The 57,671-nt window shown below is 40.4% G+C and carries 59 protein-coding genes, 2 rRNA genes and 1 other annotated feature (1 of these 62 running past the window's edge); of the genes, 8 read left to right on the top strand and 53 right to left on the bottom strand.

Going from position 1 to position 57,671, the window contains the following annotated elements; genetic code table 11:
* The 10 genes from VEB00_07045 to ord (VEB00_07000) form a co-directional block, all read right to left on the bottom strand.
* Nucleotides 1–309, bottom strand: partial view of a LemA family protein gene (locus tag VEB00_07045; protein HYF82767.1) — the 5' portion only. The gene continues 237 nt to the left of window position 1, outside the view; only the first 309 of its 546 coding nucleotides appear in the window; it begins with the start codon at nt 307–309; its stop codon lies beyond the left edge, outside the window.
* Between the two features lie 30 nt (nt 310–339).
* Entirely contained in the window at nt 340–2,190 is a 1,851-nt protein-coding gene (locus tag VEB00_07040; protein HYF82766.1) for a DUF2207 domain-containing protein, read from the bottom strand.
* 95 nt (nt 2,191–2,285) lie between these two features.
* Nucleotides 2,286–3,347, bottom strand: a complete 1,062-nt coding sequence (orr, locus tag VEB00_07035) for an ornithine racemase Orr (GenBank protein ID HYF82765.1) — start codon at nt 3,345–3,347, stop codon at nt 2,286–2,288.
* A gap of 95 nt (nt 3,348–3,442) precedes the next feature.
* Entirely contained in the window at nt 3,443–4,795 is a 1,353-nt protein-coding gene (locus tag VEB00_07030; GenBank protein HYF82764.1) for a GlmL-related ornithine degradation protein, read from the bottom strand.
* Complete coding sequence (gene oraE / locus VEB00_07025; protein ID HYF82763.1) at nt 4,785–6,989, bottom strand: D-ornithine 4,5-aminomutase subunit OraE; 2,205 nt, start codon at nt 6,987–6,989, stop codon at nt 4,785–4,787. Before oraE ends, VEB00_07030 begins: the two co-directional genes overlap by 11 nt.
* A gap of 14 nt (nt 6,990–7,003) precedes the next feature.
* Nucleotides 7,004–7,354 carry an ornithine aminomutase subunit alpha gene (locus VEB00_07020; GenBank protein HYF82762.1) on the bottom strand — a complete coding sequence of 117 codons (351 nt, stop codon included), beginning with the start codon at nt 7,352–7,354 and terminating at the stop codon, nt 7,004–7,006.
* A 14-nt stretch (nt 7,355–7,368) separates the two neighbouring features.
* On the bottom strand, nt 7,369–8,790 hold the full coding sequence (gene ortB / locus VEB00_07015; protein ID HYF82761.1) for a 2-amino-4-oxopentanoate thiolase subunit OrtB: 1,422 nt from the start codon (nt 8,788–8,790) through the stop codon (nt 7,369–7,371).
* Nucleotides 8,783–9,094, bottom strand: coding sequence for a 2-amino-4-oxopentanoate thiolase subunit OrtA (ortA, locus tag VEB00_07010; protein ID HYF82760.1), 312 nt, complete (start codon nt 9,092–9,094; stop codon nt 8,783–8,785). The genes ortB and ortA overlap by 8 nt, the downstream gene beginning before the upstream one ends.
* Nucleotide 9,095: 1 nt before the next feature.
* On the bottom strand, nt 9,096–10,157 hold the full coding sequence (ord, locus tag VEB00_07005; GenBank protein ID HYF82759.1) for a 2,4-diaminopentanoate dehydrogenase: 1,062 nt from the start codon (nt 10,155–10,157) through the stop codon (nt 9,096–9,098).
* 141 nt (nt 10,158–10,298) lie between these two features.
* Nucleotides 10,299–11,345 carry a 2,4-diaminopentanoate dehydrogenase gene (gene ord, locus VEB00_07000; GenBank protein HYF82758.1) on the bottom strand — a complete coding sequence of 349 codons (1,047 nt, stop codon included), beginning with the start codon at nt 11,343–11,345 and terminating at the stop codon, nt 10,299–10,301.
* Nucleotides 11,346–11,765: 420 nt separating this feature from the next.
* On the opposite strand from ord (VEB00_07000), the gene VEB00_06995 reads away from it, so the two are divergent.
* Nucleotides 11,766–12,563: a histidinol-phosphatase HisJ family protein gene (locus VEB00_06995; protein HYF82757.1), complete on the top strand. Its 798-nt coding sequence runs from the start codon at nt 11,766–11,768 to the stop codon at nt 12,561–12,563.
* Between the two features lie 19 nt (nt 12,564–12,582).
* Here VEB00_06995 and VEB00_06990 read toward each other — a convergent pair whose 3' ends face one another.
* The 33 genes from VEB00_06990 to VEB00_06830 form a co-directional block, all read right to left on the bottom strand.
* On the bottom strand, nt 12,583–13,989 hold the full coding sequence (locus tag VEB00_06990; protein HYF82756.1) for a sigma 54-interacting transcriptional regulator: 1,407 nt from the start codon (nt 13,987–13,989) through the stop codon (nt 12,583–12,585).
* A gap of 197 nt (nt 13,990–14,186) precedes the next feature.
* Nucleotides 14,187–15,431, bottom strand: a complete 1,245-nt coding sequence (glyA, locus tag VEB00_06985; protein ID HYF82755.1) for a serine hydroxymethyltransferase — start codon at nt 15,429–15,431, stop codon at nt 14,187–14,189.
* Nucleotides 15,432–15,617: 186 nt separating this feature from the next.
* On the bottom strand, nt 15,618–15,944 hold the full coding sequence (gene trxA, locus VEB00_06980; GenBank protein ID HYF82754.1) for a thioredoxin: 327 nt from the start codon (nt 15,942–15,944) through the stop codon (nt 15,618–15,620).
* A gap of 115 nt (nt 15,945–16,059) precedes the next feature.
* The gene (locus VEB00_06975; protein HYF82753.1) at nt 16,060–16,500 is read right to left on the bottom strand and encodes a SoxR reducing system RseC family protein; all 441 of its coding nucleotides are present in this window, start codon (nt 16,498–16,500) and stop codon (nt 16,060–16,062) included.
* Between the two features lie 17 nt (nt 16,501–16,517).
* On the bottom strand, nt 16,518–16,790 hold the full coding sequence (locus VEB00_06970) for a metal-sensitive transcriptional regulator (GenBank protein HYF82752.1): 273 nt from the start codon (nt 16,788–16,790) through the stop codon (nt 16,518–16,520).
* 242 nt (nt 16,791–17,032) lie between these two features.
* Entirely contained in the window at nt 17,033–17,842 is an 810-nt protein-coding gene (locus VEB00_06965) for a tRNA threonylcarbamoyladenosine dehydratase (protein ID HYF82751.1), read from the bottom strand.
* 36 nt (nt 17,843–17,878) lie between these two features.
* Entirely contained in the window at nt 17,879–19,648 is a 1,770-nt protein-coding gene (gene aspS / locus VEB00_06960; protein HYF82750.1) for an aspartate--tRNA ligase, read from the bottom strand.
* 179 nt (nt 19,649–19,827) lie between these two features.
* A complete protein-coding gene (hisS, locus tag VEB00_06955) occupies nt 19,828–21,099 on the bottom strand; it encodes a histidine--tRNA ligase (protein HYF82749.1) in 1,272 nt (423 codons plus the stop codon).
* 58 nt (nt 21,100–21,157) lie between these two features.
* Nucleotides 21,158–21,393: a binding site (T-box leader), on the bottom strand.
* Between the two features lie 42 nt (nt 21,394–21,435).
* Nucleotides 21,436–22,929 (bottom strand): coproporphyrinogen dehydrogenase HemZ, encoded by a 1,494-nt coding sequence (gene hemZ / locus VEB00_06950; GenBank protein ID HYF82748.1) that lies wholly within the window; start codon nt 22,927–22,929, stop codon nt 21,436–21,438.
* A gap of 8 nt (nt 22,930–22,937) precedes the next feature.
* The gene (locus VEB00_06945) at nt 22,938–23,120 is read right to left on the bottom strand and encodes a hypothetical protein (GenBank protein ID HYF82747.1); all 183 of its coding nucleotides are present in this window, start codon (nt 23,118–23,120) and stop codon (nt 22,938–22,940) included.
* Between the two features lie 117 nt (nt 23,121–23,237).
* Nucleotides 23,238–23,858, bottom strand: a complete 621-nt coding sequence (locus tag VEB00_06940) for an MBL fold metallo-hydrolase (protein HYF82746.1) — start codon at nt 23,856–23,858, stop codon at nt 23,238–23,240.
* 12 nt (nt 23,859–23,870) lie between these two features.
* Nucleotides 23,871–24,320 carry a D-aminoacyl-tRNA deacylase gene (dtd, locus tag VEB00_06935; protein HYF82745.1) on the bottom strand — a complete coding sequence of 150 codons (450 nt, stop codon included), beginning with the start codon at nt 24,318–24,320 and terminating at the stop codon, nt 23,871–23,873.
* 111 nt (nt 24,321–24,431) lie between these two features.
* Nucleotides 24,432–26,600, bottom strand: a complete 2,169-nt coding sequence (locus VEB00_06930; GenBank protein ID HYF82744.1) for a bifunctional (p)ppGpp synthetase/guanosine-3',5'-bis(diphosphate) 3'-pyrophosphohydrolase — start codon at nt 26,598–26,600, stop codon at nt 24,432–24,434.
* A 158-nt stretch (nt 26,601–26,758) separates the two neighbouring features.
* Entirely contained in the window at nt 26,759–27,271 is a 513-nt protein-coding gene (locus VEB00_06925) for an adenine phosphoribosyltransferase (GenBank protein HYF82743.1), read from the bottom strand.
* An 18-nt stretch (nt 27,272–27,289) separates the two neighbouring features.
* The gene (gene recJ / locus VEB00_06920) at nt 27,290–28,990 is read right to left on the bottom strand and encodes a single-stranded-DNA-specific exonuclease RecJ (protein HYF82742.1); all 1,701 of its coding nucleotides are present in this window, start codon (nt 28,988–28,990) and stop codon (nt 27,290–27,292) included.
* A 246-nt stretch (nt 28,991–29,236) separates the two neighbouring features.
* A complete protein-coding gene (locus tag VEB00_06915; protein HYF82741.1) occupies nt 29,237–29,566 on the bottom strand; it encodes a LapA family protein in 330 nt (109 codons plus the stop codon).
* 255 nt (nt 29,567–29,821) lie between these two features.
* On the bottom strand, nt 29,822–30,709 hold the full coding sequence (secF, locus tag VEB00_06910; protein HYF82740.1) for a protein translocase subunit SecF: 888 nt from the start codon (nt 30,707–30,709) through the stop codon (nt 29,822–29,824).
* Between the two features lies 1 nt (nt 30,710).
* Nucleotides 30,711–31,976: a protein translocase subunit SecD gene (gene secD, locus VEB00_06905; protein HYF82739.1), complete on the bottom strand. Its 1,266-nt coding sequence runs from the start codon at nt 31,974–31,976 to the stop codon at nt 30,711–30,713.
* A gap of 151 nt (nt 31,977–32,127) precedes the next feature.
* Complete coding sequence (locus VEB00_06900) at nt 32,128–32,640, bottom strand: gamma carbonic anhydrase family protein (protein ID HYF82738.1); 513 nt, start codon at nt 32,638–32,640, stop codon at nt 32,128–32,130.
* Nucleotides 32,641–32,752: 112 nt separating this feature from the next.
* On the bottom strand, nt 32,753–32,938 hold the full coding sequence (scfA, locus tag VEB00_06895) for a six-cysteine ranthipeptide SCIFF (protein ID HYF82737.1): 186 nt from the start codon (nt 32,936–32,938) through the stop codon (nt 32,753–32,755).
* A gap of 87 nt (nt 32,939–33,025) precedes the next feature.
* Nucleotides 33,026–33,439 (bottom strand): TIGR04086 family membrane protein, encoded by a 414-nt coding sequence (locus tag VEB00_06890; protein HYF82736.1) that lies wholly within the window; start codon nt 33,437–33,439, stop codon nt 33,026–33,028.
* A gap of 116 nt (nt 33,440–33,555) precedes the next feature.
* Complete coding sequence (yajC, locus tag VEB00_06885; GenBank protein HYF82735.1) at nt 33,556–33,840, bottom strand: preprotein translocase subunit YajC; 285 nt, start codon at nt 33,838–33,840, stop codon at nt 33,556–33,558.
* Between the two features lie 143 nt (nt 33,841–33,983).
* The gene (gene tgt, locus VEB00_06880; protein HYF82734.1) at nt 33,984–35,096 is read right to left on the bottom strand and encodes a tRNA guanosine(34) transglycosylase Tgt; all 1,113 of its coding nucleotides are present in this window, start codon (nt 35,094–35,096) and stop codon (nt 33,984–33,986) included.
* 109 nt (nt 35,097–35,205) lie between these two features.
* Nucleotides 35,206–36,231 carry a tRNA preQ1(34) S-adenosylmethionine ribosyltransferase-isomerase QueA gene (gene queA, locus VEB00_06875; GenBank protein ID HYF82733.1) on the bottom strand — a complete coding sequence of 342 codons (1,026 nt, stop codon included), beginning with the start codon at nt 36,229–36,231 and terminating at the stop codon, nt 35,206–35,208.
* A 14-nt stretch (nt 36,232–36,245) separates the two neighbouring features.
* Nucleotides 36,246–37,910 (bottom strand): SpoIID/LytB domain-containing protein, encoded by a 1,665-nt coding sequence (locus tag VEB00_06870; GenBank protein ID HYF82732.1) that lies wholly within the window; start codon nt 37,908–37,910, stop codon nt 36,246–36,248.
* Between the two features lie 37 nt (nt 37,911–37,947).
* On the bottom strand, nt 37,948–38,499 hold the full coding sequence (locus tag VEB00_06865; GenBank protein ID HYF82731.1) for an epoxyqueuosine reductase QueH: 552 nt from the start codon (nt 38,497–38,499) through the stop codon (nt 37,948–37,950).
* 15 nt (nt 38,500–38,514) lie between these two features.
* Nucleotides 38,515–39,510, bottom strand: a complete 996-nt coding sequence (ruvB, locus tag VEB00_06860) for a Holliday junction branch migration DNA helicase RuvB (GenBank protein HYF82730.1) — start codon at nt 39,508–39,510, stop codon at nt 38,515–38,517.
* A 22-nt stretch (nt 39,511–39,532) separates the two neighbouring features.
* The gene (gene ruvA, locus VEB00_06855; protein ID HYF82729.1) at nt 39,533–40,117 is read right to left on the bottom strand and encodes a Holliday junction branch migration protein RuvA; all 585 of its coding nucleotides are present in this window, start codon (nt 40,115–40,117) and stop codon (nt 39,533–39,535) included.
* Nucleotides 40,118–40,129: 12 nt separating this feature from the next.
* On the bottom strand, nt 40,130–40,621 hold the full coding sequence (gene ruvC, locus VEB00_06850; GenBank protein ID HYF82728.1) for a crossover junction endodeoxyribonuclease RuvC: 492 nt from the start codon (nt 40,619–40,621) through the stop codon (nt 40,130–40,132).
* Between the two features lie 195 nt (nt 40,622–40,816).
* Complete coding sequence (locus tag VEB00_06845) at nt 40,817–41,476, bottom strand: BofC C-terminal domain-containing protein (protein HYF82727.1); 660 nt, start codon at nt 41,474–41,476, stop codon at nt 40,817–40,819.
* Nucleotides 41,477–41,537: 61 nt separating this feature from the next.
* Nucleotides 41,538–41,723, bottom strand: coding sequence for a uracil-DNA glycosylase (locus VEB00_06840; GenBank protein ID HYF82726.1), 186 nt, complete (start codon nt 41,721–41,723; stop codon nt 41,538–41,540).
* Between the two features lie 37 nt (nt 41,724–41,760).
* On the bottom strand, nt 41,761–41,979 hold the full coding sequence (locus tag VEB00_06835) for a hypothetical protein (GenBank protein HYF82725.1): 219 nt from the start codon (nt 41,977–41,979) through the stop codon (nt 41,761–41,763).
* An 82-nt stretch (nt 41,980–42,061) separates the two neighbouring features.
* A complete protein-coding gene (locus tag VEB00_06830) occupies nt 42,062–42,385 on the bottom strand; it encodes a hypothetical protein (GenBank protein ID HYF82724.1) in 324 nt (107 codons plus the stop codon).
* A 106-nt stretch (nt 42,386–42,491) separates the two neighbouring features.
* On the opposite strand from VEB00_06830, the gene uvsE reads away from it, so the two are divergent.
* Nucleotides 42,492–43,388: a UV DNA damage repair endonuclease UvsE gene (uvsE, locus tag VEB00_06825; protein HYF82723.1), complete on the top strand. Its 897-nt coding sequence runs from the start codon at nt 42,492–42,494 to the stop codon at nt 43,386–43,388.
* 1 nt (nt 43,389) lies between these two features.
* Here uvsE and VEB00_06820 read toward each other — a convergent pair whose 3' ends face one another.
* Complete coding sequence (locus VEB00_06820; protein ID HYF82722.1) at nt 43,390–43,611, bottom strand: DUF1653 domain-containing protein; 222 nt, start codon at nt 43,609–43,611, stop codon at nt 43,390–43,392.
* 191 nt (nt 43,612–43,802) lie between these two features.
* Here VEB00_06820 and VEB00_06815 point away from each other — a divergent pair, with 191 nt between their 5' ends.
* Nucleotides 43,803–45,722, top strand: a complete 1,920-nt coding sequence (locus tag VEB00_06815; GenBank protein HYF82721.1) for an LTA synthase family protein — start codon at nt 43,803–43,805, stop codon at nt 45,720–45,722.
* Nucleotides 45,723–45,750: 28 nt separating this feature from the next.
* Here the strand turns inward: VEB00_06815 and VEB00_06810 are convergent, their stop codons facing one another.
* The 5 genes from VEB00_06810 to nadE form a co-directional block, all read right to left on the bottom strand.
* Complete coding sequence (locus tag VEB00_06810; GenBank protein HYF82720.1) at nt 45,751–47,352, bottom strand: substrate-binding domain-containing protein; 1,602 nt, start codon at nt 47,350–47,352, stop codon at nt 45,751–45,753.
* A 359-nt stretch (nt 47,353–47,711) separates the two neighbouring features.
* Nucleotides 47,712–47,885, bottom strand: a complete 174-nt coding sequence (locus VEB00_06805) for a hypothetical protein (protein ID HYF82719.1) — start codon at nt 47,883–47,885, stop codon at nt 47,712–47,714.
* A gap of 470 nt (nt 47,886–48,355) precedes the next feature.
* Nucleotides 48,356–49,222 (bottom strand): DUF4349 domain-containing protein, encoded by an 867-nt coding sequence (locus tag VEB00_06800; GenBank protein HYF82718.1) that lies wholly within the window; start codon nt 49,220–49,222, stop codon nt 48,356–48,358.
* Between the two features lie 307 nt (nt 49,223–49,529).
* A complete protein-coding gene (locus VEB00_06795; GenBank protein ID HYF82717.1) occupies nt 49,530–50,270 on the bottom strand; it encodes a YebC/PmpR family DNA-binding transcriptional regulator in 741 nt (246 codons plus the stop codon).
* Between the two features lie 74 nt (nt 50,271–50,344).
* Complete coding sequence (gene nadE, locus VEB00_06790) at nt 50,345–51,085, bottom strand: NAD(+) synthase (protein HYF82716.1); 741 nt, start codon at nt 51,083–51,085, stop codon at nt 50,345–50,347.
* 153 nt (nt 51,086–51,238) lie between these two features.
* Between nadE and VEB00_06785 the strand changes: the two genes are divergently transcribed.
* The 3 genes from VEB00_06785 to VEB00_06775 are packed head-to-tail and all read left to right on the top strand — an operon-like array spanning nt 51,239 to nt 52,232.
* Nucleotides 51,239–51,694, top strand: coding sequence for a sulfite exporter TauE/SafE family protein (locus VEB00_06785; GenBank protein ID HYF82715.1), 456 nt, complete (start codon nt 51,239–51,241; stop codon nt 51,692–51,694).
* Nucleotides 51,694–52,080 (top strand): sulfite exporter TauE/SafE family protein, encoded by a 387-nt coding sequence (locus VEB00_06780; GenBank protein ID HYF82714.1) that lies wholly within the window; start codon nt 51,694–51,696, stop codon nt 52,078–52,080. Before VEB00_06785 ends, VEB00_06780 begins: the two co-directional genes overlap by 1 nt.
* Entirely contained in the window at nt 52,077–52,232 is a 156-nt protein-coding gene (locus VEB00_06775) for a hypothetical protein (GenBank protein ID HYF82713.1), read from the top strand. The genes VEB00_06780 and VEB00_06775 overlap by 4 nt, the downstream gene beginning before the upstream one ends.
* Here the strand turns inward: VEB00_06775 and VEB00_06770 are convergent.
* Nucleotides 52,226–53,134, bottom strand: coding sequence for a DMT family transporter (locus tag VEB00_06770; protein ID HYF82712.1), 909 nt, complete (start codon nt 53,132–53,134; stop codon nt 52,226–52,228). The genes VEB00_06775 and VEB00_06770 overlap by 7 nt on opposite strands.
* A gap of 33 nt (nt 53,135–53,167) precedes the next feature.
* Nucleotides 53,168–54,934 carry a GTPase HflX gene (hflX, locus tag VEB00_06765; GenBank protein ID HYF82711.1) on the bottom strand — a complete coding sequence of 589 codons (1,767 nt, stop codon included), beginning with the start codon at nt 54,932–54,934 and terminating at the stop codon, nt 53,168–53,170.
* 245 nt (nt 54,935–55,179) lie between these two features.
* On the opposite strand from hflX, the gene hflK reads away from it, so the two are divergent.
* Both hflK and VEB00_06755 read left to right on the top strand, forming a co-directional pair.
* Nucleotides 55,180–56,124 (top strand): FtsH protease activity modulator HflK, encoded by a 945-nt coding sequence (gene hflK / locus VEB00_06760; protein ID HYF82710.1) that lies wholly within the window; start codon nt 55,180–55,182, stop codon nt 56,122–56,124.
* Entirely contained in the window at nt 56,124–57,035 is a 912-nt protein-coding gene (locus VEB00_06755) for a protease modulator HflC (GenBank protein HYF82709.1), read from the top strand. Before hflK ends, VEB00_06755 begins: the two co-directional genes overlap by 1 nt.
* Nucleotides 57,036–57,286: 251 nt before the next feature.
* Here the strand turns inward: VEB00_06755 and rrf are convergent.
* Nucleotides 57,287–57,403, bottom strand: a 5S ribosomal RNA gene (gene rrf / locus VEB00_06750).
* A gap of 130 nt (nt 57,404–57,533) precedes the next feature.
* Nucleotides 57,534–57,671, bottom strand: a 23S ribosomal RNA gene (locus VEB00_06745); the annotation flags it as partial.

Here is a 57,671-nt window from a genome sequence, read left to right as displayed (position 1 = left end):
AGCAAGTGCAAACAAGCGGCTAAGTGCCCCAGTCATTTCTGTGTTTGCTTTCATCATTTCTTCCGGGGTTCCTGCACTTATGTACTGGTTCCTCGCTTTTACAACTGCCTCCAGGGTTCCTGCTTCATGCTTGGCATAGCCCTTTACAGTTTCTACAAGGTTCGGTACAAGATCAAATCTTTTCTTCAGCTGCACATCTATTTGCGCCCATGAATTTCTTACTCTATTTCTTTTTACTACCAGGCTATTGTAAGTACTTATTATTATTAGTGTAAGCAGTAACAGCACAGCAAAAATTATTATTCCCATTAATTTATTACCTCCTTCATAACTCCTTTATCAGAACGCTCCGGCTCCACCGCCGCCGCCTCCGCCTCCGCCGCCTCCAGAAAAGCCGCCTCCGCCCCCGCTTCCCGAGGACATCTTAGACATTGCTTGCGTATAGACGGATTCAGTTGTCTTCACTAAAGTATTTGTCACATTGTCTATAGTATCGAAGTAGCTGTAATTATGACCATAATGTCCAAAGTACATAAATGTCAGTGCTGAATTCTTGAAATCATCTTCCCTGAATACCACTCTCAGCTGACCTATAACTTCTTTAGCCACTCCTAAGGTTATTGCATATACAAGATAATGCTCCCAAAGTATCACTGCAGGCAAATCCACCTTATCAAGCTGGCTGAAATGCTTAAGAAACCTTCTGAAAGCCTTCCACATTTTGAACTGTTCTACGCCGTATTTTGACCTTCTGCGTATGATTAATGAATATATCAAAAGTGTAAATGAAGCTATCAGCAATACTATGAAACCCGCAATATTGTTGTTGACTGCGGCTGTAAACCCGCCATATACCATTCCAATTACAGCAACTATAACACCAAAGATTTGACCTTTCATTGTGTTTCTATCAAAGAAAGAAAGGCTTTCCGCTTCAATTTTTACATATCCGACCCATGCATCGTAGTCAGTCTTGAAGCTTTCTGCTCCTTTCAAGGTCTTTGAGTACTGCTCTATATCCTTTAGAGATACGCTGTCCCCATTACCAATCGTGGATATCAGCCAATCAATAAGGTATTTCTCATGGGAGGATAGAGCTTCCAAATCAGCTTCTTTATTCAATTCAAACACATATTCGTTTTCAAACTTATGCTTTATAAGACCCCTTATTTCACGCTGTTCAACATTCAGTTTAAGATATCTTCTTCTTACCAAGTCCATCATTGTTGCTGTGATATCTCTTGGATTAACCTTCCCAAAATTCCACAGCACCGCTAAAACAGCCGGTGAATAGTTCCCGGGAAGCTCCCTGAAGTATTCCCCTGCAAATTTCGCCTTATATTCCTTATCATATTTGAAATATAAATATATAATCAAAAATAGCTCAAATAATACATATGCCAATGAAAACCCAACTGCCGCCCTGGCTTTAGTCCTTCTGGCATTTGCCTCATCTGCAAAACCCTTTTCCTCTGACATTATACCCGCAAGTGCTTCTTTGTCTACTATTCTTTTTGAATCCATAATCAAACCAGTCGGAAATAGAACTCTTGCTTCAACAAAGTTATGGGGCAACAGCTTTTCTATCTTCAGGCTCACATTTCGCGAGTTTACAATTTCTGATATACCGGAAAGGGGTCCGTGTGCAAAGATTTTAATCTGCTCCTTCCCAGCTCCTGGCGGAAGTGTTATAGTCAGATCAAAATTCTCAATTTTCACATCTGTATCTTCACCCATGAACTTCCAGTAAAGCTCTCCGGTGTCCTTATATTTAACAGCTGCGTTCAATACTTTGTATTTAATAACAAACGTTCTGCTTTCATCTTCCGCTGTGGAAAATATCTTCAGTCTGATACCATCGCCCTCATCCAATAGCTGATAGGTATTTTCCGTTTCCGAATCACTCTGCGCAAACTGAACAAGCCTGTTATCCTGTGTTTTATATACTTCGATAGCTTCTAATCCATCGCTTCCTGCTGTTTTTAGTGTTCTATATACTCCTCTAAAGCTTCCGTCAAATGCATAGGTGATTTCTTCCATAATGTCTATGTTGCCTGAGGAGTCAAGTTGTGCGTTTACCTTAAAGCTGCTCATATAATAGCTTCTGTCTTCAGCACAGTATACTGCTATGGTAGATAATAACGCACATATGACAAGAAATATGACTGAAACTGCAACTCTTCTTCTCAAATGTGACCTCACCTCCTAAGTTACATTGTATAACATATGCTGGTAAATTAAAAGATATAAAAAACGGAGGAATACCTCCGTTTAATTAATTCATCTTATTCTATTATTTTATCGACATACTCCGATGTGAAAGCTACAAGCAATGCGCCGTAACTCATGTCAAACTCCATAATGTCCCCTGTTTTGTAATCCTTCTTGCAGTCGCTTACATCAATTATTAAATGATCGCTGCTTGCTCCCAATACTATTGCATCCTTATCTCTTGGCTTTATGCCGTCCAGCTTTATATCCTGCCTGCCGGAAGCCAGAATCGCCCTTTTCCTTATACCTCTGTCAGTAAACACAGGTACTTCGCCAAAAGCGTCAACGCCAGTCTCCCCAGTCGGAATGGATGGCTTTTCCTTTAGTTCTATGATTTCTGCCATGTAGGTAAATACATCAGGATAGGTTCCCTCTATTCTTTCACCATAAGCTGTCTCTGCTCCAAGCACTATTGCTTCACCTATTCTCAACTGGTTGACCCGCTTTGGCACTTCATTCTTCTCAATCAAATGTATGCTGCTTGAATTTCCGCCTGAGATTATCTCCAGCTTAACATCATATCTTTTTTCAATCTCTTCTGCAATTGCTACCAGAAGTCCAAGATTATCCTTACTAGGAATAACTGCTCCATAGCAGGTAAGGTTGGTTCCTACTCCAATAAGTCTGACACCCTTAAGCTCGATAATTCTGCCGGCGAATTCTACTGCTGTCTCGCTCCACTCTCCTTCTCTAAGATCACCAAGGTCAACCATAAGTATTATCTTATGTATCTTCCCCTTTTTGAGAGCCTTATTTGAGAGGGCTTTTATAACTTCATATTCTGAGTTTAGGCTGATGTCAACATGTTCAACTACCTCATCAACCTGCGACATCATCGGAACCCTGAGAAGCAGCTTCGGTACATTTAGTTCTTTCATCTTGATTATATTCTCAATTCTTGAATCAGCAAGCATTTTTACTCCCGCAGCCACAGATGCTTTGGCAATTTCCGGGATACCGCAGTATACTTTAGTTACAGGCACTACATCTATGCCGAGCTTGCTGCATTTTTCCATCAACACTTTGGTGTTGTGAGTCAGCTTTTCTAAATTAATTTTTATAGCAGGATAATGCATTCTATATCCCTCACTTTTAGCTATATCGCCCTTTATTTATTCTTCGAAGCTCCAGCTTATAAGCACGAACCCCGCACCTCGAACCTCGAACCAGTTTATATTCCCATACTTTCCCTCATAAGTGCCAGAGCTGCCTCGGGAAATCTTTTGGAAAGCACCCCTAAAGACGCCATTATATAATGGTTATCAATCAGTATCTGAGCTTCCTTTCCCGGAAATAACTCAATACCTTTGCTGTGCATTCCTACCGTCTTTAATATTTCTACTCTGTGTGGAAGCCTTGTTAAAGCTCCTCCGGTTCCGATAATGTATTTAACATTGGTCAAATCCTTGCCCTCTGCAACAGTTTTCTTTCCGGTAGGACCATATAGATGTCTTAACATCCCTGCGTGGCGTTCCAAGGATGTAAGCACAGCTTCTTTAGTCAATCTTTCTATAAACTCTTTTTCCCTGTCTGTCTCGGGAATCGGCTTTACATTATTTATAAGCTCTTCTGCGTCCGCAAATTCCTTTTTAAGATTTTCCAAGCCTATTTTCTCAACTATATGGGTAAGGTTGACGTATACCCCCAAATCTCCTTCAACAGTCCTCTTAGCCACAGGTTCAGGGCTTATAAGCATAAGGCTTATTTCTTCCGAGCCTTCTGTAACAGAATGCACATCTGTAGTTGCACCGCCAACGTCGAATACAACAAGATCTCCCAGGTACTCCTTCAGAAGCTTTGCTGCTTCCATTACCGCTCCCGGCGTAGGAATTATAGGTCCTTTTACCATATCCCTGACAGTGGTCATTCCCGGTGCATGTATTATATGCTCTTCAAAGACCTCCTGAATGACTTTTCTTGTAGGCTCAACGTTAAGCATATCAACCTTTGGGTATACATTTTCCACCAAATAAAGCCTTGTACCAGTTTCTTCTGCGATAAGCCTTACTTCCTCATGATTTTCGATATTCCCAGCATAGATAACAGGAATGCCAAGACCCATTGATGCTATCATTTCAAAATTGTGCAGGGCGGTATCTCTCTCTCCGTAGTCCACTCCCCCTGCAACTAATATAATATTCGGCCTTATATCTTCTATCTTCTTTAAATCTGTTCTTCTGAGCTTCCCTGCTGTTACATGCTTTATAATTGCTCCTGCGCCAAGTGCAGCCTCTTTGGCAGCTCTAACCGTCATGTCATAAACAAGCCCATGGACCGTCATCCTAAGCCCCCCTGCTGCGCTGCTGGTTGCAAGGAATTCCTCCCATGTAAGCTCTTTTTCTCCCAGGTTTCTTTTAAGGTCCTCTACAGCACCTTTAAGCCCTACGGTAACATCACCGTTCAATACCGTAGTGGGAGCTTGCCCCTGTCCGACAAATTTCGGACAAGGGCTTAAAATCCCGTCAAATGCATTAACTACTGTAGTGGTGCTGCCTATTTCAGCGACCAATACACTAATTTCCATCCTTCTGCTTTTCCCTTCTTCTCTTAACCATGTAGCTGGCTACGTCAATACCATGTGATCCTCTTCCAAAGCCTGCATCCATGCCTGCTTCCACAGCAATTTCATTTGAAACCTGAGTTCCGCCTACAATTATCATCACCTTATCTCTTATACCTTTTTCGATACAGAGCTCATGAATCTTTCTCATATTCTTTAGATGTACATCATCATGAGTAATGATTGTGCTGGCAAGTATTGCATCCGCATTGGTCTCTATAGCTGCATCAACCAGTTTTTCAACAGGGCAGGAGGTTCCGAGGTACAGATATTTTACACCAAATTTCTCAATTCCACCGTGCTTTATATCTAAGGTTTCCTTCATACCTACTGAGTGTTCATCACTTCCTACTGTAGCAGCAACGACGAACATTGGTTTTGCTGCGATATCAGCTCTGATTTCTTCTTCTGACATTACAACTACCTTCTCAGGTATTACAAGCTCTTTAACATTTATATCAAATTTAACTCTTCCTTTTATCTCAACCAATGTACCCTCTGAAGGATGCATTGCCTGTTTGTGAACTACTGTCACATCCTCAAGACCAAGCTTCTCACCGCATTTTATAGCTGCAAACTCTGCAGTTCTTTCATCAAGGGGCAGGAATATAGTAGTAGATACAACTCCGTCTGCTCTCCACTCAACCTCAGGCTTTACTACATCTGACTCATAATATTTATCGAGATCCTTGAGCCTTGTGTTCACGTTATCGTATTCATCCAGCTCATCTACATAAATTATCTTTGAAGGATCTTCGAAGGTATCGCCGCCTATAGCATCAGAAGCTTTCTTTAATTCAGCAGGTATGTTGTTGTAGCCATAGTGAACGGATACAGGAGCAAAGTAGTCCTTATCTCTTTCGAATATCATTCCTACACCTATACCGCCATCAATCTGCCTCGGAATACCGTCTCCATTTCTTTCCGGATAATTACCGCTGTCTATGAAGAAGCCATTTTCTACAGCCTTGAAATAGCCGCCTACTTCAAGTATTTCTTCCATGAAGAGCACTGCTCTTTCTTTGAGCTCTCTGACTTCATCTCCCAAAGGTCCTTCTCTGTCCAGCTTTACCATTTCGCGAAGTCCGTCCATGCCATTAAGAGCCTGTTTTGCTGTGCTGATTGCAGCTATGTTGTTATAATGCCACGGTACATTTCTTCCTTCATCAGGAGTTATTGTTGACTGTATGTCAGCGCTTGTAAGTCTGGAAATCAAGAGGTCCAGTGTATGTGTAACTGTTGCTTCCCTCATGTCTGATTCCATATATTTTGTATTCTGCTGTGCTCTCATCTTATATTCAGAGAAGAAATCCCTAAGTGCTACAGCATATGGCAGGTCAATTCTCATACGAGGAGCCGGCGGTGCTGTCGGCGGTACTGTTGAAAGCGCTATGTTTTCTGCCTTCATGCCTATCTTCCTTGAGAATATACTGTTTATTGCATGCTGCACCATAAGCTCAGGTCTTACTTTCCAAGCTTTCATTGCAGTAGCATTGGCATTATGCGCACCGTCTATCTGCAGTATGTTTGCCCAGGACATGATCTTCTTTGCTTCACAAGCGTCTGCAAAGCTTCTGACCATGTTTACGTTTCTGTATAATACGTTGTACTGAGGGTCCTGATGAGCTCCGTTAACGCCTTCTTCTGCAAACATAACAGCTATGTCAGGTCCTGCAACACCGGATATATATGAATGGAAGTTAATCGGTCTTCCTACTTCATCCTCTATCATATCGAGAGCTTTTCTTGTTGCTCTGCACTGTTTTCTTGTAACGGCAATACCGCCGATACCCTGAGTTGTACCTTCTATAAGTGAGTCAATGTGAGATTGTCCCATAGTTCTTATAACCATTATATGGTCAGCACCATGCCAAGCTGCCATTCTCATTCTTCTTATATCGTCCTCGAACCTTCCTGAAGCTATCTCAGTTGTTACTACGCAGTCCGGCTGTGGATCAATATAATTGAAGCCTCTGCTTCCCGGCAGGGGAATATAGTTCTTGAGACTTTCAGAAGTCTCATGGAATTCAAAATCTCCTATTGTCCTTTTCTCGTTCCTTCCGTCTCTCCAGTGCCAGCCCCTTCTTCTTGGTCTGTAACTATCAAGATCTTGAAGCAGTTCTTTTATATCTATCTTTTTGTTCGGATCTAATTTCATAAGTTTCCCCTCCTTTAAAACAATTTTTCGACTTCATCCCAATTTTTGCCTTCAGAAAGACTTAGGCCAGCTTCTCGTACAGAAACTCCAAGCTTTTTGGAAAGTCTCCATACAACATTACCTGCACCCTTTCCCATAAGTCCCTTTTTAATAACGCCTTCTACGATCGGCTTTACTTCAAGACTTGAGAAACCCATTCTAAGAAGAATACTTCTTTCTATTGCCGGAGTTGTGTTCTTGTAACCAAGCTCAAGCATTGGCTCAACTACTTTTTCTGCAAGATCCCAGAATTTCTTTTTCAACTCATCGTCAGTAAGGTTTTTAAGATGCTCTCTCCTTACCTCGTAATCATCAGCACGTTTCATTCTTATCCCTCCATTTATTTCACTTTTACGTTCAAATTTTTTAATATGTCTTCTACAAACTTGCTATCTGCTTTTACTTCCTTCATAAGGAAATCAAGGTCTTCTTTGGTGATTTCTGTTACCTTGTAATTGTTAATACAGTTCTTTATATAAGATGCTCTTGCCTTGTCTATTTCATAATCTCTTACCTTAATATCTGATGGATGAGCCGGAAGTATAATGTTCTTGCCTGGTTCATCACGGTCAGGATTACCGAACAATATCTCAATACCGTTTTCTTTTGCAAAGCTAAGCTGGGGCATCGGACTCTTTCCTGCACCTGTGTATTCAGTTTCCTGAACAACTATGATCTGATCCTCATCCATTTCCTGTGCCAAAGCAAAGGCTGCTGTGAGTGATGTATTTCCTGCAGGTCCTCTTTCCAATCCTTCAAGCACTGAGAGTGCTTCTGTTATATAGAATACCTCGCCCTGCTTTACAAGCACATACCTGTCTAGGTATCTGAGAGGCCTTGCCGCGTTTCTTGGAACGTCCGCCCTGTCAGGCCAGGTTGCAAATGGTATTCCAAAGCCTGTATGTCCAGTTGTAAAGGATTTTCTATTGAAGTCCTTGTCAGAAGCCATATGAAGGCCTGAAAGGTCAACACTTGCGCCAACGACTTCAACATCCTTTGCACCTGCTTTTATCAGTCCCCTTGCAGTACCTGTCACATTACCGCCCCCTGCATTTGTTATAACAACCTTGTCAGGATCCTTGCCCAGTTTTTCTCTGAACTGCATGGAAAGCTCATAGCCTAAGGTTTCAACCCCAGCAATTCCGAAAGGTGTATATAATGATGCATTAAAGTAACCTGTTTCTTCAAGCAAATTAAGGAATGTGTAGAAAAGCTCAGGTCCAACAGTAAGCTGAACTACCTCTGCGCCATATGCTTCACATGCGCGCTGTTTTTCCATTATTTCAGGCTGTCCTATCATCCTGCTGTCATAGCATTCCTGTACAACAATGCATTTCAGCCCTCTCTTTGCAGCCTGTGATGCCACTGCCGCACCATAATTGCCGCTTGTAGCAGTTATTACTCCTTTATAACCATTCTTTTTTGCATGATAAACAGAAGTAGCTGCTCTTCTTGCTTTAAAGCTTCCAGAAGGATTTACTGCTTCATCCTTTATGAAAATCCTTGCTCCTTTTCCTTTCGGAGCTATCTTTCTAGCTAATTCAGTTAAATTTCTAAGTTCTACAATTGGCGTATTTCCTACACTTGTTTCAGCTTGTATCTTTTGCATTTCTTCCAATGTATATCCGGCTTCTCTCATCATTCTCTCATAATCAAAGGAAATGCTTCCTGATTCAAATACACTATAGTCAATGCCTATTGCCTGCTTCATTATTTCATTTTTTCTTCCCATGACTGCTGCGTATGACATATCTTTACTCATTTGAATCACCTCCAAAGAGTATTTCCTTAAGCTGCATATCTACCTTTAAAAGCTCAGGTATAAATTGACCAAAGTCATGCTCGTATCTGGGATTTACTGCTGTCAGCTCGCCTTTAACCTTTCGCCCTGTGGTGGTTTCGATTTCAACTATCGCACCAATTTTAGCATCTTGAAGAGCTATGCCCTTTACCCAAAGCTCCAGAGGTACCTTCTTGGTGTCGTCTGGAACCTGTGGTGCTCTCTCCTCAGGTTTAAGGACAATCTGGTGTATTTGTACCCAGTCACCTTTTTTCGCTGAGTTCATTTTACAACACTCCTTTATTTCTCTTTATAAACTTTCTCATATCTCCCATTATTGCTCTTGGTATAGGAAGATCTATCATACTCTTTAATCCAGGTTCCGAGTTAATTACCTGGGGAATCATGTTTACACACATTGCTATAGTGCCTAATCCGCCTTGAACTTCAGGCTTTATTGCCATATTGACCTCAGGAGTACCTTTTATTGTAATATAGTCTCCAGTCTGTGTCCCTTCCATTTCCGGCTCAATCTGCTGTGGATGGATCATATCGATTTTTACTTCTCCGTCAACATAGCCCTGACCAGTCATGTTAACTCCCGCAACATTTCCTGCTGCCGCAAAGCCATAAGGGGATTTTCTATCTACTTTAGTCACAATTGGTTTCATCTGCTGTTCGAATTTCTCTACTTCCCAACCAATTGCATCACCAATCATGTTTATTGACTCTGCAAAACCAACATGGCCTGCTAGTGTTCCACTCTTAACGCCTTCTTCAAACTCTTTGACAGTGATGCCTACTCCTTGCTCTTCCATAACTGCAGGTCCGAAGGGCGATAAGCTGTTCACTCTTTTTGCTTCTATATGGGTCACATCTGTCATGCAGCCTGTTAAGCACACAACCAAAAGATCCATTATTAGTCCAGGGTTGATACCTGTTCCAAGTACAGTCACACCATTTGCTTCTGCTATCTTATTCAATTCTGCAGCAAGTACAGGATTTTGAGCCTGAGGATATGACATTTCTTCTGCTGTTGATATTACATTGATTTTCTTTTCAAGTACATGCTTCAGCCTAGGAAATGCTCTTTCGGTATAAGAGTCCGTTGCACACAGACAAACATCACAGCTTCCTTCGGATATTACATCATCAATATTTGCTTTAATAATTACTTCATCTCTGCTGCCTTTTGCTACATCTAAAATACTATAAATGCTTTTGCCAACTCTTTCAGGATGCATGTCGCATACACCGACTATATCTACTCCCTGCTTTGTGAGAAGCATCCTTGCCATACCGCTTCCCATTGCTCCAAATCCCCAAATTGCTACCTTTACGTTTTCCACCTGTATTCGACTCCTTTTCTTGTTGTGATTAAACTACATATATTGGTTTGAATATATATAAAATTTACCAATACATCCTTGACAACTTACGAGGGACATATTTATGTGTAGCATAAATTCTATGTCCCTCGCTTTTTGTTCTTATTCTTCTATCATTTCTCTCATGTCACCCATTATTGCTCTTGGCACTGGAAGGTCTAACATAGTCTTCAGACCCGGCCTTGCATTTATTACATGAGGAATCATATTAGCACACATAGCAATTGTACCGATTCCACCAGGTATTTCTGGTTTATTGGCCATATTTACATTTGGTGTACCTTTTATTATTATATAGTCTCCAGTTTCAGTACCTCCGAGATGAGGCTCTATCTGCTGTGGATGATCCATTTCAATCTTCAGCTCACCATCAACATAACCAAAGCCCTTCATTGCACAGCCTGCAACATCTCCAGCTTTAGCAAAGCCGTATGGAGACTTTCTGTCAACTTCAGTTACTATTGGCTCCATGCTCTGTTTGAAGTCGCTAAGCTTCCAGCCTATAGCATCCGATACCATTCCTATTGATTCTGCAAAGCCTACATGACCAGCAAGCTTTCCTGTTTTAACACCATTATTAAATTCATCCACTGTTATGCCTATTCCCTGTTCTTCCATAACTGCAGGTCCGAATGGCGACAAGCTGTTTACACGTCTTGCTGTAATGTGTTCCACCTCTTCACATGCGCCAGTGAAAATTACAACAAGGAGATCCATCATGAGTCCAGGATTGATTCCTGTACCGAGAACAGTTACACCATTAGCTTTTGCAATCTTATCCAGTTCCTTTGCAAGTTCAGGTTCCTGAGCCTTAGGATAAGCCATTTGTTCTGCACTGGATATTACGTTTATCTTCTTTTCCAAACAATACTTTATTCTATCAAACGCTTTTGCGGTAAAAGAATCTGTGCAAGTCAGTACAACATCTGCTGCCTTCTCTTTTATTACATCTTCCATAGTGCCGATTATTACGTCCGGTCTGCTGCCTCTTTCAGTCTTGATGTAGTCATACATGCTCTTGCCGATTTTTTCTCCTCTGCCCACGGCACCAACGATTTCAACACCTTTTTTCTTAAGCAGCATATCCGCAATTCCGCCGCCCATTGCGCCTAATCCCCAGATAATAACCTTTATGTTCTCTTTTCTCATTATGTAAAGCCTCCTATTCATAATTATAGTCACTAGTATTTATATATAGCAAACTTCATGCCAAATTATTTTATTAACAAAATTATTGAAGTATTATTCGTAAGCATTGATATTACTGCACATTTCAAATTCTTACTTTAAAACCTGAGATTTCAGAATAATATAACAGACCATAAATATGCAAATATATTTGCGTGTGCGCAAATATATTTGCATATTGCTTTTATAGGCTTTTAAATGCATTTTTATCCTATACACTAGTCATTTGTGTCAAAATTGGAACACTGCAAATAATTTTGCACTTTTCATTCATCAGCTCTGATAACATCATTGACTTTGTTCTATATTAATCATAAAATTATCTTGTATGTATTATTTACTAGATATTTATCTATATATGCACTATAAGGAGATATAATCATGTACGATTTTCATATTCATTCACACTTTTCGAACGATTCAAACGCATCCATGCTTTCAATGGCTCAGGCCGCAAAGAACTCAGGCTTAAAGGGCATATGCTTTACCGATCATGTTGACTTGGATTATCCTAGCACACAGATCAGTTTTGATTTCTCATACACTGATTATATAAATGAACTGAACAGTATCAGAGCTTTATTTCCTGAGGATTTTGAAATATATTCAGGAATAGAACTGGGAATGCAGCCTCATATCATCGCTCAAGATGAAGCTCTTCTTAGAGACAAGAATTTTGACTTTATAATAGGCTCGATACATTGTGTTAATAAAAAGGATTTATATGATGGGTCATTTCTTGATGGGATAACACATGATGAAGGCATTCTTAATTATTTCAGGGACATGCTTCAGTGTATTGACAATTTCAAAGACTTTGATGTGCTTGGACACTTGGATGGTATCAGACGATACCTTTATAAGAATGAAAAGGGGTTTTCCTATGATGTTTATAAGGGACTCATACATAATGTGCTGTCCAAGCTTGTTAATTCAAATAGAGGCATAGAGGTTAACACCTCCGGACTTCGATACGGTCTATCTTCCTTCCATCCACTGCCGGATATACTCAAGCTTTATCGTTTTCTCGGAGGAGAAATAATTACTTTAGGCTCCGACTCACACATCCCTACCACTTTAGGTTATGAATTCAATAGCGCCCTGACACTGCTTTCAAATATGGGCTTCAAGTATTATACAATTTTCAAAGACAGAAAACCTGTGTTTATAAAGATATAGAAGGCTCCCTAAGAGCCTTCTATATCTTTATTCCGTATTTCTTCAGCTTGTGCTGCAGAGTCTGACGCTTTATCCCCAGCTTCTCCGAGCTTCTGGATACATTGTTTCCGCTTTCCTTCAAGGCTTCCAATATCAGCGACCGTTCAACTTCCTCAAGCACCTTGTCAAGAGACTGCTTCTCGTTTATGTGCAAACTGTACTTGTTCTTATTGGATTTGAAAAGTATATCATACATGTCCAGAGATATATGCTCCGGCTTTATGATGTGTCCTTTGTTAATCATGTTTATAGCACTTTCTATTACATTTTCAAGCTCCCTTACATTGCCGGGCCAATCATAATTCAGAAAGGCTTCTTTTACCTCATTGGAGCAATACCAAACATCCTTATGCAGTATGTTATTGTACTTTTTTATAAAGTGATCCATAAGAATAGGAATATCGCTTCTTCTTCCCCTTAAGGAGGGTATATTGACTGATATAACATTCAGCCGGTAATACAAATCCTTCCTGATAATTCCTTTCTGCAGTATATCAGTATGGCCTTCATTGGTTGTCGCTATTATCCTTACATCAATCGGTACTTCCTCAAGGCCCCCTACTCTTCTTACATATCCCTCCTGCAGTACTCTTAATAGCTTAGCTTGAAGCTGTTGCCCCATGGAGTTTATTTCATCCAGCAGCAGTGTTCCTCCATTTGCCTGTTCAAAAAGGCCGGGTCTGTTAATAGCACCTGTGAAGCTTCCCTTTACGGTTCCAAAAAGTATTCCTTCTAGAAGGGACTCAGGCAGTGCTGCGCAATTTTGAGCTATCAATGGCTTGTGTTTTCTGCTGCTCTCATTATGGATGCTCTGTGCAAAGAGCTCCTTACCAGTGCCGGTCTCACCAAATATCAACACTGTAGAGGATGACATTGCGGCTTTCCTGGCTATTTCTATGGCATTAAGGAACTTCTCTTCTGCACCTATGAGGCTCCTGAAGGTATAGCCCTTGAGTCCCTTATCGTCTATATCTATGCTGGCAAGCTCCTGCTGCAGATAAACAAGCTTATCCGACAGTTCCTTTTCCTTTGTAATATTTTTTGCAATCTCCAGTGCCCCATGCTTGCCTGGAGCAATCATAATAGGTATTGTGCTGTTTATGGTATTTATCTGCTTGCCTTTATTGTTTAAATATGTTTGATACGTGTTATATATGGGTTTGCCGGTCTTAAGCACCGTCAACAGTGTACTGGTTTCCGGCGTCAGACTGGGAAAAATGTCGAGAATGCTTTTGCCCATTACTTCATTGACATCCAGCCCTTCAAGGTCAGCCAGAGATTGATTGTAAATGATTGTCTTGCCCGTATCATCAACCACATTTATTCCAATATCTATATTTTTTATTATTGTATCGATTATTGATTTATAAATAAAATTCATCGTCATATCATTACCTCACTAAAAATTAAAAAGGTATGGCCTTTATGAAAATCATATCGGACATACCTCTATTATAACAATTATTTGATATAACGGGAAATGGAATTTTTACCTTGTGCTATGTGCCGCGTGGCTCATGCTTTTTGCTGAGCCTACGAAGCCTGTAGGGGCGATTCATGAATCGCCCCTACACCCATACCGGATTAATATTTAAAGTCAGGATATAACGGATGATTATCACATAATGCTTTCACCCTGCTGCTGCATTCTGCCTTTGATTCCGGTTTTGCAATGGCTAAAGCAATTATATCAGCTATTTCCACCATGTCCTTTTCCTTGAAGCCTCTTGTGGTCACCGCAGGCGTTCCTACTCTTATTCCGCTGGTAATGAAAGGACTCTGAGGATCGAAGGGAATTGTATTCTTATTGGTAGTTATACCAATATCATCAAGCATTCTTTCAGTGTCTTTACCTGTTATATTCTTGTTTCTCAAATCCAAGAGCATCATATGATTGTCAGTACCGCCAGAAACTATGTCTATCCCTTTATCTGTAAAAGCCGCTGCCAGAGTTGAAGCATTTTTGATTACCTGCTTCTGATATTCCTTGAATTCTTCACTCATAGCCTCTTTGAAACATACTGCTTTCGCAGCAATTGTGTTCATCAGCGGTCCACCCTGCATTCCCGGAAAAATCGATTTGTCTATAGCCTTGGCATATTCCTGCTTGCAAAGTATTGCGCCGCCTCTTGGCCCCCTTAAGGTCTTGTGAGTCGTTGTTGTCACAAAGTCAGCATATGGCACAGGGTTCTGATGCAGTCCGGCTGCAACAAGACCTGCAATGTGAGCCATATCTACCATTAATAGTGCTCCAACCTCATCTGCTATCTCCTTAAAAGCCGCAAAGTCTATGCTTCTTGCATATGCACTTGCGCCAGCTACAATGAGCTTAGGCTTGCTTTCTTTAGCAATAGCTCTGACATTATCATAATCAATCCTGCAAGTATCTTGTGAAACTCCGTAATGTACAAACTTAAAATATTTTCCTGAAATATTAACAGGACTTCCATGAGTCAGATGCCCTCCATGAGTTAAATCCATTCCCATTACAACATCCCCAGGATTCAACACAGTAAAATACACAGCTTCATTGGCACTGGAGCCAGAGTGAGGCTGAACATTTGCGTGATCCGCTCCGAACAAGGTCTTCATTCGTTCTCTCGCAAGATCCTCAACTATATCCACATATTCGCAGCCACCATAGTATCTCTTGCCTGGGTATCCCTCTGCATATTTGTTTGTAAGCACTGTAGCAAGGGTATCCATGACAGCGGTCGATACAAAGTTCTCTGATGCTATCAACTCTATTTTGTTTCTTTCTCTATCAAGTTCCTTTAGAATCGCATCGGCAATTTCTCCATCAAAAGCTTTAATGTTTTCAAGTCTCATTTGCATTTCCTCCTGTTCTAATTTACATATATTGTTCCATATTAAAAACCAACATAACAGCTAATTAGAAATAATCATATCATAGAAATAAATACCAATAAAGCTTTGTTTATACTTTAACATATTTAATTTCCTTATATACAGAATAAGAAGCGCCTATAGTTGCATATAAGCGCTTCCTTTAAATTATACATGCTTTTTTATCATATCCTCAAATGCCTGCTTGGGTCTTGCACCAATCACTCCGTCCACTTTGCTGCCATTGTTGAACAGGAATACCGACGGTATACTCATAATGTCATATTTGCCTGCTAGTTCAGGATTCTCATCCACATTTACTTTGGCTATTTTTAGCTTCCCTTCATACTCATCAGCCAGCTGGTCTATCACTGGTGATACCATCCTGCAAGGACCACACCATGCTGCCCAAAAGTCAACCAATACTGGCGTGTCAGATTTTAATACCTCATTGTCAAAATTCTGCTGATTTACTATTTGAATATTTTTACTCACTTATTGATACTCCTTTCAAAAACCTGCCAAAAATTTATACAAACAGATTTGTCGCATATCTTTATTTTATCCATTTTAAAAATTAATAAATTATTAAACAAATGCAGAGATGCCATTATATGCTGTCTTTTGTTTTTATTCCTACTATTACGGGTTTAAACTTTTTCATTTTTTTAATTGAATCATCCTTATATTTTATAACTGCATATGAAACTGCTAACGCAACCAAGCCTATTATTGATCCCAATGCTTGTGCAGTACCGTCACTTAAACCCAAAGCCAGCAAGCCATAGTAACCTCCAAATATTCCAGCCATCAGTGCAAGAAGCGGAAATCCATACGCTATAAGCATTGCTGTCATAAAATTCACATTTTCCAGGTCTATTTCCACTTCATCCCCAACCTTAGCTCCCACCTCGTTGTCTGCCGTCATTACCATTTGCAGCTTTTCCCTGCCTACCTGGCAATTTCCGCACTCTCCACAGGCAGTGCTTCTTTGAATCATTATTGTAGCTTGATCCTCTTCTATCTTTATTACTTTACCTATCTCTTTCATCCTTAGTACCAGCCCTTTTACTTAACATATTTTACAATTGTTTCTATAACTTCCTCGACTTTTTCACCACTTTTATCATTTTTAAGAGAATCCTTCAGACACTCTTTTATATATCTGTCCATTATAAAGCCGCCAACCCTGTTTATTGCAGACCTGATGGCAGAAATCTGAACCATTATGTCACCACAGCACTTGTCTTCCTCAATCATTTTCTGTATCCCTTTAGCCTGTCCTTCAATCTTTTTCATTCTATTGAGAATGTCCGCTTTACTGACTTCCTTATTATCCAAATCATCGCCTCCTATACCCCGTATCCGTATCCTAATGCTATTATAGTACTTAAAAAATATTTGTCAATATTTTTGTTACGGGTTACGCGTTTCGCGTTTCGCGATTGAAGCCTGTTCTTCGAAGTTTAGGCTTGAATCTAGAAACTAAAGACTTTCCTATCATCAATTTCTTCACTCCATAGCCCGACTGAAACACGCGCAACTCGAAACGCGTAACGCGCAGCCTCCCCTAAGGAATACCCTTACTTCAGCCCTAGTATATCCCTTACAACAGCTGATGCAATTGCGAGGCCGGCTGCTGATGGTACAAAAGAAATGCTGCCGGGTATCTGCCTTCTTTTCGTACAGTTTGCAGTCTCTTTGTTGCTGCAAATGCAGTTTGTCTTACAGTCGGCAACATCCTTTTGAGGAGTAATTGGTTCCTCCTTGGAATACACGACCTTCAACTTCTTAACCCCTCTTTTTCTGAGCTCATATCTCATTACCTTAGCAAGAGGACATACAGAGGTCTTATATATGTCAGTGATCTCCAGCTTTGTGGGGTCAAGCTTGTTGCCCGCTCCCATACAGCTTATTACCGGTATATTCATTTCAATGCATTTCATTACAAGATTGATTTTTGAGGTGACCATATCAATCGCATCTACCACATAATCGTATTCCGGCAGCAGCAATGCTTCTGAAGTCTCTTCGTTATACATCTCCTTACGCAGTATAATATCAGCATCAGGGTTTATTTCCATAAGTCTATCCTTCATAGCATCTACTTTCGGTTTACCTACTGTTTTCCTTGTTGCATGAATCTGCCTGTTTATGTTTGTCAGGCAGATATCATCATAATCAATAAGCACCAGTCTGCCAACACCGCACCGGCATAGCGCTTCAGCTGTATAAGCCCCCACTCCGCCGATTCCGAATATTGCAACTGTACTTTTTTTCAGCTTCTCCATTCCTTCTTTGCCGAGTAAAAGTTCCGTTCTTGAAAATTGATTCAAATATATTACCTCCAAAAAACCCTGCAATGCCGTTATATTAATAGCAGAAACGAGCATAGCAGGGTTGCTTTAGCAATGATTATTGCACTGTTATTATTCTTTTACTTCAATATGCAATTCTTCCAGCTGCTTTGCATCCGCAGGTGAAGGAGCATTTGTCATAAGGCAGCTTGCTGTCTGTGTCTTTGGGAATGCAATTACATCTTTAATGTTATCCGTGCCAGTGAAAAGCATTACAATCCTGTCGAGACCAAAAGCCAACCCACCGTGAGGTGGTGTGCCATATTTGAAGGCTTCCAGCAGGTAGCCGAACTTACTCCAAGCCTGATCGTGTGAGAATCCCAAGAGCTTGAACATTTTCTCCTGAAGCTCCTGCCTATGGATTCTGATGCTTCCTCCACCCAGCTCATAACCGTTCAGAACTACGTCATAAGCCTTTGCCCTAACCTTGAGAGGATTAGTTTCCAAGAGCTCCAAATCTTCGTCCATAGGGCTTGTAAATGGGTGATGCATTGCCACATATCTGTTTTCTTCCTCATCAAAATCCAATAGAGGGAATTCTGTTACCCATAATAAATCGTATTTGCTGTTGTCGATGAGTCCAAAACGTTTTGCCAGCTCTAATCTCAACTGTCCCAGTGAGTCGTAGACTACTTTTTCTTTATCGGAGACAATAAATATTATATCTCCTAGTTTTCCACCGACTCTTTCAATTATTCCGTTAAGCTCCTCTTCCTTTAGGAATTTTGCTATGGGTGATTTTACACCTTCTGAAGTAATGTTTATCCAAGCTAAACCCTTTGCCCTATATATTTTCACAAACTCTCCAAGGCTGTCAATCTCTTTACGGCTGAGTTTTTCTCCCAGTCCTTCTGCGTTTATTGCCTTTATTATGCCGCCATTTGCAAGAGTATCTGCAAATACTTTGAACTCTGAGCTTGCAACTAAATCGCCTATTTCCTTAAGCTCCAGACTGAATCTTGTGTCTGGCTTATCAGAACCATAACGTTCCATAGCTTCCTTGTACGTGAGCTTCTTGAAAGGGGTCTGAATCTCTACATCAAGCACTTCCTTAAAAAGACTCTTAAGCAGTCCCTCGTTGAGTTCCATTACGTCTTCCTTTTCCACGAAGGAAAGCTCCATATCTATCTGAGTGAACTCCGGTTGTCTGTCAGCTCTCAAGTCCTCATCTCTGAAGCATTTAGCTATCTGGAAGTATCTATCGAAACCGGCCACCATAAGTATCTGTTTGAAAAGCTGAGGAGATTGGGGCAGTGCGAAGAAGTTTCCCGGCTGCACCCGGCTTGGTACCAGGTAATCTCTAGCTCCTTCAGGAGATGTTTTTATTAATATTGGAGTTTCAACTTCCACAAAACCGTTCTGATCCATATAGTCTCTTGTTACTTTTGCTATTTTGTGCCTTGTGAATAAAATTTTCTGCATAGAAGGTCTTCTAAGATCCAAATACCTGTACTTCAGTCTAAGTTGCTCAGAGACATTCAAATCGTCCTCAATATAAATTGGTGTTGTCTCGGCCTTGCTCAGTATTTCAAGACTGCTTACCGCAATTTCAATATAGCCGGTTGGCATCTTCTTATTTATAGCACTTTCAGACCTATTAACAACTTCACCTTTTACAACAAGTACAAACTCGCTTCTCACTTTAAAAGCTTCTTGAAATACATCAGGAGTTATGTCCTTATTTATAGTGCACTGTACAATGCCGCTTCTATCCCTGAGGTCTATGAATATAAGTCCTCCAAGGTCTCTTCTTTTTTGAACCCAGCCTGTAATGATTACCTTTCCTCCAAGGTTATCCTGGCTTAACTCTCCGCACATATGTGTTCTATTTATTCTTGCCATTCCTGTTCGCCTCCTAAATATTTCGCGGAATACATTTTTCATTATTAATTCAAATTCCGCGTAAATGTTTCCTTGTTTGTTATTGAATTCGCACTTTAGTGCGTTCAATATAGTTTTTAATTTATTAAAAATTTCATTAATTTGTCCATTCATTGAAGTGAAGCTTCAATGCTGACAGGCTACGCCTGGAAGGGACATTTTTCCTTTATATAACTTGCAAGTGCCGGTAGATCAATCTCATCTTCACTGCCGTTGCTCATATCCTTTACCTTTATCCTGCTGCTTTTTATTTCCTCTTCACCTAGCACAACCACATACTTTGCATTTATTTTGTTTGCATATTTCATTTGGGCTTTAAGGCTTCTTCCCATATAATCCTTTTCAGCCTTTATACCTTCTTTTCTTAATTTGTTTATCTGCCTAAGTGCTTCCTCCGCTCCATCTCTCCCCATGTTTGCTATATAAACATCCATGTAAGCAGGTACCGGAATTTCAACCCCCTGATTCTCAACAACCAGCAGAAGTCTTTCAAGTCCAAGTCCAAAACCCATTCCCGGTGTGCCAGGACCACCGCATTCCTCAATCAATCCGTCGTATCTGCCGCCTCCGCATACCGTTCCCTGTGCTCCAATGTCCTTAGACACAATCTCAAAGGCTGTCTTGGAATAATAGTCAAGACCCCTTACTATTCTGGGATCAACCACATATGTCAGTCCCAAAATCTCAAGTGAGCTCTTGAGGCCTTCAAAATGCTCTTTGCACTCATCACAAACATTATCAAGTATGAAAGGTACATCAGTAAGCTGCTCCTTGCACCTTTCCTCCTTGCAGTCAATTATCCTCATTGGGTTTTTGTTGTATCTGTCCTTGCAGGTTTCGCAAAGATTGCCAAGCTTGCCGGCAAGGTAATCCTTGAGCTTTTTATTATATTCCGCCCGGCATTTGGGGCAGCCTACACTGTTTATCCTTATCTCCAGATTTCCGACTCCCAATCTGCCATACAGCATCATTGCAATATTTATAATCTCTGCGTCAACAGATGGGTCTGAGGTTCCAAAGGCTTCAACTCCGAACTGATGATGTTCTCTAAGCCTTCCGGACTGCGGCTTCTCATAGCGGAAGCACGGAGTGAAATAGAAGGCCTTCGTCGGTTGAGGTTCATTAAAGATACTGTGTTCAATAAATGCCCTTACAGCAGGGGATGTGCCTTCTGGTTTCAGCGTAATGCTTCTTCCTCCTTTGTCCATGAAGGTGTACATTTCCTTCTGAACAACGTCGGTAGTCTCACCAACACCCCTCTCAAAAAGCTCTGTATGCTCAAAGGCAGGTGTCCTAATCTCCCTGTATCCATGCAAGGTGCATATTTCCCTGATTATGCCTTCAACATAATGCCACTTGTAAACCTCTGCCGGCAATACGTCCTTTGTGCCCTTTGGCGCTTGTGTTAACATGAAAACCACCCCTAATATTATTTTTACAAAAACAAAAATCTCCCGTGCCTGACATATTGTCAGGGACGAGAGTTATTATCCCGCGGTGCCACCCTGTTTGGAAAATCCATCTTTTTTCTTTAACGCAGAATATACGCGGCAGCCTAATCGTCTAAAATAGTGTTCAGCGGCCGAACTCCCGGGTGTCCTTCAGCATTCTAAACCATAAGGATACTTCCAGTCAAAGTGCAAAACACTCAGATATCCTCTCCCTGTATAGCATTAAATGCCTACTTTCCCGTTCAAAGTTAATTATGGTATATTAATGTATTATTATAATATTGAGTTCCACTTATGTCAATATGTTTTCCTTAGCTGTTCCAAAATATCTAGCTTTTTACTAATCATTTCTTCGATATTTTCAATATAGAGCTTAACATCCTTTATATTGTGCTGCCTTTCTATTCGGTTCTCTTTGCTTATAAAAATCTTGGTTACAGCATCAGCGCCAAAGGCAACATTTGTCTGCTTTTCCTCAATAATCTGCATATTATAAATGCATTCAAATCCTTTTTTTGAGAAGCCAATATTTTCAAGGTTTTGCAGCATATGCTTCTGTCTATATAAGTAATATGGATGCATACCCATTTCTCTCAGGAATTTCTTTGTATAGTCCATCATGTTTGATATATTCTCATCATCAGCAATTGTCGAATTCTTAAACTCTTCGTTATATATTGAGGCTCGCTTTATAGCCATGGTATGCACTGTAACGCTCTCGGGGCCGAGCTTCTTTATCTCTTTCAGCGTATGAGTCAGCTGCTCCATACTTTCTCCCGGAAGCCCCAGTATCAAGTCCATATTGATATTATTAAAACCTTCATTCCTTGCCAGTCTGAAGCTTTCTACAATCTGTTCGGTGCTGTGTGCTCTTCCTATGGACTTCAGAGTTGCATCATTCATAGTCTGCGGATTGATGCTAATCCTGCTGACATTATACTTTAATAACACTTGAAGCTTTTCCTTTGTAATGGAATCAGGCCTGCCTGCCTCACAGGTGAATTCATCAGCCTGCTGTCCAAAACAGAGGCTTATACATTGCATTAGTCTTTCAAGCTGTTCTGCGTTCAAGGCTGTAGGTGTACCGCCACCTATGTATATTGTCTGTACTCGGTAGTCCGTCTTGTTAAGATATTCCGAAACCCTTTGGATTTCTTTAATAAGGCTGTCCAGATAAGGCTCCACATAGGCGTGCAATACGCTTATTGAATTGGAGGTAAAGGAGCAATAATGACATCTGCTTGGGCAAAAAGGTATGCCAATATATATACTCAGTGCGGCATCATCTACGGGAAAGACAAATGGTCTCTCAATGCCCGCGATTTCAACTGCCAGCTGGGCCCGATCCTCACTCATAAGATATTCCTCTGTCAGCATGCCAGGAATATCAGCTTCCTTGAACCCGCTGTTAATGAGCTCGTGAACTATTTTCACCGGTCTTATTCCAGTAAGTATACCCCATGGATATTCCCTTTCAAATACTTCTGATAATAGGGAGTACATGGACTTTTTTATTAAACGCTTCAAGGCCTTGTTATCAGGAAGCTCTATGGTGCTTTTAATTATCACTTCCTCCTGCTTTTGCAGACTCTGATACCTGGAGATGCAGGTACAGCTTACTCCTGCTATTTCGAGACTGCTTGTGATAAACACATCATGAACCTGTAAAAAGCTTTGGCTGTCCGCCAAAGCTCCTTCCAATCTTTGCATCTCACATTTCCCGAAGTACATCCTTACAATATCAGCGGCCTCATTGTAATAATCATGGTTCTCAAGTTTAATTCCAATCATAGCTTCCCCTAAATCATATCATTGTATATTTGTCTCTTTATATCAGAAACATAGTTTGAAGTCATTCCAAGCTCATCTGCTATTTCATAATCTTCCATTCCTGATTCTATCATGTCTATCAACTCGCCGTATTCCTGAGACGGCCTGTTTTTGTACTTCTCACTAAAAGCTTTCTTAGAAGACTTACTCATAGAAAAACCTCCCCAGCACAGGTGTTTATAATATTAGTCTATCCTTTTGAACTAAGCATATTCATCGATTGACCAATACTTCATAAGTCTTTTATATAATGTATTTTTGTGAAAGCCTTACTGGAGAAAAGGATTTCTCTTTTTTTCCGTTAATATTGTAGATGATGGCCCATGTCCTGGGTATACCGCAGTAGCCTCAGGCAAAGTTAAAAGTTTGCCTTTGATAGAATCAATGATTCCATCCATAGACCCGCCTTCCAAATCAGTACGCCCAATAGAACAAGCAAACAGAGTATCTCCCGAAAACAGACTGCCCTCGGAATATATGCATATTCCTCCGCGAGAGTGCCCGGGGGTGTGTATGATACTTAGCTTGGTGCCACCCAGTATCAGTTCATCCCCATCCGACAGCAGCTTGTCAGCTGACATTTCAACACGTGGATAACCCATCTCTGCTGAATAATTCATTCTGCTGTTCTTGAGCATTTCATTGTCTTCACTGTGTATGCAAACAACCGCATTGGTGTAGTCCTTCAATTCCCTGAGTGCACCGATGTGGTCTCCATGACCGTGGGTGATAATAATATAATTTACCTTCAACTCGTTCTCTTCAATAAAGCTTTTTATTTCTGGAAAATCCCCTCCCGGGTCAATTACTGCCGTCTCTTTTGTATTTTCATCGAATAAAATATAGCAGTTTGCCTGGTATACTCCTAAAGGTAGTCTTTTAAACTCCATGCTATTCTCTCCTTAAATAAGCTTTTCGCTATCCACAATCACTGTCACAGGCCCATCATTTTCAATCTTCACTTTCATATATGCCTGAAAGGTGCCTGTTTCAGTCTTTACGCCCACTTCCTTGCATTTCTTAACCAATTCATTATAGAGTTCTTCCGCCTTTTCAGGTCTTGAAGCGCTCATAAAATTCGGTCTTCTGCCCTTCCTGCAATCCCCATACAGTGTAAACTGCGATATTATAAGAAGCTCTCCCTTTATGTCAAGCAGGGAAAGATTCATTTTCTCATCCTCATCCTCAAATATTCTCAGATTCACTATCTTATCAGCCATATACAGCACATCCTCTGCCGTATCCTTCTCACTGACACCCAGCAGTACAACAAAACCTTTGCCTATACTCCCTACAATATTCTCATCAACAGTAACACTTCCACTGTTTACTCTCTGTATAACTGCGCGCATGATAATCCCTCCTGTGTATTTTGGCTCGTGGCACGTTAGCCCTCGATGCCTGTAGGGGCGATTCATGAATCGCCCCTACTCCTCGAAACCCCGTAACCTCGAAACCTGTTTTTACTGCTTCGCCCTATATACGTCCACTACACCTTCTATTTTCCTGAATTTCCTTATGAGCTTGTTAAGCTGCTCAATATCTGAAATCTCCAGTATGAAATTAATGATTGCTATCTTATCCTTAGTTGTTCTCGAGTGGAAAGCGTTAATATTTACTTTGCTTTCATCAATAATAGTGGTTATCTCAGCTAGAAGTCCCTTCCTGTCAGTTGCCCTTACTTCTAAATCGGCATTATATGAAACTTTCGTCTGGGCATTCCATTCAACCTCTATGAATCTTTCCTCCTCGTTCATAAGATCTGCTACATTCGGACAATCCTTCTGGTGCACTGACACCCCTCTGCCCTTTGTAATATATCCTACTATCTCATCACCAGGTACAGGGTTGCAGCATTTGGAGAACCTTATCAATATATTCTCCACGCCCTTTACCTTGACACCTGCACCACTATGCCTTTTTTGTCTTTCCTGCGCCTTCTCCACTTGGCGCTCAATGCCTTCTTCTTCCCTCTCCTCAAGCTTTTGGGTTTTCCTGAACTCTTCCTTCAGCTTTGTTATAACTTGGTTGGGGGACAAACCTCCATAACCCAGAGAAGAATATAAATCATCTATAGTGTGAAGGCTGAACTTCTTGTATATAGCCTCCACCCACTCCGGCCTTAAAAGCTGGGCTGCAGTGTAACCATTCCTGCGTACTTCTTTCTCCAGAAGTTCTTTTCCCTTCTGAATATTCTCTTCTCTTTTTTCTTTCTTAAACCACTGCCTTATCTTGTTTTTCGCTTGCGAGCTTTTTACTATTTTCAGCCAGTCACGACTTGGACCATTGGCAGCAGCCGAAGTGATTACTTCAACAATATCCCCATTCTGCAGTTTATAATCCAAGGGAACTATTCTTCCGTTTATTTTCGCTCCAATGCACCTGTTGCCTATTTGACTGTGAATTTTATATGCGTAATCTATAGGGTTTGACTCTACCGGTAAATCCACAACATCACCCTTTGGAGTGAACACATATACTTCATCTGTGAAAAGATCTACCTTCAAGGTTTCCATGAACTCTCTGGTGTCTTTGATTTCATTCTGCCATTCAAGCATCTGCCTCAGCCACTTTAACTTCTCGTCGAACTCTGACTGGGAGGTCTTACCCTCCTTGTATTTCCAGTGTGCCGCTATACCTATTTCTGAGGTTCTGTGCATCTCCCATGTTCTTATTTGAACTTCAAAGGGCTGTCCTTCAGAGCCAAGCAAAGTTGTATGGAGGGACTGGTACATGTTAGGCTTTGGCATGGCTATATAGTCTTTGAACCTGCCCGGTATTGGCTTCCATAAAGTATGGACTATACCCAGCACTCCATAGCAGTCCTTGACCGTATCAACAATTATCCTAACTGCAGTAAGGTCGAATATCTGCTCAAAAGTCTTATTCTGATAGTACATTTTTCTATATATGCTGTAGAAGCTCTTGGGCCTTCCCTCGATATGCGCTTCAATTCCAACTTCCTTGAACTTTTCCTTTAGCAGTTCAATTACATGATTGATTTCTTCCTCGCGTTCCTTCCTCTTTTTAGCTACCTTTTCCACCAATTCATAATATTCCTTTGGCTCAAGGTACCTTAACGCAAGGTCCTCCATCTCCCACTTGACCTTTGATATTCCTAGCCGGTGGGCTATAGGGGCATATATTTCCATTGTCTCCTTGGCTTTTTCTCTCTGTTTTTCAGGAGGCATATATTTTAGGGTACGCATATTGTGAAGCCTGTCAGCAAGCTTAATAAGCACTACCCGGATATCCTTTGCCATAGCTATGAACATTTTTCTGAGGCTTTCGGCCTGCTGCTCCTCTTTTGTCTTGTACTCCAGCTTTCCCAATTTGGTAACGCCATCTACAAGCATCGCTATTTCTTCACCGAAAAGATTCTTGCAGTCCTCATAAGTGCATTTTGTATCTTCTATAACATCATGCAGTATTCCAGCAGCTATTGTTATATTGTCCATGTTAAGTTCAGCCAATATTTTCGCCACTTCAACCGGGTGAATGATATAATCCTCCCCCGAGATCCTCTTTTGTCCGTCATGAGCTTTTACGGCATAGTTATAAGCCCTTTCAACGATTTCTGTATCATTGGTAGGGTTATATTTTTTTATTATATCTATTAAATCCTGTAGCATAAACAACACCAACTTTTAGAGCGTTTATTTTACTGCATATTTGAGTATTAATAAAAAAGCTGGTAACACCAGCTTTAATTTATTTACATCTATTCTAGTATATTTGTCTATATTTATCAAATATAAAATTTGATATTTCTCATATATTAATGATTGCCCTAGTATTTAATCATTGAGCTAATATTGTAACCCTCTAGATTATCTCTTCCATTCAAGAATTCCAGTTCGATAAGAAACCCGATATGAACCACCTCTCCGCCAAGCTGTTCCACAAGCTTTACTGCAGAAAGGATAGTGCCTCCGGTTGCAAGCAGGTCATCTACCACTGCCACCCTTGTACCCTTTTTTATTGCATCCTTATGAATTTCAAGAGCGTCCATCCCATACTCCAGCTCATACTCGTAGCGGAGTGTCTCTGCCGGAAGCTTGCCGGGTTTTCTGACCGGAACGAAGCCAACACCAAGCTCATATGCCACAGGTGCTCCGAATATAAATCCCCTTGCCTCAGGCCCTACTATAACATCTACATTAAGATCCCTTAATCTATCCGCAATGGATTTTATAGCATATTTGAAAGCATCCCCATCTTTCAGAAGCGTCGTCACATCCTTGAAGCTTACACCTTCCTTAGGGAAATCTTCAATTGCTCTTATATACCTTTCTAAATCCATAAGTACTACCCCCATTTATTATTTTGTAATTTTGATATCCTTTATGTTTAGCTGTACACTTTCAATGTTGTTCCAAATGTTGTTTTCAACACTACATATTATATCAATTTTTTTACCAATTGATAATACTTTTTGTATATTGCCAAAGTTATAAGCTATACATTTGATTTCATTTACGCCGTCATAAACCATAAGTGAAAGATGCTTGCTCTCACTTCCTACTGCCCTGGAGGACAATACCTTTAGTCCCCTATATACGAAGAGTGGGCTGGGATTGCCAATTCCAAAGGGCTCTAAGACTTTTAGCTGTCTAACAGTATTCAGATTAATATCCCCCGGTACTAGCTTATAGTCTACTAAAATCTCTGGCAGAAGCTTCTCCTTGCCCATTGCGCTTTCAGCTTCATAGTTCATTCTGTTCCGCAGCTCATCAATTCTTTCAGTCTTTATTGTAAAACCCGCTGCCATTTCATGTCCACCATACTTTTCAAATATATCACTATGCTTGGACATGGCCTCGAATAAATTAAAACCGGGAATACTTCTTGCCGAACCCTTGCTAAATTCCCCATCTATAGACATTATGAAGGTCGGAAGATAAAACTTATCTACCAGCCGTGAAGCTACAATACCAACAACCCCTATATGCCAATTCTCATTGCCCAGCACTAAAACCCTATCCTTATCTGCATCCACTGTTTTCTCGATTATGGCTGCTGCACTGTTCAGTATTACATTTTCTATTGCCTGACGCTCCTTATTGTCTGAATCCAGCTTCTTGGCTATTTCCATCGCTCTGCCAGCGCTATTGGTAAGCAGCAATTCAACGCATTCTGATGCATCCGCGATTCTACCTGCTGCATTAATTCTAGGGGCAAGCATGAAGGCTACATTGTATGCATTAAGCTCTTTGCCGCTCAATCCACATACCTCAAGAAGCGCCTTTATCCCCTCATTATTGGTGTCTTTTATTCTATTTAGGCCGTTTTTCACAATTATACGGTTTTCATCTAAAAGAGGTACTACATCAGCTATTGTACCAATAGAAACAATATCCAACAGTTCTTTTGCAAAAGTATCATTTCCCGCTCTGGAAAGCAGTGCGCTTATCAGCTTATATGCAACACCGACTCCTGCCAGGCCCTTGTGCGGATAGCTGCATTCAGGCTGATGCGGATTGACAATGCTTAATGCTTTGGGCAGTTCACCTTCGCATTCATGATGGTCTGTTACTATTACTTCCATTCCCAAGCTCTGTGCATAATCAACTACCTCATTGGACCTAATGCCGCAGTCAACTGTGATTATAAGGCTTACACCAAGCTCCTTTATTTTGTCCATAGAACTGATGCTCAGCCCGTAACCTTCTTCAATCCTGTTGGGTATGTAATAAACTGCATCTGAGCCAAGTTCTTTCAGTGTTCTTATCATCAGGGACGTTGATGTAATTCCATCAACATCATAATCACCATATACACATATTTTATCTTGGCACTTTACAGCTTCCAATATTCTCCCGACAGCTTGATCCATTCCCTTCATAAGGTACGGGTCATGGAGAGAACCCAAATCAGTGTTCAAGAAAGCCCTTGCCTGCGGGACAGTGTTGATACCCCTATTGATTAATGCTCTTGCTATTATCTCCGGTATCTGGAATTCTGATATAATAATTTCGATATTTTCTACACTTTTATCGTAAGTTGTCCATCTTTTGTTCAATACTCATCACATGCCTATCTAAACGTTTTGCGAAATATCCATTGTTATGTCATTCAGATTTCGCAAAATGTTTCATTTATTATTATTGAATTCGCACTATACCCTATATAATACCTTAAGTGCGTTCAATAAGGCGTTTTGCGGAAAACAAATATAAATTCAATCAAATTCCGCGAAACGGTTACATTATTTGTTATTGAATTCGCACTATACTCTATATAATAGCTTAAGTGCGTTCAATTTAAATTACTGTTTTTCTGTGATATTAACCACTTCTTCTACCTGAGATTTTTCCGGCAGGATTTCTTTCTCTTCAACTGTTTTCTTTAATTCTTCCTTAAGCCTTTTAATCTCCCCGGACAGCTCCATAATCTTAAGCTTGTTTTTGATCGTTCTCGCCACGTCAAAAGGCAGCATAATAAGCACGCCGAACAGCGCAGAGCAGAGTATTACCACCGCCTGCGACAGACTTACCGTATACCATAGCAAATTTATTGCAACTACCCCTGCGTTCTGTACTGCAAAAAATGCTATGAAAACTGAAAAAATCAATGAAATAACAATAATAACCTGCATATGAATCCCTCCTGTACTTTTAATAAGCAGTCAACCCTGACAATATTAATATAATTCTTTTTAGTCATTACTTCAACTACACATTTTGCGAAATACATTTTACATAAAGTATTCAACTTTCGCACAAATGTTTCCTTAATGTTATTGAATTCGCACTAATCCCTATACGAATTCTTAATGCGTTCAATATATTAAATAAAAGTACAAAAACCAATAAGGTAACAGTATTGAACTGTTACCTTAAATGCTTTCAGCTTAGATTGCTCCGCCGAGCTTGATTTTTTGTCGGAATATTACCCACAACGGACTTGCTATAAATATTGTTGAGTAACAACCGCTTATTATACCGATAATCATTGGGAATGCAAACTCCTTGATAGCAGGAACGCCCAAGAAATATAGCGCAAATATTGTAAGTAATGTAGTCACTGATGTATTGATTGAACGTGCCAGAGTCTGTGTTACAGACTCATTGACCAGCTTATCATAGTCAATCTTCTTGCCATGCTCGCGCTTTAGGTTTTCTCTAATTCTATCGAAAATAACTATCGTATCATTTATTGAGTAACCTATTATAGTCAGCAGTGCAGCTATAAATGTGCTGTTTACTGGTATTTGGAAAACTGCATATGCTGCAACCATCATTGCTGTGTCATGTACCAATGCAGTAATAGCAGCTAAGCCGAACTTCCATTCAAACCTAAAGGATACATAAACCATTATTCCTACAAATGCTAGAAGTACCGCAATTAATGCCTGTATTGAAAGTTCTTTTCCTACTGTAGGCCCTATGGTTTCAAAGGCAATATTCTTTGAATCTATGGCATATTTGTCAGAAAAAGTTTTAATTATTTCAGCCCTTTTTGCATTATCGAGGGTCACTTTAGTTCTGACTATAACCTGATCCTTGTTTGGACCTGCATGTGTTATTGTTGCTTCTGGATCATACTTATCCATTATCTGTCTTATTTCAGATACCTCAAAGGTCTTGCCTATGTTAGCATGAATGGAGGTACCTCCTTTAAAGTCTATACCCAAATTCAAGCCGCCGTTTATAAACATAAATACCAGGCCTATTGCCAATAGGGTAAGCGATATTCCAAACCATATCTTTTTATATCCCATAAAGTTAATGGCTTTCATACTATTTCACTCCCCTTTCTCCAAAGTATCTCATACTCTTTAATATGCCGCTGCTTGTGAGCAACCTAAGCATAAGTCTTGTAATAGTTATTGCGGTGAACATACTTAAAATTACACCGACAATAAGAGTTATTGCAAAGCCTCTTATCGGTCCTGCTCCAAAGTAGAAGAGTATTACACATGCTATTATGGTAGTAAAGTTGGAGTCAAATATGGTCAGGAAAGCTCTTCTGAAGCCTCCCTCTATTGCTGCCCTCAAAGTCTTCCCTAGATGCAGCTCGTCTTTTATTCTCTCGTAGATTACAACATTTGCATCAACTGCCATACCAACAGAAAGTATCAAACCTGCAATACCTGGCAATGTAAGCGTTGCTTTCATTGCTGCAAGTGCAAATAATGTAAGTGTAAGATAAAGTACTAGAGTTATACATGCCACTACGCCAGGCGCTCTGTAGTAAAATATCATGAATAAAAATACCAGCAGTATGCCAACCTGACCTGCATAGAGAGCAGTAGCAAAGGAGTCAGCACCAAGCTGCGGTCCAACTGCTGTTACTGAAAGAGTTTCCAGTTCTACCGGAAGCGCACCGGCTCTTATCAATGTAGCTAAGTCCCCAGCTTCTTCCATATTTGCAGAACCGGTGATTACACCCTTCCCATCAGGAATTACGCTCTGTACTGTAGGAAGTGATATTGGCTGCTTATCAAGATAAATTCCTATTTGCTTGCCTACGTTTCTTTCAGTGGCAACAGCAAACTTCTTTGCCCCTTCAGGTGAAAGCTCAAAGGATACCACTGGTGCCTGTCCAAGTCCATCATTGCTTGGTCCGAATTCCGCCTCTGCTTTCTTTATATCATTACCAGTTAAAATGACCTGCTTTGTTTCTTCTTCTATGAATTCCAATTGAGCAGTCTGACCAATTAAATCCAGTGCTCTCTGCGGATCCTGGATTTCAGGAAGCTGCACTTCTATTCTATTCTTTCCGACTCTTGTGATAACAGGTTCTGCTACTCCCAGAGCATCTATACGCTCTCTTATTGTAGCAACTGCTCTTGTCATCTTCTCTTCATTTACGGGATCACTAGGATTGTCCTTTGCCTCCAGAAGTACTGTTGCTCCACCTCTTAAATCGAGACCCAATTTTATAAGCTGCTTCACAGGCAAAATTTCATATTTTCCTATATTAAGTCCGTAGACCGCTATATACGCAAAAAATGAAATTAGTAAAACCACTGCCAGAAACACTATTAGGCTTTTTGACTTCATTTGTTAACTCCCCCTTATTTAATTTCACAATGGTTATTATATAACTTTTGCAATTCTTAGTCAATGTAGAAGAAATATTGTCCTGCTTTGCCTTTCCCAATGTTTCCACATTATCCAGGTTAGCTTGCATATGTATTATTTGTTTTTTTCTCTATTCTATCCCACCAGTGTATTCTTTAGAAAGTGTAACATACCCTTTTACTGAGTGGCGGATTCCTTCTATCTCGTCTAAAGTCAGCTCTCTGACAACCTTTGCCGGGCTCCCCATAACCAGAACACCTGAGGGAATGATCTTACCGGAGGTGATTAATGAGTTGGCACCTACTATTACATTATCGCCTATAACTGCACCATCAAGCACTGTTGACCCCATTCCTATAATGCAGTTGCTGCCTATTGTGCATCCGTGGATAATTGCATTGTGGCCTACAGTGACATCTTCTCCAATGCTGACTTTAAAATCACGATCGCAGTGGACTACGCAGCCGTCCTGGATATTTGTGCCTCTTCCAATCCTTATCTCATTGACATCCGCTCTAAGCACTGCATTGAACCAAATACTGCAGTCCTCGCCTATAAAGCATCTGCCTATTAAGGTACTGCTTTCAGCGATGAATGCGCTTTTTTCTGTCTCAGGCTTGTAATGCTTGTACAATACTACCATAAGCCCTCCATTAAAAATGTTTTAAAGCAGTAACATATTGGTTCGCTTACATGCTTACCGACATATTACTGCCTATGTACAAAAAAATGAATTATTATAACCTATTATTACCTTAAATTAAGTTTTTATGCGAAATCATCGGCTTTACTCTGCTGTTCTCAACATTTTCACACTTCTGATTTGCTACTGTACAGGAAGTCTTGCATGCTGACTGGCATGAGTTCTGGCATTCACCACAACCGCCCTTTTGTACACTTTCACATAATGTTTTGCTGTTGATAGTTCTAATATGCTTCATTTAGTTTCCTCCTCAATGTTTTTTCACATTGAAATTATACCATATTAGTGATTTATGGAAAAGTAAAATTTGAAATTAATTGGAATTTCAATTGAGATTGACGCCTATTATGCCTCCGATTAGCCCTACAGCACCACCCATTAGGGTTTTTGCCATGAAGTATTTATCAAGACTGAAATTCTGCCCGAAGCCCACACTCAAAGGAACCAGCAGAAGTGTGAACAGCAATCCCAGGGCTATACCAAACAACCAGCCCTTTCTGGATATTTTCTTTCCCCCGTAAATACTTGAAATTGTTATACTTACTATCATAATAATTTGTATGGACATGTTCATTGAAGAATCACTCATGCTTGTGAATGATAGTATCAATGCGTAAAGTACAATTAGGGCAAAGGATATTGTAAAGCATATCCCAAGTGATTTCAGGAATACCCCATATATATTAATTCCTTTTTCTTCTGCAGGCGCTTTCTTTGCATAGTTTATCATTTTCCTCATACAAAATAACCCCCTATAGTAATTTATTTTAATCGCAGAACAGGTTTGTTTCTATAAATCTATTCACTATAGGGAATATTTATTCTCTAAAAGAAGAAAAGTAACTTGAATTCAAGTTACTTTTCTTCGCTATTTTCTATAACTTTCCCGATTGCCCATCTTGCAACCTTGAGTTTTACTTTATCAGCTCCAACTTCTATTGTAAGTACATCTTCCTTCGCATTAACAACCTTGCCGTACAGTCCACCTATTGTTACAACTTCTGTACCTTCTTTAATACTATTTCTCATTTCCTGGGTTGCTTTCTCCTTCTTTTTCTGAGGTCTTATAAGAAAAAAGTAAAAAGCCCCAATAACAACTGCGTATGGTAAAATCCATCCTAAAGAACCAAACTGACTCACTCTGTATATTCCTCCTTTATACCTTTTGATATTATGAAGGATTCTAAAAAATATCCTTCATGCTTATTATTCAATAAACAAGTCAAAAATCCTTCTCATTATTGTATATTATCCAATTATATTTTGTCTTATATATGATTACCTTAATATCCGTATTTTTCGAAGAAATCATTCCTGAACTCTGTAAGACTATCCTCTTCTATTGCCTTCCTTATTTTGGCCATTAGATTCTGTAGAAATCTAAGATTGTGGATGGTTGTCAACCTTCCTCCCAGTATCTCTCCTGCTTTGATGAGGTGTCTTATGTACGCCCTTGAAAAGTTCCTGCAGGCATAGCAGTCGCACTCCTCATCCATTGGTCTGAAATCCTCGCTGTACTCTGCATTCCTTACAACAAGCTTTCCCTTTGAAGTCATCACAGTCCCGTTTCGTGCAATTCTTGTAGGCAGCACACAGTCAAACATGTCTATTCCCCTGATTGAGCCATCTAGCAAGCAGTCAGGACTACCCACCCCCATAAGGTATCTGGGTTTATCTTTCGGAAGCTCCGGTACTGTATATTCCAGCACTTCATTCATTATTTCCTTAGGCTCCCCAACACTCAATCCACCTATTGAGTACCCGGGTAAATCCATTTCCACAGATCTTCTTGCGCTTTCAATTCTTAAATCCTTATAGACACTTCCTTGGACAATTCCAAAAAGCGACTGCTTCTCTGTATTCTTATGAGCTTCCTTACATCTGTGCAGCCATCTTATCGTTCTTTCCATTGATTTCTTCGCGTAATCATGTTCACAGGGATATGGGGTGCATTCGTCAAAAGCCATGATAATGTCTGCCCCAAGAGAGTTTTCTATCTCCATAACATATTCGGGAGTAAAAAGATGCTTGGATCCATCGAGATGGGACTTGAATACAACCCCTTCTTCTGATATCTTTCTCAAATCATTAAGACTAAACACCTGAAAGCCTCCACTGTCAGTAAGTATGGGTCTATCCCAATTCATAAACCCGTGAAGTCCGCCTGCCTTCTCTACCAGCTTGTGTCCAGGTCTTATATATAAATGATAAGTATTGCTTAATATTATTTGTGCGCCAATCTCCTTCAACTCATCTGGAGACATGGCTTTTACAGTAGCTTGAGTCCCTACCGGCATGAACGTAGGCGTATCAATGGTTCCATGCGGTGTATGGAGCTTCCCCAATCTTGCACCGGTTTTCTTGTCTTCTTTTATCAGCTCGTATCTTATTGTCAACTGAATTTACCTCCTAGCTTTACTTTAGTAAAGCATTCATTAATTTGTCCATTCATTGAAGCCAAGTTCAATGCTGACAGGCAATACTTTGCCTGGGCGGGACATATAATTAAATTATAAGCATTGCATCACCAAAGCTGAAAAATCTATAGCGCTCTGCTATGGCTTCTTTATATGCTTTCATTATGTTATCTTTTCCCGCCAATGCACTTACCAGCATAAGCAGTGTGGATTCCGGCAGATGAAAATTCGTAATTAGTCCATCTGTTAACATGAACTTGTACCCCGGATATATGAATATGTCTGTCCAACCGCTGTCTGCCTGGAGCTTGCCTTTTTTCTGCATTATTGATTCCAGAGTCCTTGTGGAGGTAGTTCCTACACAGATAACTCTCCCCCCATTAATTTTGGCGGTTTTTATAGTTTCAGCACTTTCTGTGCTTAGCTCATAGTACTCGGAGTGCATCTTGTGCTCCATGATATTATCAACCTTTACAGGTCTGAAGGTACCGAGCCCAACATGAAGTGTCACATAAACTATTATTATTCCGTTATCCGCCAGCTGCTGCAGAAGCTCTTTAGTGAAGTGCAGCCCTGCAGTTGGTGCAGCCGCAGAACCTTCATGCTTGGAATACACTGTCTGGTATCGTTCCCTATCCTCCAGCTGTTTTTTTATATATGGAGGAAGAGGTATATTTCCCAACCTATCCAGCACTTCCTCGAAAATACCCTGATAATGAAACCTCACCAGCCGATTGCCGCCCTCAAGGATCTCAAGTATCTCTCCCTCAAGCTCTCCATTCCCGAAGAGGAATCTTGCACCGGGTTTTGCCTTCTTTCCCGGCCTAAGTATAACCTCCCAGACATCCTTCTCTTTTCTGTTCAAAAGCAAGAATTCAATACTGCCCAAGCTGTCCTTTTTTACTCCGAACAGCCTTGCGGGTATTACCCTGGTATTATTCAGCACGAGGCAATCCCCACTATGCAGGTATTCCAAAATATCTCTAAAACTTCTGTGTGTTATTTCTCCATCATTCTTGTCAAGCACCAACAGTCTGGACATATCCCTGTTGACTATTGGCTCCTGTGCGATAAGCTCTTCAGGCAAATCGAAGTGAAAATCCTTAAGCTCCATCTTATGCCTTCTTTCTATTGTACTTTTGATCCCTGATAATAGTGTTCCAATATTTTCTGATAGTTATTACCTGCTTCAGCCATTCCTTTTGCACCGTACTGGCTCATTCCCAAACCGTGCCCGAAACCCTTTCCGTCGAAGGTGTATTTATTGGGTATCACATTGTAGGCTTTCGTACTGTTCATGCCTTTTATGGCTACCAAGTTTTTCGGGCTGCTGACCTTAGCTTTGCCTGCAGCAGAAATCACATACATATTCGAAGCTCTGCCCGACTCGGAAGTTCCTAAAAGTGATCCTCTAACAAAGATATCCGCATCGGTTTTCAACTTGTACCATATACTTTTAAGTGATTTTGTGCCTATAATGCTCCTTATCTTTTCCTTTTCGAATATCCTGGTTTCCTTTGTGCCTTTTATTTCAAGCTTTGTTACACGCCCGTAACTGCTTACCTCCAATACTCTTATATCTAAGATTTCACCTAAATCTATATTTGCCGATGTTAGTTTTTCTTTTAATGCTGTCTTATCCATATCAAGAGTCCAGTTATCGTAGGGACTTCCCAGACCGTATTGATCATCTACTCCTCTGATATAAGGCAGATTGCTCCCCCAAACATTCTCAATGTTCTCTGTATGGCCTCCGCTGCTAGAGTGAAAATATGTAGTGACAAGCTTGTCATTGTATGTAAGTATCTTTCCCTTAGTAGCATTTACCGCTTCAGTGGTCGTGCTGCTTTCCTGTCCTATACCGTTGTATGCTTGGCAGTGTTCAACGCTGCACAAATCAAAACCTTGTGCATTATGCCTGCCCATCGTTACGATTGCAAAGTTCCTCGCAGCTACTGCCTGAGCCTTCAATGCCTCTACATGCCAGGTCGCCGGCATTTCAGAAGGGACAACGCTGTATAGATATTGATCAAAGGGCAGCTCATTGATTAATGTAACATCACTTTCAGCCAGGCTCTGCATTGTTATGCTTCCCCTGTATTTCTTAGTCTTGTACTGTATTGAACTGACTTTCCCCTGTATATCCTTGGGCATAACCTTTGTTTTTGCTTCACTGTTCAATACAAGCAGCATCTGTCCGGTAGCGCCATCCAGGATCTGTATTCTTTTTCTATCCGGGTATACCACCGAATAGCTAATATCGCTTTTCTCATTCTGCATAACCTTTATCTGGTTAAGGCATTCACTTTCTTCCAAGTAAAGCTGCGACCAGACCCGCCAGCCGCCCTCATATGCAGGAAACACTGCCGGAGTAATGGAGGACACCTGTGCTATTACTTGCTTGGCCGCTTCTATGTCAGGAAAAACATCACCTATCTGTATATGATAGGGTCCTATTACTTCCCCTTCATATTTGGCTGCCTTCACATAGTTTATTTCACGTTCCTTACTGTTCACTATATTGTAGTATTTATCTCTGCGTACCTTGATTCCTGCAGGGTTGGTCACTTCAATCAAGTCCTTATATTCACCATTTTCAAAACCCAAAATTTCCATACCTGTCTCACTGCCCAGGGTAAATATGTTGGCAGCAGACGATCCAAAGCCCAGCCCCACTTTTATTGTTTCAGGGACCGGAACGCTGGCATGTACCGTTTCAACATTGAAAGAAAAGGATGTTAAAGCAACTGCAGTAATTACTAAGTAGGTTAGTACGGCTTTTTTTGCTTTCATTAGCACTACTCCCTTCAACATGTCTGTGTTGGATTTATTATTGTTGTTTTCTTTCGCCCTTTATCTTAGGCATATATCTGTCCCTCTCGCTGTATATGCATCCGCAGTATGGCTGCCTGTAAAGCTCCAACTGCTTTGACTTTTCCACGCCCTCTTTGAAGCCTTCCCTGAAATCCTTATACAGAAACTCAACTCCATATTTACTTCCCGCTTCTTCGCCTATCCTTTTGATAAGCTCATGCTTCTGGAAGGGACTTACCAAAAGAGTGGTTGTAAAAGCGTCAAATTTCCCTTTTTTTGCAACAGAAGCAGTTCTCTCAAGACGGTCAGCATAGCACATCATGCACCGCTGCCCCTCCCGGAAGGCTGAATTTCTGAGGAATTCATCCAAGTTGTATTCATCTATTGTTATAAGCTTGTACTCTGATTTATCTGCGAACTCTTGAGCTGTATCCATTCTTTTCTTGTATTCGGTATAAGGGTGTATATTGGGATTATAGAACAATCCCGTTATATCATGCTCCTTACTGAGAATCTTATGAGGATAAACAGCACATGGGCCGCAACACATATGAAGCAGCAGTTTCAATTGTTTCACCCCTGGTTAATCTTTATTAATTCCAAAATGCTTATAAGCAGATTTGGTCGCAATTCTTCCTCTTGGAGTCCTGTTAATGAAGCCAATCTGCAGAAGGTACGGCTCATAAACGTCCTCTATGGTACCGCTGTCTTCCCCTATGGATGCAGCAAGGGTATCCAAGCCAACCGGTCCGCCGTCGAATTTGTTGATGACTGTCAGTAGCATCCTCTTGTCAATTTCATCAAGTCCCATGTCATCTATTTCAAGAAGCTTCAATGCCTTGTCAGCAGTCTCTTTATCGATGATACCTTCAGCCCTGACCTGCGCATAATCCCTTACCCTCTTTAAAAGCCTGTTGGCAACACGCGGGGTTCCCCTTGACCTTCTTGCTATCTCAAGGGCTCCATCATTGTCCACTTCTATCTTCAATATCTTTGCAGACCTTGTGATTATCTGATATAGCTCTTCATTAGTATAATATTCAAGCCTGCAAATTACTCCAAACCTGTCTCTGAGCGGAGATGTAAGCATTCCAGCTCTCGTTGTGGCACCTATCATCGTAAATCTCGGCAAGTCAAGCCTTATGGAGCGTGCGCTGGGTCCCTTGCCAATTATTATATCCAAAGCATAATCTTCCATAGCCGGATAAAGGATTTCCTCAACACTTCGATTTAGCCTGTGTATCTCATCGATAAACAGCACATCATTATTATTAAGATTCGTGAGAATGGCTGCCAAGTCCCCCTGCTTTTCTATTGCCGGGCCAGAGGTAATCCTAATGTTTACTCCCAGCTCATTGGAAATGATATTGGCAAGGGTTGTTTTGCCTAGTCCAGGAGGTCCATAAAGCAGAACATGGTCAAGAGTCTCTTTTCTTTTAGTTGCCGCCTGTATGAAAATATCTATTTTCTCCTTGGCGCTGGTTTGTCCTATATATTCCCCAAGAGATCTCGGCCTCAGGTTTGTATCAACCTCAGTGTCCTCTTCCATTATCTTTGGTGTTATCAATCTATCTTCCATAGTACTTCCTCACTTTATAAATCTACATTGTTGCAAGCTGCCTTAATGCATCCTTAATTAGAATATCGATAGGTTTCTTTGTATCCTTTAGCTTCATAACAGCAGTCGCTGCTATAGAATAATTATACCCTAAAGAAACCAAAGCTTCAATTACCTGGGATACCTCATCTCCACCATCGAAAGCCTCAATTCCTCCAATAGCACTTTCTGTATCTATCTTGTCTTTAAGCTCAAGTATTATTCTTTCAGCGATTTTCTTCCCGATACCCTGAGCTTTTGTAAGCTTTGTTATGTCCCTGCTGATAATAGCCGCCGCTATATCAGATGCTTTGTACTGATTGAGCAGTGAAGCTCCAGCCTTCGGCCCAACTCCCGATACCGATATCAGCAGCTTGAACATGGAAAGCTCATCCCTGGTAGAAAAGCCGTAAAGCACCAGATCATCCTCTTTGACGATCAAATGTGTAAAAATCTTCGAGGTTTCGCCAAGCTTAAGACTCTTCATAGTATTCTGTGAAGTGAACACCCTGTAGCCCAGACCCGAAATATCTATCACAGCATAATCCGCGCCCATATAGTCCACTATCCCGCTTAAATATTCATACATATCCTTTCACCTCTACAATCTGAATTGTTCTGAGAAATTGGAGGAATTCCCGTGGCAAATAGCAACAGCCAGAGCATCTGCAACGTCGTCAGGCTTTGGTATTTCCCTAAGGTTCAGAAGAATCTTCACCATCTGCTGTACTTGGCTCTTCTCAGCCCTTCCATACCCTACCACAGCCTGTTTGACTTGAAGAGGAGTATATTCATAAACCTGTATCCCAGACTTTGCACCTGCCAAAACCGCTACCCCCCTGGCATGTCCTACCGTCAGCGCTGTCTTAATATTTTTGTTGAAGAACAGCTCTTCAACGGCAAATGCGTCAGGTTTATACCTTTCTATTAAATCAATAAGGTCATTGTATATCTGGGTTAGCCTTTTTGACATCGGCGTGCCTGCATTTGTTGTAATTGCTCCGTAATCTACTACTGTAAATTTGTTTGCCTCGTACCGTACAAGTCCGAACCCAAGTATTGCTATACCCGGGTCAATTCCTAAAATCAACAATATTAATGCACCACCAAACATATATTCGCTAAATTATACTATAACCTTTTTTTGCAAAAAAATAAAGCAGTATTTCACCTGCTAAAGACTTGTTTTCCACTTAGAAATTCCCTTATGCGGGTCGCTTAGCGAGAGCTACGCGATAGAGCATAAGTTCATGGAATTTCTTAGTAGAAAACATTTCTACCATATCTTCTAATTGCTAAAGCCTTCCAGGGTTTGTTCCTTCTGGTCCTCTGTATCCACCACTATTCCTCCATTAAGGGCCTGCTGATCTTCCGGAGTAAGAGTAGCAATAGAAATGTCGGTCTTTTCCTGCATAACCTTCTGCCCGTTTTCATCATATACATATATAGCAATATACCCATTGTCTACACCTATAATATAATGGATGGGGCAGTATGCATCAACTGCTCTGCTTAATTCAACTATTGGAGGTGAGAATGCAGTTATTTCCCAGCTCGTATATTTATCCTTCAACTGCTGCTCGTTCATACTCACTTCTTCTCTGGAAGCCGGTACAGCCTTTTCTGTAGTATGTCTGCAGGAATTGAAATATGTTTTGAAAATCAATTGTGTATTTGGAGTCAGCAAATACTTGTTCGGCATGTTTAATGCTGTAGTATCATCAGTATCAGCATTCACCGGCTCATAGGGCAGCTTGCTGTCTGCTGGATTTATCAAACTGTCAGGTATCTGCAGGTTCACCTTTGATGGGTTTGCAGAATCGTCCAATGCCTCCGGAGCCTCGGCATTAAAATAGTAGCCAACTCCAAATGCGGCAGAAGCCAGTAGCAGAAAGACTGCAGCTAGTATATACCTTCTTTTGCGTCTGATACTTCTATCTTCAAACATAATTTTCCCTCCATATTGTTCTGGAGGGTATTATTTCCAAAATATCAGCTTTTATTCCTAATTATAAATTTTTCTTGTTTTTTTTCTTCTCAATATGGTTTTTGCAGCTGTCTCCAGTTGACTCCTGTACCAGTTGGGAAGGCAGTTTGCCCGTCTCAAACTCGAAAAGTCTGCAGCCATTGGGAAAACTTCTATCCCAAGTCACATAATAATGAGTACAGGTTATACAGTTCACCCTGTCATTCACCCCATGCAAGCCGCACCCCCTTCCTTTATCGCCGCTACTATACCATTTTTAAACCTGTCATATTGTCACTGGATACATATAGGTTCTCGACCTCTCTGTGACCATTCTTCGCACCCTCAATGAAATTGTTCTCAGCACCATCTATTGTCTCAACATGTATAAGATAGCTTTCGACCGTACTGAGCTTTTGGATTTCCCCGAAAATATTGTTCAGGCTTCTTCCGTTAACAACCTTTTCATATGCTCCATTATTCATTATATTACCTCCAAAGTATATTTGAAATAGCTTCTTCAATATTTTTTACTTAGTTGCTATTTATATACCCTGAAGTAGACTTTTAGTCTTTAACCTGTGTAGGAGACATGACTTTCAGCAATCCACCCATTAAATATGCAGTCTTATTGAATAAATGCAAGCTTCCTATTCCAATAAATACACCCAAAAGCATAAATATCAGCATTTCCTGCATAGGTGTGGTGCTGATTCCCAAGAAACCCAACAATCCATTGATTTGGATGCCGTCCATATTGAGATTGTATTCAACTAACTGATATGCCACTGGAGCAGCAATAAGTCCCAGGCTTAACGAGATAAGTGAAACACATAAACCGAATATTATTATGCCGAAAAAACCACTTTCTCCTCTTCTTACCTGATCCATTTTCAGTCCTCCTTGTAAATATCATCATAGGTATATACGCATTAGAATGAAAATTTCTTCAAATAATATAGCCGAATAGAATACTAAAGTTGTGAAGGATGATATTATGTTGCGATTAGGCTTTGCATGTATCTCAAAGAGCATGAAGGAAAATGGCAGATTCAAGACAATGAGCGTAAAGACCTTTGAAGGGTTAGAACAATCAGAAAGGATGCGAAGACTTCGATTGATAGCAGTCGACAACCTCTATAATGTCTCCAGAATCATGCTTTGGTGCATTGAGAGCGGCATAAGCCTGTATCGCTTAAGCTCTGATCTAATACCCCTTGCCACCTATGTGCCTGATTGGCATTGGTGGGAGGATACTGACATTCAGAACATGTCTGAAAAGATAAGGGAAATAGTCAATGGGGGCAAAATAAGAATAAGCATGCATCCGGACCAGTTCTGCGTACTTAATTCAGATAGGCCGGAGGTAGTTAAGGGAAGCTTCGCAATTCTTGAACACCACAACAGACTTTCAAATATGGTAGGAAATAGAATCCTGGTCCTTCACGTAGGCAGCGGTACAGGAGGCAAGCAGAGGGCTATAGAAAGATTCATCAAGAGCTTTAATACTCTGGATAATGACATTAAGGAGAAAATCGTAGTTGAAAACGACGATAAAATTTTCAATGCAGAAGATGTGTTGTCTCTATGCGAGCATCTGAACATTCCAATGGTATTGGACATACATCATCATAACTGCAACCATGAGAATGACAACCTGCCCCTGCTCATAGAAAGGATAAGGAACTCTTGGAAAGGGCAAAGACCTAAGATGCACCTCAGCAGTGGAAGAAGCTGCCCCACTGACAGGCACCATTCGGATTTTATTGACTTCGAGGACTACAAGCAGGCTGTAGCGCTTGTAAAGGATGATTTTGATATAATGATGGAGTGTAAGGAAAAGGACCTTGCAGTACTGCAAATCATGGAGAAAGCTGCAGCGCAGCAAGGCTGAATTATACTATTTCTTCAAATCTGTGAACTTGCTTTCCTTCTACCTCTTTCATACTTAAGAACATTTCCAGCGGTCTTATCCAAATACCTTTCTCGCCATATAGAGCTTGGTATACAACGTATTCCTCCAAGGTTTCAGAGTGTTTTGCCACATGCAGCACCAGGTACTCATTTCCTTTGAAATGTCTGTATTTTGCCCCTATCCTTATTTCTCTTGCGTTCATAATATACTCCTCCTTGTTCGTACATGATACTATTCTATTCTTAGATTCTCATATCTTTAAACTAATATCAAGATATTCTCATATACTTGTAGTAATGTTGGATAACCATATTCGAATATAGATTTAGTGAACTATGCGAAGCACCAAATATATCTTTCATGGATAGAATATGGCGGAAGGACGTTTGATATATGTTCACTAACAAAAAGTATTCGTACCTTTTGCAGCAGACCTTACTTATGATTGCTTTCACGTTATGTAAATTTACAGCCCTTTACTACTCAGTCGGAAAACCCCAGTATATGCTTCTGACTGCCTTGAGAACCTCCATGCTTCTACTAGCAATATATACAATGCTGAACCTGGTTTTTGCAAGAAAGAGCTTTTTTCTTAGGATTGCCGTTCATGAAATCCTTGCAATTATAGTGCTTGCAGACCTGCTCTATTTCAAGTATTTTAATGTGCTGCCGGAAGCTTCGGATTTACAGTTTTTGAAAGTTCTACCTACGATATGGGACAGCGTAAGCTCACTCTTTTCAATCATGCATATCCTACTGTTTGCTGATGCTCTAATATTGATATTCCACCATAACTCTCTAAAAAATCAGGAAAAGGCTTCAGATCCACGGGTAATGCCTTCTCTTATCGCAGCTGCACTTATACTGGTATTTACATTCACGGACTTCTCTCTAAGCAGCATAAAAAGCAGTGGGCAGGCATATGAGAAATTCGGCCTGCTGCATTATCATATTTCACAGCTTTCTAATAAAACACTGGTTAATGATAGCGACATCAGCAGGTTTCAAGTAACTCAAGAAAAGAAAAAGCTTGAAATAGAATCTCGATTTTTTGGAATAGCAAAAGACAGGAATGTTATAGTCATTCAGGTGGAAGCCCTTCAGGATTTTGTGATAAATATGAACTACAACGGACAGAAGCTTACACCGAACCTTAATAAGCTGCTGCTTTCGGATTCACTATATTTCAACCGCTACTATCAGCAGTTGGGAAAGGGCGGCACCTCCGACGCAGAATTCGTCACGCAGAATTCCCTTTACCCCTCAATGGATTTACCCGCATACAGCAAGTATCAGAACAATAAATTCATGGGCTTGCCGATGATCATGAGGGAGCAAGGATATAATACAATGGCGTTTCATGCTTACAAGCCGGAGTTCTGGAATAGGCAGACCATATATCCCATGATGGGCTACGACAGGTTCATCAATATGCATGATTTCAATCCTGAAGAGATATTCGGCTGGGGCTTAAGCGACAAATACTTTTTGAGGCAATCTGCAAAATACCTCAGCACAGCCAAGCAGCCTTTTTATTCTTTTTTGATCACACTTTCAAGCCATCATCCCTATGCGCTGCCAAAGAAGTATAAGACAGTGAAGCTGCTGCCTAAGCATGAAAACACAACTCTAGGGCGCTATATCCAAGCAATTCACTATGCAGATGAAGCTCTGGGGCTTTTCATAGAGGAGCTAAAAAGGTATGGACTGTATGATAATTCAATCATAGCATTATATGGCGACCACAGAGGCATACCTAACGGTGTGACTGAAAACGATAAGCTTATGACGGAGCTTCTAGGTCATGAATACACCTTTGATGAATCCCTTAATGTACCGCTTATTATACATATTCCCGGAAGTGCTGTAAGTGAAACGAATATTATCGTGGGAGGGCAAATGGATTTTCTACCTACCATGCTGAACCTTATTGGTATAAGAGAAAGCAGAGTGAAGCTTTTCGGGCAGGATCTTCTGAATGCTGAAAGTGGATTTGTAGCATCCCAGTCAAACATGATAAAGGGTTCCTTCATTGATGATTATAAGATATTTATCATGTCTAGAGATGGGGTGTTTGAGCATGGCAAGGCATGGAATTTAAGTTCCAGGGAACCTGTCGAAATTCAACTTTGCAGGGATGGGTATGAAAGAGCCTTAAGAGATATACAGCAATCAGAATATATACTGGCAAATGATCTTATACCGGAGTTTGTCACAATTGAAGATACTCATACAACCTTTAGCACAGCTTTAAAGTCTGCTTCAGATTTCATGGATAGAATTGTAAGGCTATTCAATAAGATAGTAAAATAGATATATGTAAGGTGTCAAATTCGGCATCTTACTTTATTGCAGGTACATAGCCGGTTTTTTCAATAAGGCTTTGGCCTTCCTCTGATAATATCCATTCTATAAGCTTGCTTACCTTTTCCTTAGTATTCGACTTTAAGGTCACTGCATATACAGGGACAGTAAAGGGGTATGTCCTGTTTCTCACCGTTTCAGTAGTGGGCTTTATTCCATTTACCCCAATATATTTTATCTGGTTGTTCCTAATCATCGAGGATGAATAGTACATAAAAGAGTAGCCTATGGAGTTCCTGGAATTTTTGTAGCTTGCAACCTCCTTGATAATACCACCCATGCCTTCTACCAAAGATTCCTTCGTAGGTCCCATCATCTGAAGATCCTTCATTACCTTGTTCTCCATCACTGTCTGGCTGCCGGAGTTCTCAGGCCGCTGATAGGGCAATACCTCCCTGTTTTGACCGCCTACTTTCTTCCAATTGGTTACCTTGCCTAAGTAAATATCCTGTATCTGCCCTATTGTCAAGCTTTCCACCGGATTTTTAACATTTGTGAAAAATACAAAGGCTTCATAGCCGATAGGAGTAAGTACAAATTCGTCACCCTTTGCCTTTATCAATTCATTTTGGAATTTTGACGGTTCAGCAACAAAAATTATATCTGTTTGTCCATCTATCAGTCTTTCATATGCCTTGTCGGTCTTTGAACATTTTATTTTATCAAAGGGAGGCTGGTTACTATCAACAAATGCAAGATATATATCCTTATCGTTATTATTCTTATTTGCATTATAATAATCACCCAGTCCCTTGTACACTGCTTCAACAAAAGCAGCATATACCGGATATGCAGCAGTTGCACCGTCAAGGCGTGGCATATCGTCAATCTCCTTAAACTGTAGAGAGGCTTCTTTGTCAAGCTTCGCTAAGCCGTTATCCTCCCTGAATGGAGCTATTTCCAACAGATCGTATTCTGTTAAGTCCTTCCCGACACTCGACTCGCCGTATATCATCTCAATTATTCCATTGTCTATTACATCTCTGTTGCTGTTTCCTGTAAATACAATTACAGCCAAGCATAAAGCCACTAATAATGCTTTAATATTTCTTGAAGCAGTATCCTTTATACCCGACTTGGCAACTTGCTCCTGAAGCAGAAACCCCAATGCAAAGCTTGTATAGGCCGTAAGCTCTGCTACAGGAATCAATTGATTCATGCCGGTAAAAGCAAGAAATATATCAAATATTAGAAACATGGGGTTTTTGAAAATATATACTCCCCACCAGCCTGAATTGTAGTCGCCTTTTGAAAATACAGCAGCAAGAAAGGCAAAAGTAAAAGCATAGATTATTGGTATCAGAGGAGCTATGTATCTTGCCTTTGAAGAGTCAGGCTTAGTTTTAGATTGTCTTGAGTATATGTAGCCCACCGCTCCACTTGCTAATAGTGTACAAAGTACTAAAGCCAATACGTGAGAAAGCTTCTGAACATCATTTCCAAGCCCTGCTTCTCTAATAGCATCAGACAACAGATTTGCTATAGGTGAATAAACAAAGCTCCCTACTGTGAGTAGTAATGGAAGCAGTATCATTTGCACAGCGATGACTCCAATTATATAGCTCTTGTTTGATTTCATGGAATTATATCCTTTCAAGCGTTCTTTCTATTGACTTGAGATAGCGTAGACTAATCTGAATATGCAATAGATATTTTTATTATAACTTAATTACCCATTATACGCCAACAAAAGCAACCTGCTATATGAACTTGTCATTCATATAGCAGGTTGTCTAATTTCCTCTATTCTTCTTCATCTGGAAGCTCGGCGTTGTGGTATACGTCCTGCACATCGCGCCGGAATAATCAAAATAATATGCTACCCTTATAATAGACAGTTGATATATTATAACTGTATCTAAAAAGATAGCATATTAAGACATTGGCTCTTTTTACTGTGCATTCATATATTTTGATTTTTTACCGTTTTTTACTACATCATGCCTTTTTAAAAATAAATTGGTTTATCATAATACCGCATCCAAGACCCACCGCTACTAAGAAAAAGGCTCCATAAGCGTCAATTTCAGAGCTAATAAATGGCACCGCAACATATGCTATAACCATTAAGAGAACTGGTAAGATGAGTTTCTTCTTATTAAATTTCTTCACATCTGTCACCTCCTTTCATTTAAGACATTTCTTATAATGAGTTTCGGACAACAAAAAAGACAACCATAATAAATGGCTGTCCACCCTGACAGTCTCGTCTCATATAAGAACATCATATCCTAAAGGACTTAGATGACTTACTCCGCTCATATCGCTTTCGCTGATAAGGCTTTGACCGAGCAATAATATGTTTCTTATGATTTTATAATACAATAGTGCTGATAAAGAGTCAACTGCTTTTTAGAATTGACCTCTGAAAAGATGCCGGGAACTGATTGTAAAATAAATTCTACCACTGGTTCTCAAAAGGGATCAGGTTCTGCTGCTTCTGTAAATACTGTACCAGCATAAAAATACACCTTCCTTTCGAATTTTTACATTTATAAAGGAAGGTGTACATTTTGTATGTCATCATTATCGTCGAGCATATCCACATCTATGTAATCTTTTGCTGAAATATACTCTCTAAATTATTGTTTTGGCTCTTGCTGACCTTTTTTATAGAAGCGACGAATGGGTTTACGAAAGACAAAGTAAGCAATTACTGCAAAGGGAGATATCGGCAATATAAATGCAATAAAGCTAAGGATGGCTGTAACAATACCTACTAGAAGATTTATCCCACTTTTTAATGCAAGTAACAATTTATATCCAAGACCGTCCTGACTAATAGAACCAATAGCAGCTTGACTCTTTTCAAAGCTTATTTGAACTTCGCTATAAGTTATTTGGCGATCAAGGTTGGTTATATACCCCTTTAAAGACTCAAGCTCATCAGTAAGACGTCGTATCTCTCTTTCAATTTCTAAAATCTCTGAGACCTTCCAGCCCGGTTTTTGCAATAGATTTCGCATCGTTACAATTTCAGTTTCCAGATTTTTAATTCGAATTTGAGTATCGAAATAGCTGTCTGTTACATCCTCTGTTTTGCGATTACTATTAGTTACTTTACCCAGGCTTCTAAGGCTTGTAGTAAATGTATCTACATGTCCTGCCGGAATCATAATCGTGAGTTGTCCTGATAATTCGTTTTGGTAAGACTCTCTTGTGTAGCCACCCACAGTTGCAGCCATTGCCTCAGCATCGAGAATGCTTTTTTCAATATTATCCACTCTCATCTGCATAAGCAGCTTAACTATGAGTTTGCGATTTGGCATCTGTGCAGATGTTGATGTCGGCGTAACGCCTGCTGTTTCCTTGTCTACTACTGTAAAGCCAGCTTCTGATGGTGCGGCAGGTGCAGATTCACTTGGGGCTTTGCTGCTGCAGCCAGTAAACATGATACTTGTGACTATAAGGATAATAAAAAGTATAGATCCTAAAGATCTTTTTTTCATGATATCACCTCACATATTTAATGATTGCCCTTCGGCGTGCAATTGTTTGATTTATAAGTTAGACGGATTATTCCAGATTTAGTTGCATGCTTATGGTATATTTTACATTATTTTCATTAATTTTTAAAGCGTTCTGACTAGTATTCCAAAATGTCTCGAATATTCAGGGATATCTCCTTCTGACTTTACCATATCCTTTATTGCAACTTGCTTTAATATAAAAAATACACCTCCTCATGAAATTTTACTTTCATAGGAAGGTGTACATGTCGTATGCCATGTCTGATTGTAATTCCCTTATCCGTTACTATTCCTCATCATCCTCAGGCAGTTCGGCGTTGTGGTAAACGTCCTGCACGTCGTCGTTGTCATCGAACATATCCATCATTTTGTTTATCTTTTTTATATCGTCTTCAGCCGTAACTGAGATGTAATTCTGCGGTACCATTGTTACTTCAGCGGAAGCCATTGGTATTCGAAGTTCTTCAAGCTTCTGTCTTACTTCTGAGAAGCTTTCTGCGGAAGTCAATATTTCAAAGGAATCCTCTTCTGCATTGAAGTCCTCTGCTCCTGCTTCAAGAGCTTGCATCATAAGCTCTTCCTCGTCTATCTTTCCGTCTTTCTCAACGATGATAATACCCTTCTTATCAAACATCCAGCTAACAGCTCCTGAAACTCCCATGCTGCCGCCGTTTTTGTCAAATATGTGCCTTACGTCTCCTGCTGTCCTGTTTCTATTCTCGGTAAGCGTGGAAACAATAACTGCCACTCCGCCTGGAGCATAGCCTTCGTAAACTATTTCTTCGTAGTTCACGCCTTCCATCTCTCCGGCGCCTTTCTTTATAGCTCTCTGTATAGTATCGCTGGGCATATTATTAGACTTTGCTTTTGCTACCGCATCCGCAAGCTTGTTATTAGTGCTTGGATCTGCACCATTTTTGGCAGCAATTGCGATTTCCTTACCTATCTTAGTAAATATCTTACCTCTAACGGCATCCACCTTGCCTTTTTTACGCTTAATATTGGCCCATTTTGAATGTCCGGACATATATGAATAACCTCCCCTAAACTTTATGAATAAAACCACGTATAATTTTATCACAAAGTCCTTTTATATGTAAACTACATATTTCCTTTTTCTGTCGGTACAAACTTTGGTACAGGCAATCTCTTGTGCTCACTTCTTTGATACATGCCATCCACTCTGCTCTTTATACGTTCTGACCCATTCCCCGTGAGTATGTAGTTGTCAAGCTCTTCATAGCTCATGCCCATCTCCTGCTCATCGGTCTGGTTCTCCCACAACCCTGCTGTCGGTGGCTTAGTAATTACAATTTCTGGAATACCCAGCTTATATGCCAGTTCCACTACCTCTTTTTTTACAAAACTCGTCAAGGGCATGAAGTCTACTCCACCATCTCCGTATTTTGTGAAATAGCCTATTGTAAGCTCGCTCCTGTTGCCTGTCCCTGCAACAATATAATTCCTTACTCCGGCATTATAATAAACAGTAATCATCCTGAGCCTTGCTTTAATGTTTGCCACTGCAAGTCTTGGGTCACCTTCCTGCACCCTTAGCAAAGCTTTCATTGCATCAAAAGCATCATTTAGTACCACCGTCTTAGTTTCCAGCTTCAATGCGTCAGCCACAAGATGCGCATGCTCCTCATCCACCGGGTTGCTGTAGCAGGGCATTATAACTCCCAGAGAGTCATCCGGAAAAGCTTTTTTACAAAGTGCTGCCACAACAGCAGAGTCTATTCCACCAGAAAGACCGAACACAACTCCTTTTGCGCCTGCCTCTTTCACAATACTTTTTATCCATTCCACCGCTTCGTCTATTACCTTATCAACATTTATCATAAGAAGACCTCCAAATTGAAAAATCTATGATTCAGCAGCTCTTGCCATTTTTCATTGCTGCCTTTATATATAATAGCATTCTTAAAATTTGATGTAAATAATCAATGTGTGTTGCAAAATAAATCCAAGTTGTGTTTTAAATTTACCTTGGGAATGTTTACATGCAATAATAAAACAGGTATTGCAAAGATTAATACTGAAAAGTCGTATTTTAAGCAGCAAAAGAATTCTAAAAATGGAGTAAATATGAATAAAAACCCAAGCATAGTAAAAACTGCATTGATTGGCCTGATAGTGGGTCTTGTAAATGGTGTTTTCGGCTCAGGCGGCGGAACTATTCTTGTTCCCTGCCTTGTATTTCTTATGGGCATCGAGGATCACAAAGCTCATGCAACTGCAATTTCCATAATACTTCCTTTATCCCTAATAAGCTCTTTTATATACTTCAGTTATGATGTAATAGATCTTAATCTTGCTCTGAAGGTTGCGATAGGCTCAGTAATGGGTGCATTGGTTGGTTCCTGCTTGCTGAATAAGGTTCCTGTAAATGCCCTTAGGAAAATATTCGGCATATTCATGATAATTGCCGCTATAAGGATGGTGTTCTAATGCTCACAATACTTATTGGCTTTGCATCTGGCATCATCAGCGGTATGGGCATAGGCGGAGGAACAATTTTGATTCCCGCTCTGGTCTTCATAATCGGCACAAAACAGCAAGTCGCCCAAAGCATTAACCTATTAGTGTTCATACCCTCAGCAATAGCTGCGCTATTTGTACATGCAAAAAAAAAGAACATCGAAAAGGGTCTGCTCATAAAACTGGCGGTAACTGGCTGCATAGGTGCAGTAATAGGCTCTCTGCTTGCTGTAAATCTTGACTCCAACCTTTTAAAAAAATCCTTCGGAGTATTCCTCCTAATTGTGGGGGTTTATGAAATAACATCGAAAAGCAAAGCAGCCAATACAAAAACCGGGAAGGAAGGGTTCAAATGAAAATCAGAAGACTGCTGGCAGCGTATGCCTTGGTAAGAGGCGTCACCAAATATCGTCAAAACAAACAAAATAGCCCTGCCGACAAAAATGAAAAGTGCGAGAACTATTTCAGATGTGATGACAATGAAAATGACGGGAGAGGAAACTATTGAGAATACGACTTGAAAAACCTCTCTAGTACTCCCTCATACTGTAATATTGCTATCGAGCACATTATAAGCAGTATCCCTGCAAGCTGTACAGGCCCCATCCTTTCACCCAGCACAAAAAATGACATCAGTATCGTTATTGGCAGCTCAGAGGTTGCCACTATGCTTGCTTTATCTGCCCCAACCCTGTTTATGCCTGAATAAAGGAATATGATGGGCAATATCCCAGAAACCAATGCAAGCTCGCATATATACAGCAGCAGCTCGGTAGTCATTACAAACTCAAACCTGAAAAAGCCAGGGCGAAGTATCAATGCCACCACTAGAATTGTGAATGTAGTATAAAAGGTTATGACCAGTGGTTCAAAATCTTTAAGCTTAATATCTGCATATATGTTAAAAAATGCATACGCAGCACTGGACAATATTCCGAAGCCTAACCCTGCAAGGGGTGTCTTTGTAATATCAATGTTGAACAGATTTATTACCATTATACTCCCAAAAAACGCAGACAGCAGAGCCAAATTACTGGTTATCGTTATCTTCCTGGTTTTAGTTGCCATAAAGTAAAGACATACAAGTACAGGATGAGTAAACAGCAGCATGGAAGCAATCCCTGCATTCATCCTCTGTAATGCCAGATAAAAAAGAATTGTTGTACCTGCGCTGCCTATCAAGCCCTGTATCAGTATAGTCTTTAGCCTGCTCCTATCAAGAAAAAGCTTTTTAATATCAACTACCGCAAAATAAGCAAGCATAAATACTACTGCTGCTGCATTCTGCAATATTAGCAAATCGAAAACGTTAATCCCGGTGTTCATTACCGTTTTGCCAATAACGGCTATTAATGCGAAAAAGAATGCCGCCAGCAAAACATAAATGTACCCGATTCTATTTTTATTCAAAGCTGTACCCCCTAAACGTTTTGCGCAAAACATCTAAATGATAAACTTGACTAATCTTCCGTAGCTGATTTCATCCACCTCAGCCTTTATATAAATTCCATCTTCCCTGTATTGCTCCTCTATTACTTCGTTAGCGCTGCCATATATGGTGGAAACCATACTGCCCTCAGCGTATGGTATCAAGAGCTCTATAGTCTTTGACTGCATACCTGAATATTTTTCAATAAGCGAAATCAGCTTAGGCAAACCCATTCTTTCTGCAGCAGAGATATGCACAGCATTCTCTACATCCTTGTACTCGGCTGCAGTAAATTTCCCAGGACATTTATCTATCTTATTAATTGCAATTATTGTATCCTTATCATCTGCGCCCAACTCTGCCAATACGTCCATAACCACCCTCACCTGAGTTTCATAGTCAGGGTTGCTGCCATCAACCACATGTATCAAAAGATCGGCATTCAGCACCTCTTCCAGCGTTGATTTGAAGGCTTCAACCAAATCATGGGGCAGCTTCCTTATAAAACCTACTGTATCTGTGATAAGGACCTCCTTGCCGTTACCGAGAGTTACCTTTCTGGTAGTAGGATCAAGGGTGGCAAAAAGCTGGTCCTTGGCATATATGTCAGCCTCTGCAAGATTATTAAGCAGCGTGGACTTTCCCGCATTAGTATAACCAACAAGGCATACCTGAAAAACCTTTCTGGATACCCTGCCTTCCCGCTGAAGGTCCCTATGCTTTTTAACATCCTTCAGGTCGTTCTCCAAATCGTTAAGTCTATCCCTTATTCTTCTTCTGTCTACCTCCAGCTTCTTTTCCCCTGGCCCTCTGCTGCCGATACCGCTGCCTGTCCTTGACATATGCTGCGCCATTCCTATTAATCGTGGCATCATATATTTAAGCTGCGCCAGCTCCACCTGAAGCTTACCTTCTCTAGACCTTGCCCTCTGAGCAAAAATATCAAGTATAAGCTGAGTCCTGTCTATCACTTTAAGCCCCAGAGCTTCTTCCAGATTCCTTAGCTGCGCTCCGGAAAGCTCCTCGTCAAAAACCACAAGGTTCGCATCCATTGCCTGACTGAGAAGCATAAGCTCTTTAAGCTTTCCTTTTCCTATGAAAAAAGCGGTATCCTTTTTTTCTCTACTCTGAACCATCCTGCCGACTTCATAGCCTCCTGCCGTTTTCAGCAGCTCTCTGAGCTCATCCAGAGCTTCCTCATCCTCTATGCCCACAAGCACTGCCCTCTCAGTGTCACTATCAACCTCTTTGCTTAATTTTCTTATATCCTTAAGGCTTGCTTCTGCTTCATTAATTATATCCAGAATATTAACCTTCATGAGCCGATCCTGACTATAAAGGCCCATAACAATTGTCTGAAGCTGCTTATCGCTGTCAGTTCCAAGAAAAGCCAGACTTGCATTAGTCATTTTCCCATCTGCTACTCCTACAGCAGCCATAATATCAAACTTCATCTTTTTTAACGCAGAGATATCTACGTCAGAAAGTCCTCCTACGCCGTTTGGATGCGTATGCACACACCTTATACCGCTTAAGCTTTCCTCTGACCTTCTGCTGCTAAAATCCTTCAAAGTGACAGTATTCTCGTCACCAATGCTTACATCAAGCACTCCACCCTTCCTGTCTATGTATACCGCAATCTCCTTGCCGGTTTCCTCCGTTACATAACAGATCTCTGCAATTATTTCCTCCGAAACCAGCTGATACTTTTCGACAGTTAAATCCTTAAGGTTCTCCAGCCGTTTCACTAATGATTTTTTTATTCCTTCTGTGTTGTCCATACTATCACCCCGTTTGCTTTCTTAAGCTGCCTTATCAAAATTCTTCATAAGATATTTTATCATATAATTACATACAATATAATCACTATGGGAGCATTTCAGAAAACTCTCAAATTAAAGCTGGATTCCCCTACTTCAGCAGCAATTGAAATTATTTGCTTTTTCTGAGATAATGATAGTTGAAGGTTAAATTTTCTGTCCATAATAAAGAAGGAATACTTTATAACATACAAAGGGGTGAAACCGTGAAACACGATGCAATATTGACAGAAGTATTCAGTTTATCAAGACTGATAACGTTATTTATAGCAATTATATTTGTTTTTTGTATTTTTACATCAGTTTATACTGTTAAAGATGGCGAGGTAGGAATTCTGCGTACTTTTGGCAGAATAACAGAGATAACACAGTCAGGCATACATTTCAAGCTTCCCTATCCTATACAGCAGGCTGGAGCTATTAATATCAATAAGGCAAATATTATAGAGATCGGCTTCAATAATATAAAGAAACAGAAGGATGATGACCTGCAGAAGGATTCTATACTTATAACAGGGGATGGCAATATACTTTGGGTTAACATGCTTGTAGAGTGGAAGTTAACAGACCCAAAGGCTTACCTTATCAATGCCAAAGCCCCGGATGAAATACTTGAGAATGCAATAATAGCTTCCCTTAGATCAGTTATTGGGAATTCAACTATTGACTCAGTTTTGGGCAACGGGAAAATCGATGCACAGATAAAAACAAAGGAGCAGCTAGAAAAGCTCATTGCAAAATACAACATAGGCATACAGGTATTAGATGTAAAAATCCAGGAAGCTCATCCACCTGCTCAGGTTCAGAAATCCTTTGATAGTGTTTCTGATGTAATAGGGCAAAGAAACACCCTCGTATCGAAAGCTGAAGAGTATAAGAATCAGAAGCTTGCTGCTGCTGCAAGTGAGGCTCAAAAAATGTCAAGGGAAGCTGAGGCATATTCAGAGGAAAAACTCAATAAAGCTAAAGCCGAAACAGCAAGATTCAATAGCCTCTATGAGCAATACAAGCTGAGTAAGGATGTCACCAAGACAAGACTTCTAATCGAAACCCTTGAGGAAGTGCTTCCAGGCAGCAATATTTACATAATGGATGATCGCAGTGGTGCTGTCAAATATATTCCCATAAAAGAACTTGGAGGTGAAGAATAATGAATACCTCCAATAACTTAGACCATAAAAATAAAAGCGTATTCTTAGATCTTCTGATGAAAAAGCTGCTTATAATATTCCTGCTGGTTCTTTTAACAGTTGTAGTTGTTGCAAGCATGTTAGTAGTGCAAGAGGACGAATTGGTTGTCATCACGCAATTCGGCAAGGTGGAGAGAATAATAAATGAGCCTGGACTGTATTTCAAGCTTCCACTTATGCAGAATACCAATTCATTTACCAAGAAGCTTTCAAATTACGAGGTCCAACCAATAAAAGCGTTTTCAAAGGATAAGAGGAATGTTGTTGTTACAAATTATGCAGTTTGGAAAATCACCGAGCCCCACAATTTCATCAGCAATGTCCAGACAATAGGAGGCGCCGAGGTTTTAATTGAAAGTGCAGTCTATTCTGCAGTAAGGCAAAAATACAGTGGGTTGTCCTATGATGAAATCATTAAAGGCACTGCTTCCGGCAAGGATTATAATGAGGAAATCACAGCGGAAGTCAGAAAACAGCTTCAAGGTAAAGGAATCGATATCGTGGATGTAAGGCTCAAAAGAACTGGGATTCCCACTGATGAAGAAGAGGCAGCCTACGCGAAAATAAAGGAAGACCGGGAAAGAATCGCAAAACAATACGTATCTACGACTGAAAATGAAGCTTCCGCAATAAAAGCAGAAGCTGATAAGGAAGCTAAAATAATCATATCGAAGTCCTATGCAGCCTCTGAAGAGATCAAAGGTCAAGCAGACGCAGAAGCAGCAAAGATATATGCGAAAAGCTACAACCAGGACCCTGAGTTCTATAAATTCACAAGAACTCTTGAATCTTATAAGAAGACATTAAAGGGTAACCCCACAATCATAATTCCAATAGATTCACCTTATACGAAATATCTGATTGGGAAATAAATAATAACTAAAAAGAAAAATACGATATGATTTCTCATATCGTATTTTTTATTTACCCGGCAGCGATCAAGTCTTTAACAAACTACCCGCAAGCACGACCCAGGCGGCGATCAAAGCTTTCTGCGTGAGCTGCCCATAAGCACAGCTGCGCAGAACAGCTTTCCTTAATATATCGCAATCGACGATGCGAAGCTTCGTCGCTAACGGGTAAAGCAAAAGAACAACAGTAAATACTGTTGTTCTTTTGCTTTACCCGGCGGCGATCTACTCTCCCAGGACCCTGCGGTCCAAGTACCATCGACACTGGAGAGCTTAACTTCTGTGTTCGGGATGGGAACAGGTGTGACCTCTCCGTCATTGCCACCAGATTACTGAATTGATTTTGCCAATTCATATTAAATTTTAAAAGGCAACTTCCAAATTGCGCGTACTGCTTACGCAATACCAACAATTGGTGTTGTACCTTCAAAACTACATAATTATCGTAAAGTTTGTTTTTAGATCAAGCCCTCGACCTATTAGTATCGGTCAGCTGAACACATTGCTGTGCTTACACCTCCGACCTATCAACCATGTAGTCTACATGGGGTCTTACCAGATTACTCTGTGGGAAATCTTATCTTGGAGTCGGTTTCG

Source organism: Clostridia bacterium, assembly GCA_035628995.1.
In the GTDB taxonomy this organism is placed as follows: Bacteria; Bacillota; Clostridia; order Lutisporales; family Lutisporaceae; genus BRH-c25.
This window is presented reverse-complemented; position numbering and strand designations above follow the sequence as displayed.

Excerpts from the sequence above, each read along its gene's own strand:
- orr (HYF82765.1), bottom strand. The coding sequence starts at position 3,347 with ATGCATTATCCTGCTATAAAAATTAATTTAGAAAAGCTGACTCACAAC.
- VEB00_07030 (HYF82764.1), bottom strand. The coding sequence starts at position 4,795 with ATGGAAATTAGTGTATTGGTCGCTGAAATAGGCAGCACCACTACAGTA.
- oraE (HYF82763.1), bottom strand. The coding sequence starts at position 6,989 with ATGAAATTAGATCCGAACAAAAAGATAGATATAAAAGAACTGCTTCAA.
- VEB00_07020 (HYF82762.1), bottom strand. The coding sequence starts at position 7,354 with ATGAAACGTGCTGATGATTACGAGGTAAGGAGAGAGCATCTTAAAAAC.
- ortB (HYF82761.1), bottom strand. The coding sequence starts at position 8,790 with ATGAGTAAAGATATGTCATACGCAGCAGTCATGGGAAGAAAAAATGAA.
- ortA (HYF82760.1), bottom strand. The coding sequence starts at position 9,094 with ATGAACTCAGCGAAAAAAGGTGACTGGGTACAAATACACCAGATTGTC.
- ord (HYF82758.1), bottom strand. The coding sequence starts at position 11,345 with ATGAGAAAAGAGAACATAAAGGTTATTATCTGGGGATTAGGCGCAATG.
- VEB00_06995 (HYF82757.1), top strand. The coding sequence starts at position 11,766 with ATGTACGATTTTCATATTCATTCACACTTTTCGAACGATTCAAACGCA.
- VEB00_06990 (HYF82756.1), bottom strand. The coding sequence starts at position 13,989 with ATGACGATGAATTTTATTTATAAATCAATAATCGATACAATAATAAAA.
- glyA (HYF82755.1), bottom strand. The coding sequence starts at position 15,431 with ATGAGACTTGAAAACATTAAAGCTTTTGATGGAGAAATTGCCGATGCG.
- VEB00_06975 (HYF82753.1), bottom strand. The coding sequence starts at position 16,500 with ATGAAAGAGATAGGTAAAGTAATAAAGATAGAAGAGGATCAAGCTACA.
- VEB00_06965 (HYF82751.1), bottom strand. The coding sequence starts at position 17,842 with ATGCTCGTTTCTGCTATTAATATAACGGCATTGCAGGGTTTTTTGGAG.
- aspS (HYF82750.1), bottom strand. The coding sequence starts at position 19,648 with ATGGCAAGAATAAATAGAACACATATGTGCGGAGAGTTAAGCCAGGAT.
- hisS (HYF82749.1), bottom strand. The coding sequence starts at position 21,099 with ATGTTAACACAAGCGCCAAAGGGCACAAAGGACGTATTGCCGGCAGAG.
- hemZ (HYF82748.1), bottom strand. The coding sequence starts at position 22,929 with ATGATTGGAATTAAACTTGAGAACCATGATTATTACAATGAGGCCGCT.
- VEB00_06945 (HYF82747.1), bottom strand. The coding sequence starts at position 23,120 with ATGAGTAAGTCTTCTAAGAAAGCTTTTAGTGAGAAGTACAAAAACAGG.
- VEB00_06940 (HYF82746.1), bottom strand. The coding sequence starts at position 23,858 with ATGGAGTTTAAAAGACTACCTTTAGGAGTATACCAGGCAAACTGCTAT.
- dtd (HYF82745.1), bottom strand. The coding sequence starts at position 24,320 with ATGCGCGCAGTTATACAGAGAGTAAACAGTGGAAGTGTTACTGTTGAT.
- VEB00_06930 (HYF82744.1), bottom strand. The coding sequence starts at position 26,600 with ATGCTACAGGATTTAATAGATATAATAAAAAAATATAACCCTACCAAT.
- VEB00_06925 (HYF82743.1), bottom strand. The coding sequence starts at position 27,271 with ATGGATTTAGAAAGGTATATAAGAGCAATTGAAGATTTCCCTAAGGAA.
- VEB00_06915 (HYF82741.1), bottom strand. The coding sequence starts at position 29,566 with ATGCAGGTTATTATTGTTATTTCATTGATTTTTTCAGTTTTCATAGCA.
- secF (HYF82740.1), bottom strand. The coding sequence starts at position 30,709 with ATGAAAGCCATTAACTTTATGGGATATAAAAAGATATGGTTTGGAATA.
- secD (HYF82739.1), bottom strand. The coding sequence starts at position 31,976 with ATGAAGTCAAAAAGCCTAATAGTGTTTCTGGCAGTGGTTTTACTAATT.
- VEB00_06900 (HYF82738.1), bottom strand. The coding sequence starts at position 32,640 with ATGGTAGTATTGTACAAGCATTACAAGCCTGAGACAGAAAAAAGCGCA.
- scfA (HYF82737.1), bottom strand. The coding sequence starts at position 32,938 with ATGAAGCATATTAGAACTATCAACAGCAAAACATTATGTGAAAGTGTA.
- VEB00_06890 (HYF82736.1), bottom strand. The coding sequence starts at position 33,439 with ATGAGGAAAATGATAAACTATGCAAAGAAAGCGCCTGCAGAAGAAAAA.
- queA (HYF82733.1), bottom strand. The coding sequence starts at position 36,231 with ATGGAGCTTAAGGATTTTCACTTCGATTTGCCTGAAGAGCTTATCGCA.
- VEB00_06870 (HYF82732.1), bottom strand. The coding sequence starts at position 37,910 with ATGAAAGCAAAAAAAGCCGTACTAACCTACTTAGTAATTACTGCAGTT.
- ruvB (HYF82730.1), bottom strand. The coding sequence starts at position 39,510 with ATGGAAGATAGATTGATAACACCAAAGATAATGGAAGAGGACACTGAG.
- ruvA (HYF82729.1), bottom strand. The coding sequence starts at position 40,117 with ATGTATGAATATTTAAGCGGGATAGTGGACTATATGGGCGCGGATTAT.
- VEB00_06845 (HYF82727.1), bottom strand. The coding sequence starts at position 41,476 with ATGTTTGAAGATAGAAGTATCAGACGCAAAAGAAGGTATATACTAGCT.
- VEB00_06835 (HYF82725.1), bottom strand. The coding sequence starts at position 41,979 with ATGAATAATGGAGCATATGAAAAGGTTGTTAACGGAAGAAGCCTGAAC.
- VEB00_06830 (HYF82724.1), bottom strand. The coding sequence starts at position 42,385 with ATGGATCAGGTAAGAAGAGGAGAAAGTGGTTTTTTCGGCATAATAATA.
- uvsE (HYF82723.1), top strand. The coding sequence starts at position 42,492 with ATGTTGCGATTAGGCTTTGCATGTATCTCAAAGAGCATGAAGGAAAAT.
- VEB00_06820 (HYF82722.1), bottom strand. The coding sequence starts at position 43,611 with ATGAACGCAAGAGAAATAAGGATAGGGGCAAAATACAGACATTTCAAA.
- VEB00_06815 (HYF82721.1), top strand. The coding sequence starts at position 43,803 with ATGTTCACTAACAAAAAGTATTCGTACCTTTTGCAGCAGACCTTACTT.
- VEB00_06810 (HYF82720.1), bottom strand. The coding sequence starts at position 47,352 with ATGAAATCAAACAAGAGCTATATAATTGGAGTCATCGCTGTGCAAATG.
- VEB00_06800 (HYF82718.1), bottom strand. The coding sequence starts at position 49,222 with ATGAAAAAAAGATCTTTAGGATCTATACTTTTTATTATCCTTATAGTC.
- VEB00_06795 (HYF82717.1), bottom strand. The coding sequence starts at position 50,270 with ATGTCCGGACATTCAAAATGGGCCAATATTAAGCGTAAAAAAGGCAAG.
- nadE (HYF82716.1), bottom strand. The coding sequence starts at position 51,085 with ATGATAAATGTTGATAAGGTAATAGACGAAGCGGTGGAATGGATAAAA.
- VEB00_06785 (HYF82715.1), top strand. The coding sequence starts at position 51,239 with ATGTTTACATGCAATAATAAAACAGGTATTGCAAAGATTAATACTGAA.
- VEB00_06780 (HYF82714.1), top strand. The coding sequence starts at position 51,694 with ATGCTCACAATACTTATTGGCTTTGCATCTGGCATCATCAGCGGTATG.
- VEB00_06775 (HYF82713.1), top strand. The coding sequence starts at position 52,077 with ATGAAAATCAGAAGACTGCTGGCAGCGTATGCCTTGGTAAGAGGCGTC.
- hflX (HYF82711.1), bottom strand. The coding sequence starts at position 54,934 with ATGGACAACACAGAAGGAATAAAAAAATCATTAGTGAAACGGCTGGAG.
- VEB00_06755 (HYF82709.1), top strand. The coding sequence starts at position 56,124 with ATGAATACCTCCAATAACTTAGACCATAAAAATAAAAGCGTATTCTTA.